Source organism: Psychrobacter sp. 16-MNA-CIBAN-0192, assembly GCF_040309565.1.
GTDB lineage: Bacteria > Pseudomonadota > Gammaproteobacteria > Pseudomonadales > Moraxellaceae > Psychrobacter.
In genome coordinates this window covers 1-57,671 of the sequence record NZ_JBEOOX010000010.1, presented here as the reverse complement: position 1 = coordinate 57,671, position 57,671 = coordinate 1, and the positions used below count along the sequence as shown (strand labels likewise).

Annotated in this window: 51 protein-coding genes and 1 tRNA gene (1 of these 52 running past the window's edge); 16 read left to right on the top strand and 36 right to left on the bottom strand. The window is 42.7% G+C overall.

Annotated features, from left to right (window positions below; genetic code table 11):
* The 11 genes from AAEY78_RS09125 to AAEY78_RS09075 all read right to left on the bottom strand — a co-directional run.
* Positions 1-1,328 carry the 5' portion of a GAF domain-containing hybrid sensor histidine kinase/response regulator gene (locus AAEY78_RS09125; protein WP_502943730.1) on the bottom strand. It extends 436 nt beyond the left edge of the window, so the window shows 1,328 of its 1,764 coding nt (coding positions 1-1,328); it begins with the start codon at positions 1,326-1,328; the stop codon falls past the left edge of the window.
* Between the two features lie 66 nt (positions 1,329-1,394).
* On the bottom strand, positions 1,395-2,189 hold the full coding sequence (locus tag AAEY78_RS09120) for a tRNA threonylcarbamoyladenosine dehydratase (protein WP_352339066.1): 795 nt from the start codon (positions 2,187-2,189) through the stop codon (positions 1,395-1,397).
* 129 nt (positions 2,190-2,318) lie between these two features.
* Positions 2,319-3,314 (bottom strand): TatD family hydrolase, encoded by a 996-nt coding sequence (locus AAEY78_RS09115; RefSeq protein ID WP_352339034.1) that lies wholly within the window; start codon positions 3,312-3,314, stop codon positions 2,319-2,321.
* A 154-nt stretch (positions 3,315-3,468) separates the two neighbouring features.
* Positions 3,469-4,464, bottom strand: coding sequence for a hypothetical protein (locus tag AAEY78_RS09110; protein ID WP_352339033.1), 996 nt, complete (start codon positions 4,462-4,464; stop codon positions 3,469-3,471).
* 181 nt (positions 4,465-4,645) lie between these two features.
* Positions 4,646-4,888, bottom strand: coding sequence for a hypothetical protein (locus AAEY78_RS09105; protein ID WP_352339032.1), 243 nt, complete (start codon positions 4,886-4,888; stop codon positions 4,646-4,648).
* Between the two features lie 34 nt (positions 4,889-4,922).
* Positions 4,923-7,184, bottom strand: coding sequence for a type II secretion system secretin GspD (gene gspD, locus AAEY78_RS09100; protein ID WP_352339031.1), 2,262 nt, complete (start codon positions 7,182-7,184; stop codon positions 4,923-4,925).
* 192 nt (positions 7,185-7,376) lie between these two features.
* Entirely contained in the window at positions 7,377-8,285 is a 909-nt protein-coding gene (locus AAEY78_RS09095; protein ID WP_352339030.1) for a PDZ domain-containing protein, read from the bottom strand.
* Positions 8,286-9,134, bottom strand: coding sequence for a type II secretion system protein N (gspN, locus tag AAEY78_RS09090; protein ID WP_352339029.1), 849 nt, complete (start codon positions 9,132-9,134; stop codon positions 8,286-8,288).
* Positions 9,135-9,296: 162 nt separating this feature from the next.
* A complete protein-coding gene (locus AAEY78_RS09085) occupies positions 9,297-9,620 on the bottom strand; it encodes an H-NS histone family protein (protein ID WP_352339028.1) in 324 nt (107 codons plus the stop codon).
* 393 nt (positions 9,621-10,013) lie between these two features.
* Complete coding sequence (ssb, locus tag AAEY78_RS09080) at positions 10,014-10,685, bottom strand: single-stranded DNA-binding protein (protein WP_352339027.1); 672 nt, start codon at positions 10,683-10,685, stop codon at positions 10,014-10,016.
* A gap of 137 nt (positions 10,686-10,822) precedes the next feature.
* On the bottom strand, positions 10,823-12,187 hold the full coding sequence (locus AAEY78_RS09075) for an MFS transporter (protein WP_352339026.1): 1,365 nt from the start codon (positions 12,185-12,187) through the stop codon (positions 10,823-10,825).
* An 812-nt stretch (positions 12,188-12,999) separates the two neighbouring features.
* Here AAEY78_RS09075 and uvrA point away from each other — a divergent pair.
* The 3 genes from uvrA to AAEY78_RS09060 all read left to right on the top strand — a co-directional run bounded on the left by uvrA (position 13,000) and on the right by AAEY78_RS09060 (position 18,195).
* Positions 13,000-15,891 carry an excinuclease ABC subunit UvrA gene (gene uvrA, locus AAEY78_RS09070; RefSeq protein ID WP_352339025.1) on the top strand — a complete coding sequence of 964 codons (2,892 nt, stop codon included), beginning with the start codon at positions 13,000-13,002 and terminating at the stop codon, positions 15,889-15,891.
* 141 nt (positions 15,892-16,032) lie between these two features.
* A complete protein-coding gene (locus AAEY78_RS09065; RefSeq protein WP_352339024.1) occupies positions 16,033-17,859 on the top strand; it encodes a prepilin peptidase in 1,827 nt (608 codons plus the stop codon).
* A 162-nt stretch (positions 17,860-18,021) separates the two neighbouring features.
* Complete coding sequence (locus AAEY78_RS09060; RefSeq protein WP_352339023.1) at positions 18,022-18,195, top strand: SEC-C metal-binding domain-containing protein; 174 nt, start codon at positions 18,022-18,024, stop codon at positions 18,193-18,195.
* 210 nt (positions 18,196-18,405) lie between these two features.
* Here the strand turns inward: AAEY78_RS09060 and AAEY78_RS09055 are convergent, their stop codons facing one another.
* The gene (locus tag AAEY78_RS09055) at positions 18,406-18,687 is read right to left on the bottom strand and encodes a DUF503 domain-containing protein (protein ID WP_352339022.1); all 282 of its coding nucleotides are present in this window, start codon (positions 18,685-18,687) and stop codon (positions 18,406-18,408) included.
* 113 nt (positions 18,688-18,800) lie between these two features.
* Here AAEY78_RS09055 and AAEY78_RS09050 point away from each other — a divergent pair, with 113 nt between their 5' ends.
* Positions 18,801-19,022 (top strand): hypothetical protein, encoded by a 222-nt coding sequence (locus tag AAEY78_RS09050; RefSeq protein WP_182405030.1) that lies wholly within the window; start codon positions 18,801-18,803, stop codon positions 19,020-19,022.
* Here the strand turns inward: AAEY78_RS09050 and AAEY78_RS09045 are convergent.
* Both AAEY78_RS09045 and AAEY78_RS09040 read right to left on the bottom strand, forming a co-directional pair.
* Positions 19,019-19,627, bottom strand: a complete 609-nt coding sequence (locus tag AAEY78_RS09045) for a GNAT family N-acetyltransferase (RefSeq protein ID WP_352339021.1) — start codon at positions 19,625-19,627, stop codon at positions 19,019-19,021. The genes AAEY78_RS09050 and AAEY78_RS09045 overlap by 4 nt on opposite strands.
* A 169-nt stretch (positions 19,628-19,796) precedes the next feature.
* A complete protein-coding gene (locus tag AAEY78_RS09040) occupies positions 19,797-21,443 on the bottom strand; it encodes an FAD-dependent oxidoreductase (protein WP_352339020.1) in 1,647 nt (548 codons plus the stop codon).
* A gap of 233 nt (positions 21,444-21,676) precedes the next feature.
* Between AAEY78_RS09040 and truD the strand changes: the two genes are divergently transcribed.
* On the top strand, positions 21,677-22,903 hold the full coding sequence (gene truD, locus AAEY78_RS09035) for a tRNA pseudouridine(13) synthase TruD (RefSeq protein ID WP_352339019.1): 1,227 nt from the start codon (positions 21,677-21,679) through the stop codon (positions 22,901-22,903).
* Between the two features lie 90 nt (positions 22,904-22,993).
* Here the strand turns inward: truD and AAEY78_RS09030 are convergent, their stop codons facing one another.
* Both AAEY78_RS09030 and AAEY78_RS09025 read right to left on the bottom strand, forming a co-directional pair.
* Complete coding sequence (locus tag AAEY78_RS09030) at positions 22,994-24,520, bottom strand: GGDEF domain-containing protein (RefSeq protein ID WP_352339018.1); 1,527 nt, start codon at positions 24,518-24,520, stop codon at positions 22,994-22,996.
* Between the two features lie 258 nt (positions 24,521-24,778).
* Entirely contained in the window at positions 24,779-25,648 is an 870-nt protein-coding gene (locus AAEY78_RS09025) for a PHP domain-containing protein (protein WP_352339017.1), read from the bottom strand.
* A 234-nt stretch (positions 25,649-25,882) separates the two neighbouring features.
* On the opposite strand from AAEY78_RS09025, the gene ispZ reads away from it, so the two are divergent.
* From ispZ to mnmC2, 4 genes are all read left to right on the top strand, one after another.
* Positions 25,883-26,434: a septation protein IspZ gene (gene ispZ / locus AAEY78_RS09020; protein ID WP_352339016.1), complete on the top strand. Its 552-nt coding sequence runs from the start codon at positions 25,883-25,885 to the stop codon at positions 26,432-26,434.
* 79 nt (positions 26,435-26,513) lie between these two features.
* Entirely contained in the window at positions 26,514-26,864 is a 351-nt protein-coding gene (locus AAEY78_RS09015) for a YciI family protein (RefSeq protein WP_352339015.1), read from the top strand.
* Positions 26,865-26,956: 92 nt separating this feature from the next.
* Positions 26,957-27,313, top strand: coding sequence for a hypothetical protein (locus AAEY78_RS09010; protein WP_352339014.1), 357 nt, complete (start codon positions 26,957-26,959; stop codon positions 27,311-27,313).
* 165 nt (positions 27,314-27,478) lie between these two features.
* A complete protein-coding gene (gene mnmC2 / locus AAEY78_RS09005; protein WP_352339013.1) occupies positions 27,479-29,641 on the top strand; it encodes a tRNA (5-methylaminomethyl-2-thiouridine)(34)-methyltransferase MnmC2 in 2,163 nt (720 codons plus the stop codon).
* Between the two features lie 58 nt (positions 29,642-29,699).
* Here mnmC2 and yiaA read toward each other — a convergent pair whose 3' ends face one another.
* A complete protein-coding gene (gene yiaA, locus AAEY78_RS09000; RefSeq protein ID WP_352339012.1) occupies positions 29,700-30,260 on the bottom strand; it encodes an inner membrane protein YiaA in 561 nt (186 codons plus the stop codon).
* A 227-nt stretch (positions 30,261-30,487) separates the two neighbouring features.
* Between yiaA and AAEY78_RS08995 the strand changes: the two genes are divergently transcribed.
* Both AAEY78_RS08995 and AAEY78_RS08990 read left to right on the top strand, forming a co-directional pair.
* Positions 30,488-31,144, top strand: a complete 657-nt coding sequence (locus tag AAEY78_RS08995) for a hypothetical protein (RefSeq protein WP_352339011.1) — start codon at positions 30,488-30,490, stop codon at positions 31,142-31,144.
* Positions 31,145-31,202: 58 nt separating this feature from the next.
* Positions 31,203-31,805, top strand: a complete 603-nt coding sequence (locus AAEY78_RS08990; RefSeq protein WP_352339010.1) for a hypothetical protein — start codon at positions 31,203-31,205, stop codon at positions 31,803-31,805.
* A 62-nt stretch (positions 31,806-31,867) separates the two neighbouring features.
* Here the strand turns inward: AAEY78_RS08990 and AAEY78_RS08985 are convergent, their stop codons facing one another.
* Positions 31,868-32,722: a DUF4230 domain-containing protein gene (locus tag AAEY78_RS08985; protein WP_352339009.1), complete on the bottom strand. Its 855-nt coding sequence runs from the start codon at positions 32,720-32,722 to the stop codon at positions 31,868-31,870.
* A gap of 402 nt (positions 32,723-33,124) precedes the next feature.
* On the opposite strand from AAEY78_RS08985, the gene AAEY78_RS08980 reads away from it, so the two are divergent.
* Entirely contained in the window at positions 33,125-34,843 is a 1,719-nt protein-coding gene (locus tag AAEY78_RS08980; RefSeq protein WP_352339008.1) for a proline--tRNA ligase, read from the top strand.
* An 85-nt stretch (positions 34,844-34,928) separates the two neighbouring features.
* Here the strand turns inward: AAEY78_RS08980 and AAEY78_RS08975 are convergent, their stop codons facing one another.
* The 5 genes from AAEY78_RS08975 to AAEY78_RS08955 form a co-directional block, all read right to left on the bottom strand.
* Entirely contained in the window at positions 34,929-35,321 is a 393-nt protein-coding gene (locus AAEY78_RS08975) for a lysozyme inhibitor LprI family protein (protein ID WP_352339007.1), read from the bottom strand.
* An 82-nt stretch (positions 35,322-35,403) separates the two neighbouring features.
* Positions 35,404-36,267, bottom strand: a complete 864-nt coding sequence (queF, locus tag AAEY78_RS08970) for an NADPH-dependent 7-cyano-7-deazaguanine reductase QueF (protein ID WP_352339006.1) — start codon at positions 36,265-36,267, stop codon at positions 35,404-35,406.
* 51 nt (positions 36,268-36,318) lie between these two features.
* Positions 36,319-37,092 carry an ABC transporter permease gene (locus AAEY78_RS08965; RefSeq protein ID WP_352339065.1) on the bottom strand — a complete coding sequence of 258 codons (774 nt, stop codon included), beginning with the start codon at positions 37,090-37,092 and terminating at the stop codon, positions 36,319-36,321.
* A 32-nt stretch (positions 37,093-37,124) separates the two neighbouring features.
* A complete protein-coding gene (locus AAEY78_RS08960; RefSeq protein WP_352339005.1) occupies positions 37,125-38,087 on the bottom strand; it encodes an ABC transporter ATP-binding protein in 963 nt (320 codons plus the stop codon).
* A gap of 318 nt (positions 38,088-38,405) precedes the next feature.
* A complete protein-coding gene (locus AAEY78_RS08955; RefSeq protein WP_352339004.1) occupies positions 38,406-39,035 on the bottom strand; it encodes a c-type cytochrome in 630 nt (209 codons plus the stop codon).
* A 371-nt stretch (positions 39,036-39,406) separates the two neighbouring features.
* On the opposite strand from AAEY78_RS08955, the gene AAEY78_RS08950 reads away from it, so the two are divergent.
* A tRNA-Arg gene (locus AAEY78_RS08950) sits at positions 39,407-39,483 on the top strand.
* Between the two features lie 526 nt (positions 39,484-40,009).
* On the opposite strand, the gene AAEY78_RS08945 is transcribed toward AAEY78_RS08950, so the two are convergent.
* Entirely contained in the window at positions 40,010-40,504 is a 495-nt protein-coding gene (locus tag AAEY78_RS08945; protein WP_352339003.1) for a hypothetical protein, read from the bottom strand.
* A 35-nt stretch (positions 40,505-40,539) separates the two neighbouring features.
* Here AAEY78_RS08945 and AAEY78_RS08940 point away from each other — a divergent pair, with 35 nt between their 5' ends.
* Positions 40,540-41,355, top strand: a complete 816-nt coding sequence (locus AAEY78_RS08940) for an NAD-dependent deacylase (RefSeq protein ID WP_352339002.1) — start codon at positions 40,540-40,542, stop codon at positions 41,353-41,355.
* A gap of 105 nt (positions 41,356-41,460) precedes the next feature.
* Here the strand turns inward: AAEY78_RS08940 and AAEY78_RS08935 are convergent, their stop codons facing one another.
* The 4 genes from AAEY78_RS08935 to AAEY78_RS08920 form a co-directional block, all read right to left on the bottom strand.
* Complete coding sequence (locus tag AAEY78_RS08935) at positions 41,461-42,465, bottom strand: adenosine deaminase (RefSeq protein ID WP_352339001.1); 1,005 nt, start codon at positions 42,463-42,465, stop codon at positions 41,461-41,463.
* Between the two features lie 91 nt (positions 42,466-42,556).
* Positions 42,557-43,087 (bottom strand): TPM domain-containing protein, encoded by a 531-nt coding sequence (locus AAEY78_RS08930; protein ID WP_352339000.1) that lies wholly within the window; start codon positions 43,085-43,087, stop codon positions 42,557-42,559.
* A gap of 154 nt (positions 43,088-43,241) precedes the next feature.
* The gene (locus tag AAEY78_RS08925) at positions 43,242-44,441 is read right to left on the bottom strand and encodes a TPM domain-containing protein (RefSeq protein ID WP_352338999.1); all 1,200 of its coding nucleotides are present in this window, start codon (positions 44,439-44,441) and stop codon (positions 43,242-43,244) included.
* Between the two features lie 180 nt (positions 44,442-44,621).
* The gene (locus tag AAEY78_RS08920) at positions 44,622-45,239 is read right to left on the bottom strand and encodes a LemA family protein (RefSeq protein ID WP_352338998.1); all 618 of its coding nucleotides are present in this window, start codon (positions 45,237-45,239) and stop codon (positions 44,622-44,624) included.
* Between the two features lie 952 nt (positions 45,240-46,191).
* Between AAEY78_RS08920 and AAEY78_RS08915 the strand changes: the two genes are divergently transcribed.
* Positions 46,192-47,742: an alanine/glycine:cation symporter family protein gene (locus AAEY78_RS08915; RefSeq protein ID WP_352338997.1), complete on the top strand. Its 1,551-nt coding sequence runs from the start codon at positions 46,192-46,194 to the stop codon at positions 47,740-47,742.
* Positions 47,743-48,037: 295 nt separating this feature from the next.
* Here AAEY78_RS08915 and AAEY78_RS08910 read toward each other — a convergent pair whose 3' ends face one another.
* Together AAEY78_RS08910 and AAEY78_RS08905 are read right to left on the bottom strand one after the other, a co-directional pair.
* A complete protein-coding gene (locus AAEY78_RS08910) occupies positions 48,038-48,658 on the bottom strand; it encodes a fasciclin domain-containing protein (RefSeq protein ID WP_352338996.1) in 621 nt (206 codons plus the stop codon).
* A gap of 415 nt (positions 48,659-49,073) precedes the next feature.
* Positions 49,074-49,628 carry a fasciclin domain-containing protein gene (locus AAEY78_RS08905; protein ID WP_352338995.1) on the bottom strand — a complete coding sequence of 185 codons (555 nt, stop codon included), beginning with the start codon at positions 49,626-49,628 and terminating at the stop codon, positions 49,074-49,076.
* 619 nt (positions 49,629-50,247) lie between these two features.
* Here AAEY78_RS08905 and metH point away from each other — a divergent pair.
* Positions 50,248-54,063, top strand: coding sequence for a methionine synthase (gene metH / locus AAEY78_RS08900; RefSeq protein WP_352338994.1), 3,816 nt, complete (start codon positions 50,248-50,250; stop codon positions 54,061-54,063).
* A 158-nt stretch (positions 54,064-54,221) separates the two neighbouring features.
* Here the strand turns inward: metH and AAEY78_RS08895 are convergent, their stop codons facing one another.
* The 6 genes from AAEY78_RS08895 to AAEY78_RS08870 all read right to left on the bottom strand — a co-directional run bounded on the left by AAEY78_RS08895 (position 54,222) and on the right by AAEY78_RS08870 (position 57,431).
* Entirely contained in the window at positions 54,222-55,181 is a 960-nt protein-coding gene (locus tag AAEY78_RS08895) for a reverse transcriptase family protein (protein WP_352338993.1), read from the bottom strand.
* Positions 55,150-55,464, bottom strand: a complete 315-nt coding sequence (locus tag AAEY78_RS08890) for a helix-turn-helix domain-containing protein (RefSeq protein WP_352338992.1) — start codon at positions 55,462-55,464, stop codon at positions 55,150-55,152. The genes AAEY78_RS08895 and AAEY78_RS08890 overlap by 32 nt, the downstream gene beginning before the upstream one ends.
* 34 nt (positions 55,465-55,498) lie before the next feature.
* A complete protein-coding gene (locus AAEY78_RS08885) occupies positions 55,499-55,651 on the bottom strand; it encodes a hypothetical protein (RefSeq protein WP_352338991.1) in 153 nt (50 codons plus the stop codon).
* A 404-nt stretch (positions 55,652-56,055) separates the two neighbouring features.
* Complete coding sequence (locus tag AAEY78_RS08880; RefSeq protein WP_352338990.1) at positions 56,056-56,196, bottom strand: DUF2256 domain-containing protein; 141 nt, start codon at positions 56,194-56,196, stop codon at positions 56,056-56,058.
* Positions 56,197-56,241: 45 nt separating this feature from the next.
* Positions 56,242-56,412: a DUF2256 domain-containing protein gene (locus AAEY78_RS08875; RefSeq protein ID WP_084785818.1), complete on the bottom strand. Its 171-nt coding sequence runs from the start codon at positions 56,410-56,412 to the stop codon at positions 56,242-56,244.
* A 47-nt stretch (positions 56,413-56,459) separates the two neighbouring features.
* Positions 56,460-57,431, bottom strand: a complete 972-nt coding sequence (locus AAEY78_RS08870; protein ID WP_352338989.1) for a beta-propeller domain-containing protein — start codon at positions 57,429-57,431, stop codon at positions 56,460-56,462.
* Between the last annotated feature and the right edge of the window lie 240 nt (positions 57,432-57,671).

Sequence of the window (57,671 nt, the reverse complement as noted above, 5' to 3'; positions counted from 1 at the left end):
CAAACGTCATATTCTGCCTCATCAAGGGTCGCTAAGGGTAAGAGCACATGAAAAGTTGTGCCAACATCTACCACACTGTCCGCCCAAATATAGCCGCCCATCAGCTCAACCAAAGACTTACAAACTGACAAGCCAAGCCCTGTACCACCATATAGTCGATGGGTGGATTTATTGGCTTGGTTGTAGGCATCAAATATCACTCCTAAAGACTCAGGCTTAATACCAACGCCAGTATCCGATACCCTGATACATAAGGTCATATCTTGGCAGTCCGTCAAAACCTCACTGTCGCTATGCTGCGTGTCGCTATGCTGCGTGTCGCTAATATCGGTACTATCGGTAATATCGCGATTTACATTATCTTTATCATCGTGCTCTCCACAAGGCACGCATTGACACTGTGGTATGTGCCGAACATCAATAATCACCTGTCCGCCTTCACGGGTGAACTTGATGGCATTATTGACCAAATTGGCTAACACTTGCTTTAGGCGCACCGGATCCCCTTGAACATAAGGCGATAAGGATTCGGTATAATGATAGTCTAATATCACCCCGCGCTGACGGGCTTTTGCAGCAAATAAGTCAATCACTTCATGACACAGTACCGACAAGTTCATGGGCACCGCATCGATAATCATTTGCCCAGACTCAACTCGAGACAAGTCCAAGATGCCATTAATCACCGCTAATAGGTGCTCACTTGATAGTTGAATATTATCTACATACTCTTGTTGCTCGCAACTGAGCGGTGTCTCAGTTAGCATATCGAGCATACCCACAATACCATTCATTGGTGTGCGAATCTCATGGCTCATATTGGCTAAGAATTCGGACTTCATCTGATTAGCATATTTAGCGATACGCTGGCTTTTTTGTAACTTCAAGGCATCGGCGGCTATCGCTGCAAATTTTTTTAATAATTCAGCTTGCTCGTCACTAAAATTATGATTGGGCTTGGTATCAACCAGGCACAATGACCCCAAACGATATGCTTTATCTTTTTCATGTAGGATAATTGGCACACCGGCATAAAAACGCAAATAAGGGTCTTCACTGACAGCAGGATGATTGATAAAGCGCTTATCAATCGCCAAATCTGGCACTAAAAACAAGTCATCGGACAAAATAGTATAATTACAAATGGACGCCTCACGTGTGGTAGTACAGGCATCACCAAGACCACGCGGCGATTTAAGGTACTGGGTGTCTTTATCTAAAAAGGTAATGGTCACTATCGGCGTACCAAAAAACAATTGTACCAATTCGGTCAAACGGGCAAAGGCGGGTTCCTCATTGGTATTGAGTACTTGATATTCTTTTAGCATAGCGATACGCGCAAATTCGTCGTCCGCTATTGGATAAGCATAAGTATCCAATATTATCTCCCTAAATCAAGGCGAAATAAGCGAGTTTTCAGCATGCTGCATCAGCATCTGTAACGCCTCACTTACCATAATCATTGCTACCACTGACGTCACCGTGACCGCCGATCCATAACCACCGCAGTGTAATCCGCCAACTTGACAACCCTTGTTTACTTTAGGCGGCTCTGTCGAATACACACATTTGATGCCAAATTTTTCTTTTAATTCGCTATTGATACCCTTATCGACCCGCAGCTTGGTTCGTAGCCTTGCCAATAATGGATCTTGATAGCTGTCTTTTAAGTCGCTAACGGTAATGTGACGCGGATCAATCTTGCCCCCTGCACCGCCTGCGCAAATTAACTTAAGTTTATTAAATCGGCAATGCAGCGCAATTGCAAGCTTTGCCTGCATATCATCGACACAGTCTAAAATAATAATAGGGCGATTTGCTGCCGCTGCCACTTTTGCTGTGGCGCGATTCGGTAGTAAGGTTGCGACATTGTCTGGGGTCAAAAAATCGTCTACCAAATGTAAGCTAAGACGTGGGTTAATCTGTGCCATACGCTGACCCATCGCGGCAATCTTACTTTGCCCAAAAGTACTATCAAGCGCAGGCAGCTGCCGATTGACATTGGAGGCGACCAACACGTCTAAATCAATCAAGGTTATCGTACCAACGGCGGTGCGTGCCAGTCCTTCAGCCACCCAAGATCCGACCCCACCAATGCCAATCACAATCACATGCGCTGCGGCAAAAACATCCACAGTCGCATGTCCATATAAGGTTTGCGTCCCCTGAAAGCGGCGCTGGTATTGCATGTCATCGGTAGCGCCTGCATCAGTAGTAGTGTCAGTATTAGCATCAACACTAGAATTGGTAGCGGATAAATCAGTCGTTGGTGAATGGCTCATAGGCAAGATAGCACTCTACTATAAAATATGGTTAGTTTATGAATCATAACGCTCAAGATAGTCCCAGTCTACTTGCAGCGCATCACAGCTATTTTGCCACAATTGCCGGGCAAGGTCAGCTGGCGCAATATCTAGTAACTCACTTAACGTGAGTAGCACCCAAGGTAAATTACTCGGGACATTACGATTGTGACCTTCTGCCCCATGCCATTCATTATCCGTGTCCTGCCCTAGAGCGGACGCATGATGGCTTGAAGTCTGACACATAACGGGCGTCATATCAGGACAATCTGTCTCAATAACCAAGCATTTTACACCATATTCTGCCACTGCAGCACAAATAGCACGGCGTAGTTTTTTGGCATTGGGATTGGTTATTTGACCAGTCACGCCAAGCTTAAAGCCCAATTTGACAAAAGCTTTCGCCTCTTGCTCACCGCCACTAAAGCTATGGGCAATACCGCCAAGTACTTGCGCATCATAATCATGCGCCTTTATAAGCGCTAACGCCTCAGCATGAGCTTTACGGATATGTAACATGACCGGCAACTGATGCTGCACCGCCATATCCAATTGTGCCTTAAAAAAATACTGCTGCTTTGCCAGCATATGAGGCTGTTTCATGGCGGCGGTAAACGTATCTAAGCCAATCTCACCAATGGCTAACGGACGGCGCTGTTGTATAAGCTGCGCCATTTGTGATAAATGCTCTTCGGTATGCTGGTCACTATAAAAAGGGTGCAATCCTACCGCAATATGCGTTTGCGGTACTGCTGGTTGGATTATCTTCTGTTGCGCTAATAGGCGCTGAGTCTCGTATAAGCGCTCAAAATGACGGGCAACATAGCCAACCAATATTAGATGCCGTACCCCCCGCCCATACGCTTGCTGTGCTTGTATCATTCTATCAGCATCAAATACCGGCGCATCAAAATGGGTGTGGGTATCAATCAAAGGCAATGTAGCAGACCATTTGGATGACAATAATAGCGATGTGTCATCCTTTATTTCTAGCGAAGTGTTTAGAATCATAACACGCCTATTTTGTTTCACTTATCAACAAACACTATGAACAAAGCGCCTAACTTTAGCACTACTACTTTAGCACTACCAAAAGGCGTTGGATAAACGATGATTTTTGCGCTCCGTCATGGACAGGCGCTCATTAATACTCAAGAATAAAAGGTCAATCAGCAACAATATAGTGCGGCTGTATAAGCCCGTACAAGGCAGAATATGGGACAACCATATCGACAACCTCTGTCTGCATCGCAAGCAACTCCCCCGATTGATAGACCATATGCAGTCCTTTATTATCAAGATACCACTGCCGTGCTAAGGGAATTTCCCAATCCGTCATATAGTTTTGCTCGGCACCTGCTAGATATTGATTGTTTGGCTGATTGCCTTTAGCTTTTACCCAGCTTTGTTTGGCAGGCTTAAATACCTGCATCAGCTGCGCCGTTGTTATATTTGGCAGAAGTATATCGCTAATAGTTAACCTTAGCTTTTTTTGCATATCAAGCATAACGTAGCTAAGCTGCTCTTGATTTTTGCTATTTTGACGCACGCTATCTGTCAGCTGACTATCTCGTTGTTGGGTTGCTCGTATTCGCAAATAGCCGGTAGCAACAGAGCTATTATGAGCAGAGTTTAGCACCAAAGTACTGTCAATACGTTGATATAAGGGTAAAGTATCGACCACTTGTTCAGCATATTCGACTTGTTTAAACAGTTTTAATACGGTTTTTTTAGCAGCTTCACCTTGGCTTGCCAGCGGTGTCTCTGGTGCAATGACGCGCGCGATAGTTTGCCACATAATCGTCGTCAGCCAAGGCTGCTCAGGCGTAAAAATTAGAACGTTTAACTCAAAATACTGGCAATGAGACTGCACGGCATCGCAATGTGGCTGCTGGGCAATGGTTTGCTGGTTGGCTATATTTATAGCGGCGATAGAAGCAGGCTCTATATAGTTAGGCGCAGACATTGACTCGATGATAACCGGCACCTCAGTATGTGGTGGGGTCTTCATATCTTGGATAGCAGGTGCTGATGGTTCAACAGGCGGTGGTTGACAGCCTATTAGGGTTGCCACAGCTATCATACTGATTATCACTATGGGTAGCGTGGGTAACAAAAAAGACGGTTTTGCTGCAACTGGGCGACGGATTTTGGTGGTCATAGTAATGACTATATCAATAAAATATCTATAATCATATAGTGAAGCTCGCCTGTCATTAGGGCAAATTTGTATGGTCATCGCGTCTGAACGGTTGTTTTAAAACCCTACTTTTTAGAAGAACCAATATAGCGCGTCATCATTTTGCTCACAATGAGTTACCCTTTAACGAGAATTGGCAGGATTAAAGGTTACAGCGGTTATTACTATTGGACTTTTCTGTATTTGTATTATTTGTATCCACATTATTTGTATCCATATTAATAGACGCACTATCTTGCCGACTACTGCGCCTTGGAATCAGTAATAACGCGGCGCCCACCAAGCTGAGCGTGAGCCACGTCCGCTTGTTAGACTTATTATTACTAGATTTAGTATTACTAGAGTTATTGTTGCTAACTGATTTTTTATCATTGTGCTTAGTCATAATCCCACACCTCAAACGTCTTTAGCCTATAAACTTAGCGGCTTAAAGGATAGGTAGTAATACCTGAATCACCAGTATCTACTCTAGTGATAGATTTTGCTCTAGTAGACGGTCTTGGCGTTTGGTCGCGTTTGGGCACCAGTGGATTCAGCGGCATTAATTCATAATCAGCGCTCACCTTACCGTCCCAACCTTCGGTGCCACTTAACGGCAACTGCTTAATCGTACCGTTTTTATCAATGACCAATTGCAACACGCGCATTTGATTGAATTTACGCTCGGTGACGCTAGCAACCGCACCGCCATCACGTAAAATGGTTGGCTGTAAAAAGATGATTAAGTTACTTTTTTGGGTGTTGTCTTTATCTGAGCGAAACAGACGCCCAATGAACGGGACATTGCCTAAACCCGGCACTTTTTGTTGACTGGTCGTGCTGTTATCACGCATGAGACCGCCCAGCGCGATAGTCTGCTGGTCATCGGCTAAAATGGTGGTGTTAATTAGGCTTTTATTGGTAATCAAACCGCTGGCATTGCCAATACTGCTCGGCACGACGGAAGAAACCTCTTGCGACACTTCTAAACGTACGGTGCCATTATCGCCAATATGCGGGATAACGTTGAGGTTAATACCAATGTCTTTACGGTCAATGGTTTGGAAAGGGTTGGTCGAAGAGTCGCTGCCCGTGGTGTAAGAACCAGTCACAAAGGGGACGTTTTGCCCCACTAAAATACTGGCTTTTTCATTATCTAAAGTCAAAATAGACGGCATGGATAATAAGTTGGCGCTGGTGGTTGAGTCTAGGGCTTGCAAAATAGCGCCATAAAACTGAGTATTGCCTTTACTGTCTTTACTACTGCTACCGATACCCAGTAGAGCGCCCGCAATAGAGCCTGCCGCTGAGCTAATCCCTGCGCCACCTGATAATGCGGCGGCAGCAAGGTTTACGGCACTGGCGCCAACGTTATTAAAGTTGACCACCCCATAGCCACTATTGGCATTGCCAAGCGCCCACTGCACACCAAGTTGGGTGGCATCATCGCCAGATACCTCAACGATTGCCGCTTGAATGAGTACTTGAGCGCGGCGGTTATCGAGCTGATTAACGGCTTCTTCAATCTCAAACATCAGCTCAGGTGAGGCATTAACGATAACGGAATTTTGAGTTTCATCAGCGATGATGCTAAAGGGGCGTGCACTACTGCCGCCTGCTGAGCCACTTGTGCCTGTTGCAGGCGCACTGACTGCTGACTGATTGCCCAGCTGATTGTCTAATAGCGCAGATGTAGCATCATTATTTAACGATGATCCTGTAGCGCTGGCATTGCTTAGCGAGGCTGATTTTAACGTTGAGGCTGCCCCTGCACTATTAATAGATTGATTGGCAAGCAAACCACGTAGCATTTGGGCGATGTGATTAGCACTGGCATATTTAAGACGGAATACGCGCAGACCGCTTAGTCGCCGCGTGGGTGTGGTATCCAGCTTATTAACCATATCTTGAACTTTGGCAATCATCTCAGGGCTACCTTTGACCAGCAGCCTATCGCTTGAGGCGTCAGCAATGACTTTTAGCTGGTCGCCGCCCTGACCTTGTGCGCCGCTACCGGCACTGGCAACAAGGGCACTGATTAAATCCATCATACGTTCCGCATCAACATGACGCAGTGGAATCACGCGCAAGCTGTCATTCACATTGCTGTCTAAATCGCGGATTAAGGCGGTCAATTGATTAAGGCTATCCGCCCGATCCGACAATACCAACGCATTGATACCCGGTACGGCAGCGGCATGTGCTGACTGCGGCATCAGCGGACGAATAACGCCTAAAACTTCTGCCGCTTGGGTATTGGTTAAATAAATCACTCGCGTGGTCAGCTCTTCACCAACCGTTTCCCCACGCAAATCTACCGCAATGCCTGATTGCTTAGCGACATTATCAGGCACCAACTTGGTCGTATTTCCTGACTTAATCGCGGCAATACCATTGACCTGCATCACGCTTAAAAACAGCTCATAAATCTGATCACGCGATAAAGCACGATTTGAGATAACCGTTACGTTGCCATTGATACGCGGATCAAGGACAAAATTTTGATCGGTAATGGTCGCCACTTCATTAATAAACGCTTTGATATCCGCATCTTGCAGATTGACTTTCCAACTCTCCGCACTGGCAAGCCCGCATGTTGCTGCCCAAAGTGGCAGCGCCAAACATAACGGACGGCAAATATAAAGCAAGCGCTGCACAATATGAGATAAAGGCGTCAATAAAAACTTATGCGAACGTACCATGGTGATGATTACCCACTGTGATGTCGCTAATAGTACGCGACATAGAATAAAATAGAATGAGATAAAATAATGATAAAAAGATGACTTGTTCGTTATGATGTAGCGTTTTATAGACATTAACGATTAAAAAGAAAAGTATTATTAAAAAAGATATAAAGCAAATAAATTTAAAACAGCGTGGCAGCTTTGGGGCTAAAATTGTTGATTTACAGTAATCACCTTATCGCCACGCTTCACCTCTATCTTGGCTTGACCTGATTGCTGCACTTGTTGTAATAATCCAGCATCTTGAGTAGGATTATTACCAACTGACTGACCATTAACGGACAGCACTTTATCACCCGGCTCTAATCCTAAGCGGCTGCGTACCCCTGCTGGCATTGCTGCGGTCACCTGATAGCCTTCACCTGATGCCATTACGCCCATTCGGCTTAGATAGCTTGCCGGATTTTCTTGTAAGGCAGTGACTGCTTCAGCAATAGGCGATTCAGGATTGCTATTGTCGGTCGTAGCGCCAGCATTATTATCGACTTTCCCCTCTTGCATAGGTATATTTTGCATGGGCGTAGCCATATTTTGACTGCCGTCTGGCAACCGCTGATTACCTATGGCACCTGCTGCCTGTCCGCGTTGGTCAAGCGCTATCGCATCCGCCATACGAATCACAGTTTGTTGCTCATTGGCATCAGCAATAACCACTGCATTCCAATCAACAGCAACCAACGTATAGCCACTGTTTTGTAAGCTATCACCAATACGGTAATTTTTCACCTCACCATTAACGTCTAACAAAGCAGACGATAAGCGGTCTGGGACTGCCAGTAGCACGCCTTTTAATAATACATTGGGCGGCGGTTGTACGGCAGCAGTTGCAGGCGCTGGGTCAGCAAATATCGCATACAGTCCGCTATAGTCCGTCGTTGCTTGATTATTTTGTAATGGCATAAGTGGCAATGTCGGCGCCATCGGTGCGGCAACTAACAGCCACAATAAGCGCGCTGCTGTCCAGCACAGCCAGCCAATCGCTAATAGCAGCAGCCAGCCTGAACAGCGATTAAGAATTTCAACGATAGGCTTTAAGCGCGGGGTCATCGTTAGCATCTACTGCGCCCCTGAACCTGATAGCCCTGATAATAGTGGCTGACGCACACTGACCACCGGCGTATCTTGCGGTGCTTGACCTTTATATTCCGGCATATTTTCTAATAAGCGCTGGGTTAAGCTGACATCTAGCATATTATCGCCATCAAGAAATAAATCACCCAAGCGCTTGTCCTGATTGTTTAATAAATTAACATGCAGCAAGTTTTTATTACTCTTCTTCTCTGCGCTTAATTGTGCTCGTAGTGGTGGCAGGGTCAGATAAAAGGTGTTGCCACCACTAGGATAACCCATCTCACCGCCCACCCATGTCAGCTGACCATCAGCTTGAGTGAATCCTGCATTGCTATTATTTTCGCTTGTACCTGCATCGGTATTGCCACCTGTACTCGACTGGCGCTGTAATGACACTTTATTCACCTGAATGGGGGCATTGGGTAGCTGCCACTTCACCACACCTGCAAGCGTTTCAGGCGCAATTTTACCGCTCATGTCATTCACTTGCCATGAATCACGCCCGACTTTTATTTGACCATCAAGATGCGTCTGTCCCGTACTTACCTCCACCTCTGCACCGATTTTCCCAAGCAATAAATGCCATGGCTGCCATGTCCAACTTGCTGACCCGATAAGCGGCGTATCCGTTAACGGTACTTGCCAAATCATAGAGCCATGCCCTAAATTGCCAGAGACATGCTGGATATAGGTTGAGTCTGGCGCATATTTTTTGACCACCCACGCCGCTGGCATCTGCAGCAATGCAAACACTAGAAACAATACACCTCCAACCAGCCACCACCACTTACGTGGGTACTTATTAGACGAAGTAGAGACTTGAGGCACAGGCACGTTACTCTTATAACAAATAAAAATCCCATTATCATAACAAACTATTGCCTAAAGATGACAGCAAAAAAGCCAGTATCTATAATTAAGATACTGGCTTCTATTTTGATATCCTATCAAGCATCTTTCATATTATGAAAAAAACTTAAAAACAACCTAGATCGTTTATATAGCAAAATCTTCGAGCTTGCTACCTGCTGCTAATGCTTCGACCAACCATGTCGGTTTACGACCGCGACCAGTCCACGTCTCATCGCTATTAGCTGTATTACGGTATTTAATACTGCGTTTTTTCTCTAAACTTTCACCGGCTTTTAAAATCTCTTCAATCGTACTGTTACTTTCTTTAGCAATTTGCTCAAATTGAATATAAGCTTCAAACAAGCTTTGATGCTGTTTTTGATGAATCAATTGCTGGGCAGTTTCAGTAATCGCACGCAGTTCATCTACGTTTAAACTTTCTAAATTAATAGCAGCGCTGTTAGTCATAATGGTCTCTTCTCTGATTTGGTTTCTATAAAAGAACGGTGCAAAGTTTCTCTTATAAATATTGACTTTATATTTAACCTTATTCTGGAATGCCCAAAATAGAGGTAAGGGTTATAACGATAGCAGACTAGCATATTTTATTATTATAAAAAACAAAGGAATCGTATCTTTAATTTTTAAAAGCGTCAGACGCTATTATTAGCCAAATAGATTAAACAACTTTTATTTGCTTTTTTACAGCTATTTATTGATTTTAATAATAAAAAATTGATAACGTCATCTTTATTGATAGCCTTATTTTTAACTTTATATATGCTAAAACTTTCAATAAAAAAGAGCTTATAAATATAAGCTCCTCTTTATTTTAATTAGTATTCTTTATTCATGTATAAATTAAAAAGGAATATCATCATCTACCGGACCATCTGGCATCGCCGTTGGTTTTGGCGTTGATGGCGCTTGAGCTGGCTTATTAAACTGGTTGGGTTGATTATAGGTATTAGCATTATTACTAAAGCCGTTGCCTTGATTTGGCGCACCGCCTTGATTGCCAAAACCTTGACTACCTTGATTGCCGTAATCTTGATTATTAGCACCTGAATTACTGTAATTCTGCTGGTTTGGGTTTTGATTATTCTGACTATACCCACCTGGGTTTTGCTGAGCATTTGGGTTGTTATTAAAGCCACCGCCACCCATACCTTGATTGCTGCCCATGCCTGAATTGCTACCGGCGCTGTCAAGCATCACCAGCTCATTGGCGCGTATTTCAGTAGAATAACGGTCTTGACCATTTTTATCTTGATATTTATTGGTACGCAAGCTGCCTTCAATATAGACCTTGCTGCCTTTACGCAGATATTGCGCGGCAATTTCGCCCAAACGATTGAATAAGGCGATTTTATGCCATTCAGTTGACTCTCGTTTTTCGCCGCTTTGTTTGTCTGTCCAACGCTCAGAAGTCGCGACGGCAATATTAGTGACACTACCACCATTACTAAATTGACGAGTCTCTGGGTCTGCGCCAAGATTACCAACGATAATCACTTTATTAACACTGCTCATAATATGGTCCTTTTTAATGAATAATTCTATAATTTATAAGTGTAATCATGATGAACTGTGACAAAAATTGGATAAATAATGGGCATAATATCAATTATCTTACTCATTATTCTACTTTTACTGTAACCAAATTTTCGTTAAATATCTAGTGGGCGTTGCGCCAAATGCGACAGCTCTTGTCGCGAGTTATCAGTCAATTGCGTCTTGTCTAATTTTAGATAAGCCACTTGTTCTTTTGCCATAACCACCAATTCATCAACGCCTTGAATCGCTAGCATTTGCCGTGACCATTCTTGAATATCGATATTTTTTGGGATGGTTACGGTGGTGCTTGATAAATACGGTGGATCGGCTATCGGGATAATTAACAGTAACGATGCTGCCATGATAATAGCAAGGATACCCCACGCTAACAGGTTGGGTTGATTCAGCAGCAAGCCACCCATCGCCCCGCCCACAAACGCCCCAAAAAACTGACTAGAGGAATTTAAGCCCATCGCAGTCGCTTTATTCGCCACCGGTGCGCGTTTGGATATCCAAGATGGGATGGTCGCCTCTAATAAGTTAAAGCCCATAAAGTACAGCAGTAAACCAAAGATAATACCCACGCCCCAATGACTGCCCAGCGCCAGTATCACCAGCGAGCCAGTCATTAAGCCAATAGCCGCTAAGAATACCTGACGCATTTTGCGTTTCTTTTCAGCAATGATAATAAAGGGTATGGCGATGGCAAAGCCAATAAACAATAATGGCAGATAAATCATGCCTTGCTGACGAACGCTTAAACCCATTACCTCTGACAACTGGTGGGGCAGAATAACAAAAATTGCGGTCATGGTTAAATGCAGGGCAAAAATACCAATATGTAAGCGGTTTAAATCACCAATTTTTAGCACATCAGAAAGCTGCTGACCAATCGATTTATTATCAAGATTATGTTTCAGTACACGCATGGGCGATGGAACAACCAGCAGTAATACCATTGCCAACACCGCAAAGCCTGCGGTCAGCCAAAATAAACCCGAAATACCCATCGAGCCGACCAATAACGGTCCAAAGGCGAACGCCAACATAATAGAGGTAGCAATCGTCAGCCCCATCGTTGCCATTGCCTTAGTGCGCATTTCTTCACGGGTAACGTCAGCAAGTAACGCCATCAATACTGCAGATACTGCACCACTACCTGCCAACGCCCGTCCAATAATCACCTCGTAAATGTCGGTCGCATTAGCAGCAATAATACCGCCTATCGCAAACAATATTAACCCGAGCATAATAATCGGCTTACGTGGGAATTTATCAGCGGCAAGGCTCATCGGAATCTGAAATATCGCTTGTCCGAGCCCATACACGCCGACCGCTAGACCAATCAGGAACGGGGTTGCATGCGTATAGTCATTTCCATAGACAGAAAATACCGGCACAATCATAAATAGACCAATCATTCGTAAGGCAAAAATACCACCGACCCCTAAGATTGCCCGTTTTTCTACGCTATTCATATTTGCCTCACTGATTTATCATTAAACGTCTGACATTCTATCTGCTATTGCGCCACACAGTTACCATGCCTAGCGCGCTTACTGATTGCTTGAAACTGTCGTTTTAGACGGTTGCTCTAGACTATGGATATATGGTTATGATGATTATATAGACATAATCATGGTAGGAGTTGCTACACTTTTTGGCTAAGCGGCTCAAACAAGCCCCACAGTATAAAACATTCGCCACTTGGTTGCCGATACTTTTATCTGCTTAAGCGCGCCGACTCGCCGCCCTATCTATACGCTAACCTAGACGTCAATAATTTTGTTACCAAGTGCATCCTATCTCTGTCTATACCTTGAATAATACTACTGCCATAACAATAAAGTAGAACAATACGAAACACTTATTAAAAAACGATTGAGATGTATAAAAGCCTTAACTTTGCTTTTTTTTAATCGACTTCCTAAACTTTAGGTTAAAACCCTTATTAAAACAATCAATAGCTCATTAAAATTAATAGCTCATCAAACTTAATAGTCATACCACTCTACTATTTATAACGGTAATAACAATGTCGTTTATTGCTTTCTATCTTAATTGTAATTGTAATTATACTTAAGATAAGATTCACGCCATTATTAACAATAAAAAATTACCATGGCTATATTTTTATGAAACATTCTTTGTTCTTATCTCATTTATTTAATTAACTTTTGTTTATATTATAAATTAGCATTTTGTAACTATTTTCAATCTTTATAAATAGTGTTAATAGTTACTATGCTGATTTTGATCATTCTTTTAGCAAATAGGATACCTATCATCGATGGCACATGACCACATTTCAGTACGCGGCGCACGCACGCATAATTTAAAAAACATTGATATAGACATTCCACGTGATAAATTCGTGGTGATTACAGGTTTATCAGGCTCTGGTAAATCGTCATTAGCATTTGATACCCTGTATGCCGAAGGACAGCGCCGTTATGTCGAAAGTCTGTCTGCTTATGCGCGTCAATTTTTATCACAGATGGAAAAGCCAGAAGTCGATAGTATCGAGGGTTTATCTCCGGCAATCGCTATTGAGCAAAAATCAACCAACCACAATCCGCGCTCAACAGTTGGGACGATTACTGAGATTTACGATTATTTACGCCTATTATATGCGCGTATTGGTACGCCATTTTGCCCCGAACATAACGAACCGATGGTCGCACAAACCGTAACCGAAATGGTCGATCACGTTATGGCGCTGCCCGAAGACAGTAAGCTGATGATTCTAGCGCCCGTGATTCGTGAGCGTAAAGGCGAACATACTGTATTGCTAGAGCAGCTGGTCGGGCAAGGTTTTGTACGCGTGCGCGTTGACGGTCAAGTCTACGATATGGACGAGCTGCCAGAACTTGAGAAAAATAAAAAACATACGATTGAAGTCGTCGTTGATCGCTTTAAAGTACGAGATGATTTGGGCAACCGCGTTGCCGAAAGTTTAGAAACCGCCCTGCGCTTAGGGCAAGGTTTGGTGATTTTACATCATATGGATGGCAACCCAAAAGAAGGCGGTAGCGACGACCAATTGCTATCCGCTAAGCACAGCTGTCCAGTTTGTGATCGTGCCGTATCTGAGCTTGAGCCACGTATGTTTAGTTTTAACAATCCTTATGGTGCGTGTCCCGCTTGTGATGGCTTGGGTAAACGTCAGTATTTTTCGGCAGAAAAGCTGATTACTCATCATGAAAAATCGCTTAATCAAGGCGCGATTAATGGTTGGGATAAGCGTCATGCGTATTATTTTGGTCTACTAGCAACCGTTTGCAATCATTTCAACATTGATATGGATGCACCGTGGCAAGCACTGCCAAAAGAACAGCAAAATTTAATCATGCAAGGCTCTGGTAAAGAAAAACTCACCTTTAACTTTACCGATGAACGAGGACGTAAAAGCAATAAAACCATTCCGTTTGAAGGGGTGCTGCCTTATTTAGAACGTCGTTACGCCAAAACGCAAAGTAACCTTGTACGTGATGAGTTGGCGAAATATTTGGCGGATACCACCTGTAATGTCTGCGATGGCGCACGTCTAAATGAAATCTCACGTAATGTGCGCGTTGATGACCAAACCATCGCTCAGATTGTTAAACTCTCTATCGGTGATGCTGCTAATTATTATAAAACTATAAAAATTGGCGGTCATAAAGGCGAAGTTGCCGAAAAAATCTTTAAAGAAATTAACGAGCGTTTAAACTTCCTTGTCAGCGTGGGATTGGATTATCTATCACTCGCCCGCTCTGCCGAAACCTTATCCGGTGGTGAAGCGCAACGTATTCGTTTGGCAAGCCAAATCGGTGCGGGACTTATGGGCGTGATGTATGTGCTTGATGAACCATCTATTGGTTTGCATCAGCGCGATAATGACCGTCTGTTAAATACCCTAACCCGACTGCGTGACTTGGGCAACACGGTATTAGTAGTTGAGCATGATGAAGATGCCATCCGTCAAGCCGATTACGTCATTGATATTGGCGTGGGTGCAGGCGTACATGGCGGGCATATTATCGCTCAGGGCACAGTCGATGACATCATGGCATCAAAAGAATCATTAACCGGACAATATCTATCGGGCAAATTAAAAATAGAAGTGCCGAAGATTCGCCATCAACCCAAAATGATTGATGTTGAAGTGGAAGGCAAAGCAAAACCGAAAAAAGCACCGATGACCATCCAATTAAAAGGCGCAATCGGCAATAATTTGCAAGATGTGAATTTGACCATACCGGTTGGCATTATGACTTGTGTCACGGGCGTTTCTGGTTCGGGTAAATCGACCTTGATTAACCGCACCTTAATGCCGCTTGCCGCTACGCAGCTGAATAATGCCTCAACGCTAATCGCTGATAAACATGACAGCATTACTGGACTTGAGCATTTGGATAAAATGGTCGATATTGACCAAAGCCCAATCGGTCGTACACCGCGCTCTAATCCGGCAACCTATACTGGCGTCTTTACGCCAGTACGGGAGATGTTCGCACAAACCGTAGAAGCGCGCGCGCGTGGTTATAAACCGGGTCGCTTTAGCTTTAACGTCAAAGGCGGTCGCTGCGAGACTTGTCAAGGCGATGGACTTATCAAAGTTGAGATGCATTTCTTACCAGATATGTACGTGCCGTGTGACAGCTGTGAAGGCAAACGCTATAACCGCGAGACTTTAGAGATTCTCTATAAAGGCAAAAGTATCGCCGATGTGCTCGATATGACCGTGGAAGATGCGACAGAATTCTTCTCTGCGATTCCTGCGATTCATCGTCGTCTTGAAGCACTCATGGAAGTTGGGCTGAGCTATATTCGCTTGGGTCAATCCGCGCCCACGCTATCGGGCGGTGAAGCGCAGCGGGTCAAACTGGCGCGTGAACTGGCAAAACGGGATACCGGACAGACGCTGTATATCTTGGATGAGCCGACCACTGGTTTGCATTTCCACGATATCGCTAAGCTGCTTAATATCCTGCATGCGCTGCGTGATAAAGGCAATACCATCATCGTGATTGAGCACAATTTGGATGTTATTAAAACCGCCGATTGGGTAATTGACTTAGGTCCTGAAGGCGGTAAAGGTGGTGGACTGATTATCGCGGAAGGTACACCGGAAGAAGTCGCTGAGGCTAAAGGCTCATATACGGGTGAGTTTTTGAAGCCGATGTTACAAGTGAGTTAGTAGAGTTTCGATAGTTAATGGTGAAAGGCTATTCTTTATAGAGTAGCCTTTTTCGTTGTGTGTGGTTCGAAAAAATCGTGCCTTTAGTTCATTTATATATGTTAAGTTTAATCAATATTTAAGAAAATTAAAGGAATAATAATGTTTGATAGAAAAAATCACAGAAGCGAAGCAGAGGTTTTTAACGATTTAGAATTATTGTGCCAGTCTGGTGGATATTTACATACTATTGCATACTTTTGTTTTAGAGATAACACTGTACGATATGGCGAAGAAATACAGAAGGAAGACTTTTTAGAACAGTATGGTACGGATAGACTATTACGCATTGAGATATCTACATTAATCGGTTTAGCATGTACAGCTGAATTAAATGTAAATTTACCAACTCCTGCTAAAATGCAGGAGTATATAGAGAAAACAGAAGCTTTGCTTTTAGAACTTCATCATTCAATGATGCCTGATGTTTCAGATATGTTTAAACTAGACGCTAATAATCAACCAGATAAAAGCTACAACCCCCTTAATAAAGGTGCTTTCTTGAGAGAACCTATATTTTATGGAGGCGAATCAGCCTATCACTTCCAATACAGAGATTTATCAAAGTCAAAGTACAAAAATAATGAAGATTGGATAATAAAAAACAAGGGCTATTCACTAGATGAGTTATTCATTATTATTGAATCTATTGGTTCTTTACAACTTAAAAAGGTTAACAATGTACTATCTAAGGTTTTGCAAAAACATCCTGATGAATGGACAGCTTTAGATGCATATACTTTCACAATAGATGAAATAGAAACCGAGTTACCCATACCTTTGTCTAAACCTTTAATAAGAAAGATAATTGAGTCTTTTGTATCAATTGATGACTACGAATTCAAAAGGCCTGATGATTTTAACCAAAAAAATGCTTTTCCAATAATAAAGCTAGATGAGAGTAGATATCTTCTTTTTCAAAACTATAGTTTGTTGGAAGCATTATATGAGTCTCCTTTCTTTTGGTTCTGGGATGATGAATCTTACCGTAGTACCGCAATGACGAATCGAGGCAACTTTACGGAAGATTTTTCCGTAAGTAGGCTAAAAAGTGTTTTTGGGAATAGTAGAGTTTTTCAAGGTGTCAACATTCTTGAAAAGAAAGGGGTAATTGCTGGAGAAATAGATGTTTTAGTATTATTTGCAAACAGAGCTATTGTTTTGCAAGCTAAATCTAAGAAGCTTACTCTAGAATCTAGAAAAGGTAATGATTTAGCTATAAAAAACGACTTTAAGAAAGCTGTTCAAGATGCGTATGATCAAGCTTATTTATGCTCTGAACTTCTAGTAAGTAAAAGTTATAAACTTGAAGATAAAGATGGAAACAGTATAGATATTTCAAATATTGAATTCCAAGAAGTATATCCAGTATGTATTGTATCAGACCACTACCCTGCTCTATTCTTTCAAACTAAACAATTCTTAAAATTTAAAAAAACTGACATCATTAAAGCTCCTTTTATTATGGATGTTTTCTTTCTAGATGTTTTTGCCGAAATGCTTAATACACCATTATATTTTTTGAGTTATCTGAATAGAAGAACAAACTATTCAGACAGCGTTATGGCTACGCATGAAATGACCATTCTTGCATACCATCTAATACATAATTTATGGGTTGATGGTATAGATTACATGCATATAGGAGACGATTTTAATGCTGAATTAGATATGTCAATGTTAACTAGAAGAGATGGTCTGAACTCTATACAGACTCCAAAAGGAATACTTACAAAATATCAGGGTACTATAGTTGGAAAATATCTTTCTGATGTTGAAAGAATGAATAATCCAAGTACAGTAGACTTTGGATTCTTACTACTAACAATCAATGAGCAATCAATTCAACAGATCAATGAAGTTGTTGAATTAATTTGCAGTAAAAGCTTAATAGATGGTAAAAATCATGATTTTACAATTGGATTTTAACATGGCAATGGTGAAGGTTTAACAATTCATTGCAACTACAATGACTATAATATTACTAAAGAAAAATTAGAAGATCATGCTAGAAAAAGAAAATATTATACAAAGTCTAAAAAATGGCATGCTATCTGTATTGACCCTGATACAAAAAATATTAGATTTGGTATGAAGCTCGACTTCCCTTGGGAGTATTCGCAAGAGATGGAACAAGCCACTTCCCACATGGCAAAACCTCTATCAACTTTCAATCCTAAAACGAGAATTATGCCTAAAAAAACAGGGAGAAACGAAAAGTGCTCTTGCGGTAGTGGGAAAAAATATAAGAAGTGTTGTTTGTAACTTTCCAGCTTTTGATTAAAATCATAATAGACTCTCTTTATATAACAGTTACCCCAAAACAAAGTTTAGCCCCGAGTGCAGCGGTTGTTATCCTTGATTGAGGTGACTTAGCTAAGGGCGGTATCAAGACGATATGAACGCTACTGGCTATTAGTCACCGCTCTAGTGGCTAACCAAAATATGAGTGGAAAGCGCCATTAGCGCCCTTAACTAAACAAACTCCCTCACCACATTTATCACTCGACCATCTACCGTACGCTCTATTTTCGCCTCTAACTGACTACACTGCGATTCAACTTCACGTCTCGACAGCCCGACTATTACGAAAGTCCATTCACTGGCATCATGCCTATCACGCTCACCGCTTTCACATACCGCAACGCTTGGACTATTGCCAAAGCGCGCATGCAAGCCGCCCATACGTTGGCGCTTTTCCTTCAACGAGCCACATCCGGGTAAAGAAAACGTCAAAGTGAGAACTCCAATGTGCATGTTATTTTCCTTACTACAGAAAGGGAAAGCAACTCAGCTTTCAAGCGCCTTACAGACAGTGCAATCCGCATACTGTTATGATGCGATTAATAATGAATAACGACCGCTGAGAGATGACTATGTGGCAAATATATCTGTTTATTCTACCGATTGGCTTGGGCATTATGACCTTGGTTGCTAGCCTGATGTGTCTGTTTGCCTATTTGACTTCTAATGAAAATGCCACGCGCCTGCCTGCATTTAAATGGTTTAAACGCTTACTCATTGTGGCATTCATTTTGCTGAGTATCGGTATTTTTTTGACATTTAATAACTTCTGGGTGAGCCATCGCTAAGGGAGTGATTTTGCCAATTCTAAAAAGAATAAACCTTCTTTTTTGGGTTCGCCATTATTACCATCTTCTGGAAATGGCTCGGTATTACCGGTGCTGAGATAGCCACGGCGCTGGTAATAGTCGAGCAGATTTAGGCGACCGTTTAATACCAACATTTTGATGACAGTAGGGTTTTCCGCACCAGTAGATGAGTTGTCAATTGATGAATTCTTAGTTGATAAATGACGCTGTGCAAAGGTTTCTGCTGCCTGTAGCAAAGTGCTACCGACGCCATTGCCTTGCAGTTCAGGATGTACCGCAAACATGCCGATATGGGCGCAACCATCTTCTATGCCGACATTAATACAACCTAATATATCGCCACTTTCTATGCCGTCACGTTGAGCATTGTCTGTTTTTGGATAAACAAACAGATATTGTTTTGGGTCAGCGATGACACCTCTTAGCTCGTCTTGATTGGTACGAATGCCATCGACCAGCTCAAACTCATTTGTCCAGCCTTCATCAATGCGATAGCAACGATTAAGAAAGCTCTCAAGCGCAGGAATATCACTGGGAACTGCTAAGCGCAAAAATACAGCGCTATCTATATGGTTATCGGTCATATACCTCTCACTATTTAATTTTAAAAATCTAACTTTGAAAAATTAACTTTAAAAAAGGCTACCAAGATAAAATGAATGGTAGCCTTTTTCATGCTTATTTCTGCAAATGTTATTTCCGATTATTATTTATGACTATGAATATATCTCTAACTATTTTAGCTGATTTTTATTAACGCGATAAAGCATGAGCTTGGGCAATAATATCAAATCCAGCGTTAATCTGTGCGCGCGTTGGTGCATGACCAAGACGTAGTAATTCACCAAAGGCTATCAACTCTTTATCGTGTCCAAGCGTACTGGCGGCAGTGGCGCGGCTATTATCGTCTTCATCGTCAAAATAATATTCAATATAATTGAGCGTATCCGGTGCTCCGATTAAAATATTATAATCGGGCGTTTTAGCATGACCGCTATAGCGCAAGCTTTTGCCATATTGCATCGTCCAAAAGAACGGTACACGTTCATCAAGTGAATGGACGCTATTATCTTTTAAAATTGCCGCTGCCGTGACCAAACCATGTTGCAACGCCACACGCCAATGCTCAATGCGCAGCCGACCCATTTGCCCATCTGCATTGGCAATATCGCCCAGCGCATAGACGCCATCGCGCAGTTGCAGATGACTGTCAACCTTAACGCCCTCACGAGGATTAATTGCCTCGCCCAGTAATTTGGTACGTGGTAATACGCCTGTGCCCAAAATCACAATATCGGCAGCTATTTGCTCTCCATCGGCAAGGGTGATACTACCTACCTTTGTCGCACTGTCGCTATGTTCATTGCCATTAATAGCGTTGACAGTGGCATCGAGTACAAATTTAATGCCATTATCTTTATGCAGTTTAATTAACGCATTGCTGACGGTTTCTGAGATGATATTGCCCATCACGCGCTGGTTTTGTCCAATAATAGTAATGGATTTGCTCGTACCTGCCTGCGCTAATGCTGACGCGACTTCCATACCGATAAAGCCCATACCAACGATGACGACATTTTTATTTTCAGTGGCAGCTTTAATAACTTTGGCATCATCCATACTGCGCAAGGTATAGACACCATCAAGGTCAGCCCCTTTTATGGGCGGTACGATGGGTGATGCACCCGTTGCGACGACTAGATAATCGGCACTGAGCTTTTCATTAGTAGCTTTTTCACTGTTACCTTTATCATTGCCATTATTAAGAATTAACGTACGTTCATTCGGCAATACTTCGCTAACGGTTTCGTTTAATCGTAGCTCAATATTTTGTTTTTCCGCCCAATCTGCACCACCCAGTAACAATTTATCTTCAGCCATATTACCTGCTAAAAATGCTTTGGATAATAGGGTGCGATTATAAGGCGCTTTATCATCAGCACTGATGATTGTAATTTTACCGCCATAGCCCGTGTTACGCAGATGATGCGCGGTCATAAAGCCAGCCGCTCCGCCACCAACGATAACCGTATGGGTGTCTGTTATTTTATTATTAGCAATGGACGCCTCTATCTTTTTGGTGGTATCAACCGTTAGACTGTCGCCATTATCAGTAAGCTCATATTGCGTAAGACCTTCCGTTGCTACGGGTTCTAACAATGTGCCATCACGACTGTCAAAGGTCGCATGATGCCAAGGACAAATCACGCGATTGCCACAACGTAATCCTGTACCCAAGTCTGCACCAGCGTGCGGACACTTACCATTAAAGGCATGAAACTCATCATCGTCACGAGTGATTAAAATGATACTATTATCGTCTTGCTTATACGACTTCATACCACCATTTGGAATGTCAGCTTTATTGATGGTTACGGTATTAATCTTTGATTCAGTCATAAGTCATCCTTAACGGTAGCGATTGCTGCCTTGTTAGTTATTATAATTAAGCAATTTTTTGCCCTGAATAAAATAGCTTCATAAATACATAGACAGCCTTGATAGTAGCAAGCCAAATTCTGTTCAGCTGTATACTTGTATGGCTGGCGCGTAGCAAAACGTAAACTGATAACATTCTGACCTTTTTATAACTATTTTTAACGATTCCTATAACCCTCATTGAAGCCTATTTTATGACTGATCATGCCTGTCCTGTATCCATATCACCGACTGCTACCCTACCGAAAGATAATGCACTATCTGTAGCAACGCTTGATATAACCACGCTCGACATAACAGCAATAGCGGATACTGCCAAACTACCACAACCGCTGACACCGCCAATTTTGCAAGCACGTTATAAAGCAGTTGCAACTGACTTTGTGGTTAATGAAATCCTGCCCAATACCTTCACTGGTGAAGGTGAACATTTATGGCTACATATCCAAAAAATAGGTATGAATACTGCTTATCTCGCGAAGCTATTGGCTGAATGGGCAGATATTCCACTGCGCGATGTGGGATATTCGGGGTTAAAAGACAGGCACGCCTTAACAACGCAGTGGTTTAGTTTACGTATTCCCAAAAAGCAATTACCGCCAACCACTTTTGCGCCTGTTGACCTTGGTAACGATGAAACCGTACAAATACTGGCACAGTACTGGCATCATAAAAAATTGGGTCGCGGTGCGCATCAAGCCAATCAATTTATCATTACCTTACGTGATGTTCAGTTAGCAACGGATATTTTAGATGCGGAACAGCAGCTCATTGCAGAACAAAAAATTGCTCAGCATTTAGAACATATCAATCAAATGGGCGTACCCAATTATTTTGGTCCGCAGCGCTTTGGTCATGGCGGTAATAATATTAAAGAGGCGCTAAGATTATTTGCTGAACCTGCACGAAAAAATAATGTTAAAAATAAGCGCAAACGTGCGCCACAAGAGCACCATACGATGGCATTGTCTGCTGCACGCAGCTTGATATTTAATGAGATTTTAGCGGTGCGAGTACGTGATGGCAGCTGGAATAAAGGCATAGCAGGAGAAGTATTTAATCTCAACGGTTCAGGTTCGATATTTGCCAGTGAAGAAATAGACGACGCCTTACGCGGACGACTTATTGAAGGCGATATTCATCCCACTGCCCCATTATGGGGCGTAGATAATGATAAGGTAAGCGGTGCAGCGGCAGTGTTAGAAAATAGTGTGGTACAGCAAAATACAGTATTAACGCAGCTGGCAACAGGGCTTACGCAACGCGATATTAAGGCGCAACGGCGGGCTTTACGCTTACCGATTAAGGATTTAAAGTGGGAATGGCAGGACGCGCAAACGTTGATATTACGCTTTAGTTTGCCAACGGGTACCTTTGCTACCAGCGTGCTTGCCGCTTTGGTACAACAGTTACATCTATAATTGAATTGATGGTTCACAAAGGCTAAACCCTTGCTTGAGCTATCTTACGAACTATTTTCATTAAGAACTATTTTCCATTTATCAGCCAAATTAAGTGCCGTAATGTGGTTCCAGAATAATGCCTTTTGCAAGTAGCTCATTGGCACTAAGGACCCGATTGCGCCCCCTTTCTTTGGCTTTATACAGTGCTTTATCCGCTGTACTGATCATACAGTTGCAAATTTCACTGGCGAACAGCTCTTGCTGTTGTTGATTGAGGTTCAGTACCGCCCGCTTATCTAAGCGCGGTTTTGACCGATAGTGTCCATTTAATTCAAGGCTCCTAGCACTGGCATGGGCTTTTAGATTGATAAATGAACCGCCATTACTGATAGTCCAGTTTCCTGTAGACAGACTGGTATCGGCAGGTTTCCATTCTTGCTTAATACGCTGTAATTTATCATAGACTAAGGTATAGAGACCCATACTTGCGGTTACCTGAAGTACCGCGTCACCCTCAAGCTGTACGATATGTTCAGCGATATTTTCGCGTAATTGCTCAGCAAGTGCCATCGCCTGATCATGCCCTGTATCTGGCAGCATCACTAAAAACTCCTCACCGCCATAACGACTGACCACGCCTTGATCAGCAAAGGTGTGCGTGAGTATTTTCGCCATGTCGCACAGCACCTGATCACCCACCTCATGACCATATTTATCGTTGATGCTTTTAAACCAATCCAAATCCATTAAGATAACGCTGGTATCGTGTCCAGCACTGGTGGTCACTATAGTTTGCTGCATTCTGCTCAACCCAAAGCGTCGATTGTTTAGGTTGGTCAGCCCGTCTTGGTTAGCATGCTGTAGGATTTCTTTTTTACTGTTATCTACTATTAATAATAATAAACGAAAGACATAAACCATAAAAATGGCTTTTGGTAAGGCAAGATACAAATGGGTTGAGCGCCAAAAAAACGATGAGGATAAACGCAGCTTGTGTACCATCTCCCAACTGATGGTGCCATTTTTAAAGATAGATGCGGTAATCGCGTTTTCTAACGTGGTGGTTTCGCTATAGGTTAGATAGCTGTAAGTATCGAGGGGAATTGAAGTGATGGTAAGCTGGCGTAAATTGGGCATGTTAATACCCAAATAAGGGATAAGGGTGACGATAATAATAAATACAATTTGCCATAAAAAGGCATACCAAATATAGCGCCTTCGCAGTAGCATCATCCCAAGCATTGCCCCACCCATCAGCGATACACCCGAGACCAAGCTGCTATGCCCCATAACCAGTACCATGACTGTAATATATAGGCTATAAATAATAATTAACGCCACTTGCCAATAATGCAGACGCTGAGAATCATTTTTTATGCGAGCAAAGTGCCCAACCATAAACCAAAAGTACAGCCCCAATACGGTAACGCCTGCCCATAATGAATATAGCAAGGTCATGTCTACATATTTGCCATACATGTCTCGACGCAGCCATACAAATAAGCACCACAACCAATGTAATGAGACTTCCATAACGATGAACAGCGCCAACAGTGATGCTTTATCAGCCGCTTGCCACTCGAAAATAACTCGAGTAAGATTTTTATAGCTCAGTTGGTAAATCGATACCGCCATGAATGGACCACCACATGCGTTTTTGTGTTGCTATATTACAGCTTTGTTACTCACGAGTGTCGCAACTTTTAGGAAAATTAGCAATCGCTTTTTACGTATATTCGCTTATATATTAAGCATATATGTAACCATAGAATAAGATAAACTTTATTAAAAACCCCTTTATTATCAACTTAATTTGAGACGATTAAATGACAAATTAATAACAAATAATGCGCTTATTAGTATCATCTATAAGCTTACTTGAAACCGCTCGCGCTAGAACTGTTGCCAGATACCTTGCTGCTCAGGATTGACCGTGGGTACATCGCCAATACGTCGCCACGGCATGTTACTCCCATGATAGTCACTGCCAATAGAAACGGCTAACTCATGTTCGGCAATCGTCCGATCTACCATGCGCCGTGTACTCAGCGGTTCACTATTTGCGGGCAACTCACAACCATCACCGCCAAGCTCGGCAAATTCAGCAATCAGTTTACGCACTCTGGTCGCTGATAGCTGATAGCGAGTCGGATGCGCCAATACCGCTTTGCCACCGCACGCATGAATCAGCTCAATGCCACGCGCCATGCTAAGCGCCTCAATCGGCACATAAGCGGCTTTATTATCGGCAAGGTATTTATCAAAGGCTTTTTGTACTGTCTTGACTAAACCACGCTCAAACAAGACCTGCCCAATGTGCGCGCGCCCCACCGCTTGCGGGTTATTACCGGCTTTGGCACAAATCTCTTGCCATAGCTCATCATAATCAACGCTTAACAATGTACTCAACTTTTCAGTGATACGTTGACCACGCGTGGCGCGACTGTCTTGCAGCTGCTGCAAAGTGGCGTGCATCTGCTCACGGTCTGTAAAATTTAGCCCAAGCACGTGCACGATTTTATTGGTGGATTTATTTTTGCCATAACCGCCGTCTAAGGTATGCTCGCAGCTAATCTCAACACCATTAATCAGTTGCATGCCGCAGTCAGTAGCAGCCAACCTCGCCTCATCAATACCTTTTAAGGTGTCGTGATCGGTCAATGCCAACACAGTAACCCCAGCACTGTGCGCGCGCTGTATCACCTCGGCTGGCGCAAACGTACCATCTGAGTAGGTACTGTGACAATGTAAGTCAATTTTCATGGGGAAACCTTAGCTATGTTATGAATGGGGGTAAATCGTGTGCATGAGATAGGCGCATTTTAATCATTGAAACTTGAATGAGTGTGGCTTAAATATTCGTGACTTATATAGTGGTAACTTGAATAAGTATTGCCTAAATGAGTATGGCTTGAATGATTGTGACTTGTCGGCTTTTTTTTAGCACAGGACACGTGTAAACTAGCCTCTACGTTTTTGATGGACATCCTACCTGATATGAAAGCTTTATTAGACTTCATTCCCCTGATTGCCTTTTTTATTGCCGCCCGTACCCATGGTATTTTGGCAGCGGCAGGGGCATTATTAGTGACCACCCTCATTGTCTACGCGATTCATTTTGTCCGGCAAAAGGGTAAGTTTGATAAACAGCAATGGGTCGTCTTGCTATTAACCGTCGTCTTCTGTGGCGGCACCTTATTGCTACGCGATGATATCTATCTGCGCTGGAAATCGCCCATTATCAACGGTATTTTTGCCTTAACGCTATTGGTTAGTGCCGCAATTAATAAGCCACTGATGCAACTGGCGATGAAAGATGTCTTTAACTTATCTATGAGCGGCTGGAAAAAGCTGACCGTGGCGTGGGCGTTTTTCTTTATGCTCATGGGTGTCCTTCATTATATCACGGCATTTACTATGAGTGATGAGGCGTGGATTAACTTTAAAACCTATGGCTGGATTCCGATTATGTTGGTATTCGTAGTTGCTCAATTTGCAGTATTAAAAAAGCATTTAAACCCAGCATTAACGGATAAATCTGCCAAATAAATGATTAATAAATAAATACTGCTTATCCATAATAAGGCTTAAGCAGTGGCTAAAAACTACTACGTACTAAGGATATGACATGCCTTTATTTGCCATTATCGGTCATGATGTTGCCAATAGCGACGCTCAGCGCAAATTGACTCGTCCAGAGCACCTTGCTCGACTACAAGCAATGGATGCTGAGCAGCGCTTAGTGATTGCTGGACCGACGCCGATTGAACATGGTCAAAGCGCCATGTCTGGCAGTATTGTAATTGCTGACTTTGATTCGCTAGAGGCGGCGCAAGATTGGGCAGGCACTGAGCCATATCTACGTGATGGCGTGTACAGTCATGTCGATATTAAGCCCTTTATTCAGGTGTTGCCAAAACCTGAAGCAAACCAGTTAATAAATAAAGATGAAAACAAAATAGAGGCAAAAACATCGTGAGAGCATCGACGATACCGTTCATACTCGCAAAGCAGTCATTATCATTATATCGCTGCTATAGCCTAGCCATGGTTTTGCCTATAGCAATTCTCATGACAATAATGAGCGCACAGGCAGCACCAGCCGATACAGCAGTAACCACTCCACTGGATACTAACGTTACTGCAGAGGGTCAAATAGATGCGAGCTTAACCTCGGCTGCACTTGCACATACGCTTGCCATGCAGCGCCAGCCCGCGCCTACCACCCTTAGCACTGCCAATCAGAAATTAACCAGCGAAAATGTCAGCCTGCAACGGCAAGTAGATGACTTACAAACGCAAGTGAATGTGCTGATATACGAGAGCAAAGGTCAGCTGTTTGTGTATGGCGCGATGACCGCATTGCTTAGTTTAGCGCTTGGTGCATTCATTTCATGGCTGGTATTTAGAAATCGTGCACGCTGGTAGTGTGGCAATTAAATTAGTCGCAACTGATTTAGCTGCCGTTAAATTAACCACAATCAACATTACCTTCAGCCTTATCACGCGCCCAACAATGCGTATTATTCTAATGCCTACACAGTTTCTAATACCTGCACACTTTGCTTGTTCCCTTATCTGATGTGAGCCTGTATGTCTCAACCTATCGACTCTACCTTTAGCAATATTCCGCGTCGGTTCAGAAAACAAGCGGAGCAAGTCGCGCTCAAGCCATCTGAGCACCCTAATGTCATCACCCCAGCTAATATCGAATGGCAGACCGATGATATGGGCAATCAAGTGCCTATCTCTGGTAAATTTGGCGATGCCTATTTCTCCCATGCAGATGGCTTGGCAGAATCGCGCCATGTGTTTCTTAATGGCAATCAGTTGCCGGAGCGTTTAGCAACGTTAGCACCATATCAGTGCTTTACCATTGCTGAGCTGGGTTTCGGTACTGGGTTAAACTTCATTGCTGTGTGGTATCTATGGCAGAAGCTACGCGCAGCTCAGCGGCATTTGCATACAGCACGCCTGCATGTTATCAGTACCGAATTGCACCCGATACCTCTGCCTGACTTAACGCAGATACTGAGATTGTGGGCACAACGCGCGCCTGAATTAGCCAAGCTGATTGAGCCGTTATTAGCCAATTATCCACCCTTGATTGCTGGCTGCCATCGGCTAAACTTTATCAGTGATAATCTGACCCTTGATATTTGGCTGGGAGATGCCACTCATAGCTTATCAAAACTAAATAAGAATCCTACTGACCAGCCCACGCCCCATATTGATGCTTGGTTTTTAGATGGTTTTGCCCCTGCTTGTAATGAGTCTTTGTGGGCGGATAGCGTTTTTGCTCAAGTGCAACGCTTATCGCAAATAGACACCACCGTCGCTACTTATAGCTGTGCCGGCATCGTAAAACGCAGTTTGCAAGACATTGGTTTTGAAGTTAAAAAAATTACAGGATTTGGGCGCAAGCGTGAGATGCTAACGGCGACTATGACGAATGCGGCAATAGCCAGTGATAAGTTGCCAACAAGACCGCAAACAGAACCACAAAAAGCCGTTACCCGCCCAACCCATAGCGCGGTTATTGGTGCAGGTGTAGCAGGATTAATGACCGCATGGGCATTGGCAAATCGCGGTATCAAGGTGACGTTATTAGACAAGGACGCGCCGCTTTCAGGCGCATCCGGTAATCCGCGCGCCCTACTCGCGCCTAAGATGACCCCGATTCATCATGTTGATGAGCACTTGCATACTATCAGCTATCTGTATACCAGCCGATTCTATCGTTACTTAAACGAGCAAGCCGCTATCCGCCATGCACCGCTGATACTTGAACCGACTGGCGCGCTTGAAATGTTGGTCAAATCTAACGTCAGTATTGATGAGATTGCCGATTATCCAAATGCTATGGCAACAACCTTATCTGCTAACCAAGCTAAAACGACAACTGGGCTTAATACGATTGATTTAGCGGAAAACTTGTATTTACCCAAGTCTGGTCTGGTCAATCCGCAAGCTTTAAAAAACGAAATACTCCGTCACCCGTTAATTACTTTTAAAGCGTTAGTCGTCACGCAGATAGATGAAACTGCCGATAATGTTCGTATTAATGGTTACATTGATACGGCTAATAACGGTCAAGATAATGATGTTAAAAATAATAGAGATAATAAGAAAACTGACATTATTATTGAAACTACTGAAGCAGATAATGTCATCATTTGCGCCGCTTACGAAGGTCGTAAATTAGACAGTCGCATTGCTCATTGTCGTACTATTCGCGGGCAGCTGTCTTGGTTCAGTCCCACTATTAAGCAGCTGGCTGAATTGCCGAAAATACCGCTGAAATATAGCGGTTATTGCTCACCATTTATTGCGCAACTAGGCGATGCTAGGCTAAACAATATGATAGAGGGGCAAGCGCAGTTTTTACTGGGTGCCAGCTTTATAGATGCCGATACAGATACGCGCATTCGCCTAGAGGAAAACCAGCAAAACCGTAATAAATTGATTGCTGATATTCCGGAGCTGGAGGGTATTTTGCCAAGTGATACCGATAATTGGCAGGCGCGCGCAGGCATTCGTACCCAGACGATAGATTATCATCCTTTAGTTGGCTTACTGACAGGCAGTCAGCGTATTTGGACGTTATCGGCAATGGGTGCAAAAGGATATGCTATTGCGCCATTATGTGCAGAGACGTTAGTGGATATAATGCTCGGGACATTTCCGCCTTTATCAGCGAATATGGTGGCAAAAATATCGCCAAATCGCGCCCGTGTTCATACTTTGAGACAGTAAGTTCATGCTGAGTGTTTTGAACACAATGGCCGATGCTTAATAATTATTTAAGAGACTTTTACTCTTTATTATCAATGCGGGATTTGACCGCGCCAAATAGTGACTTCCCTGATTCAGCGGTATTTTGATGAGGCAACTTGGTCGCACTATTATTAGAAGGGTCACGTGAGCTGAGCGTTGGCGAAATTAATGCTAGAATCTGCGCCTCGTCACGGGTGTTTTTCTGAATTGTCACTGCAGCAAACAAACTCATAGTAAATGCCATCATATAAAAGCCCTTTTCACTTAGGCTCAAGCCAGCTGCATTTAACAGTCCGATAGCAATCAATACCACTGACAATGCCAATGCTGCCCAACTGATCATATAATATAACTGTGTGGTCGGAATGCCTTCAGCACGGTCACGTAGGGTCTTTTGCAGACTGATTGCTGCATATAATCCGAGCGCTAATACGGCCAGATAATAGCCCTTTTCATTAAGCAGCATACTTTCGGCATTCCATAAGCCAAACAAATACGCCAAGATACCAACCAACATCACCGCCCAAGAAGTGCCTACATAAGCGGTGGTCGGTTTATAAGCCGCTAACTGACTTTTACTAATGGTATCATTGTCCATATCATCATCCTTAATGAGTATAAATAGGTACAGGTGGGCTTTAACTAGAAATAACAGATTGGTAAACTATCGATGGCTAATGGCTCTTAAAATAGCATAGCCGTGCTATATTGTAAGCTAAAAAATTAGTTAGTATAACTTAATTATATTTTCTATTTTTTAACGTTGATTCATCACTATTACTACTCTTGTTAGCAATTCCAAGTTTTTAATGGCAGCGCCTCACTATGTCTTTTTTTGCGTTACTCATCTTGCTTAGTTTGATTGTGATTGTCCCTCTTATTTTTGTAATGAAAGAAAAAAGTAAACATTTACAAGCAGACTCCACACACCGTCATCAAGAATATTTGGCAACGGTGAAGTCAACAGCGCCAGAAAAGATATTAAATAGTGATATTAATAAAAGCACAGCTGACCGTGATAATTCCGCGACGCCTCATCCAAGTACTGCTCAACGCTTAATTATTGACTTTAACGCGCAGCATCCGTTTATTCAGCTGCTTTATGATGAGCAATTGCCACTCGCTTTTCGGGAAACGATGGATGCTATCGGACAACAATACGAGCGCACTCATCATCAGCATTTGACCAAATCGCAGCTTTTTACCCTGAATAAACTTATCGAGAGCCGTATTCCAGAGTTATTACGTGACTATTTGAGCTTAGACCCTAATTATGCAACGACGGTGATTATTGATAAGCACAAGACGAGCACCAGCTATACTATGGTGCTTGAGCAATTACAATCTATCTTGGATTTCACTCAAAAAATTAACAATCAGAGTCAAAGTGGCGTAGTGGATAAACTGCTTGCCAGCCGGCGCTATCTCGATGAAGTGGCGCAAGACAGTGGTATGGCTGATGATATTTTCACAATAAAATAAGCAGAAAACTACAAGCCTTATCGTTTGTATATCACCCCTTTAAAAAAAGAGCGCGTTTATGAAAAGCCCATTAAAAACCCTTGTTTGGCTACCAGCATCATTGATAGTCGCGGCTTTTAGCTTGAATACATTGAGTGGATGTCAAGAATCTCCCACGCCTAAAATTACTGAAATTACTGGAACGCATGAAGAAATAGCGTCAAATGACCAAAATGTAGCAGTAAACAGTCATAACAATCAGGATTCATCCGCAACAACAGTCAATACGCAAAATACAGATACTATTGCCCAATCAGCAGCCCCAATTGCAGAGTCAGCAGAAATACCCAATTCTGAGACCATGCCGCTTAGCACTCAGCAACCCAGAGGGACGCAAGTCACCGATGTCCATTATCGTAGCGCAGCAGGCGAGACCTTATCTGTAGTCTTTCAGACCTCAGCAACTGGCGTCTTAAATGCGGTTATTACCTTATCTAATGACGCCAAAATGGCCCTAAGTGCGCCTGAAGGACAAGGCAATAACCCGACTTATCGTTCAGCCGATGGCAAGATAGAGCTGGTCAGTCATCAAGGCGGCACAGTTATAGATTTGATTCGCAATGACACCGTAACCAGTTTTACTGCGACTAGTGCGAAAGCGGAAGTGATTACTCAAACTTAAAATGATCTAACTTTAAAATCATCCAAACTTAAAACAGAAGTAAAATTAAAAATAAATTTTACTTAAGATGTCTTGGCACTAGATTGTTTTGCTAATGGCATCTGACATGCGCCAGCGCCTTGAGTCGTCACCGTTACTACGGCACCTGTTAAAGAAAACAACTGCTGTAACTGAGTTTGAGCATTTTTTAGTGCCATATCCATTATGTCGCCACGACAAGCGCGCTCAAGCACTTCTTTTTTTGCCATACTTTGCGCTTGTTGCAAGATTTTAGGATCAACTTTCATCAGTCCAAAAGCACCTGTTTGCCAATCATAGATTTCAATATTATCGAGATAAACAGAAAATATCTCTGACGGTGGCAAAGTTATATTAATTTGCGGCATGGTAGCAATAGAGCTTGCGCTTTCAGCAACGGGCATATCATTATCTACATTTTTAGAATTCTTAGCCTTTTCAATACCTGCTGGTTGCACCACTTGCACCATCTCAGGCGTGAGTGCACTTAAATCAATCCCCGCCTCTACTCGACCATGAGCAATAAATAAGCCTTTCTGCTCATCTTGCCACAGCTTCATCCAGCTGCCTTGTTTTTGGCTAGTTATCACGGTATCTACGCTAAAGGCAATGGTTTGCAGCTGATTAAGCTGCTGTATTTGGGTCACCACGCCTTCACGAGTAATGGTTTCAATCGGCGCTTCTTCTATCGCTTTGTTCTGCATATTATAAAAGGTATAAGCAAGCGCTAAAAAGCTGAGTAATAATACTGCCCATGTCGATTTTGAAACCGATTGCGGGTTTTTTGGCTGCTTGGTTAAGATTTTGTTTACCTCTACTGGTTCATGTTTATCGTTACTATTGGCGTTATTGCTATCATTATTTTTCTTGGCGACATTTTTCTTATCATTAGTTTTCATGGCTATGATTTCACTGTGTTATTGGTTTTTATAATAAGCGATTAATGCGTCTGTCAGATAGTCACTTCAAGGTGTCGCTACCGATTGTCTACATTTAATATGGGTTTAGGTCGTGGGTTTAGGCGCTGTATCGGTCTAAATCGCAAAAAGGGATTGCGTCTTAGACGAAGTTTACCTACCATAGTCTGATTGTATCGAGAAACTATCGACATAGATTTATTGATCAGGCTTGCAGACCGATTAATGGGCGCATTTAGCACCTTTACGGTTTAGCGCATTGTTGTTCAGTTATAAACAGTAGCTATACAGGTAAGATTATGGCGAGCAAATATCCTCAGCCAAATGCTTCGCCTGCTACTGTTTATTTTTTTATTTTATCAAAGATAAGGTTCCGCTTTATTTATGAAAGCCAGTCAATTTTTGTTCGCCACGCTTAAAGAAACCCCTAGTGATGCCGATATCGCCTCAAGTCAATTGATGGTACGTGCCGGTTTGATTCGTAAAATCGCATCTGGATTATATATCTGGCTGCCAATGGGGCTGCGCGTGTTGCAAAAAGTCGAGCGTATCGTTCGCGAAGAGATGCAAAATATTGGTGCACAAGAAGTGCTGATGCCGATGACCCAGCCGGCTGAGCTTTGGCAGATGACTGGACGTTTTAACGATTATGGTCCAGAACTGTTGCGCTTTAAAGACCGCCATGACCGCGACTTTGTGCTCGGTCCAACCCATGAAGAAGTGATTACCAATCTGGCACAAGGTGAGTTGCGCAGTTATAAGCAGTTACCGATTACCTTTTTTCAGATTCAAAACAAATTCCGTGATGAGATTCGCCCACGTTTTGGGGTGATGCGCGCACGTGAATTCACTATGAAAGATGCCTACTCCTTTCACGTTGATCAAGCGTCATTAGCCAAAACTTATGACGAAATGTATGACGCTTATACGCGTATCTTTACTCGCTTGGGCTTAGATTTCCGTGCGGTACAAGCGGATACTGGCTCGATTGGTGGTTTTGCCTCGCATGAGTTTCATGTCCTAGCGGATAGCGGTGAAGATGATATCGCTTTCTCAGATTCGTCCGATTATGCCGCGAACGTTGAACTTGCAGAGTCTATCAGCACCGCTGAGCGTCAGCCAGCGACCAAGCCACGTGAAGATGTGCTTACTGAAAACATGCCAACCTGTGAAGCGGTGGCAGAATATCTAAATATTCCGCTTGCGAACACGGCTAAGACTTTGATTGTGCAAGGTCATACGCCTGAAGGTGAGCCACAGCTTATCGCCGTTGTCTTGCGCGGTGACCATACGCTGAATACCATTAAAGCTGAAAAAATCGAAGAAGCCAATGTGCCATTAACCATGGCAACTGAGGAAGAGCTGAAAGCGGCTGGTCTGCATAAAGGCTATATTGGCGTTGAGCTGGACATGCCCGTATTTGTCGATCGCGCTGCTGCGGCATTGTCTGATTTCGTATCTGGTGCTAACGTAGTCAATAAGCATACTACTGGTATGAATTGGGAGCGTGATGCCCATATCACCCGTGTGGTTGATATTCGCAATGTTCATGAAGGCGATCCTTCTCCTGACGGTAAAGGTACGCTACAAATCAAACGCGGTATCGAAGTCGGTCATATTTTCCAACTGGGTGATAAATACTCGCAAGCCATGAACTGTAACGTGTCTGGTGAAAATGGCAAACCGGTAACGCTGATGATGGGCTGTTATGGTATCGGTGTGAGCCGTATTATTGCGGCGGCTATCGAGCAGAACAATGATGAAAATGGCATTATGTGGCCACCAACGCCAGACGTTAGCGATTCACTGGCGCCATTTGAAGTCGCTATCGTGCCGATGAAGTCGAAAGAAGATACCGTTATGGAGACGGCAACGGCACTATATGAAGAGCTTAAAGCACAAGGCATTAATGTGTTGCTTGATGACCGTAACGAGCGCCCAGGCGTGAAGTTTGCTGACCTTGAATTGATTGGTATTCCGCATCGTATCGTGGTCTCTGACCGTAACTTAGCAGAAGATAAGTACGAATACGTCAATCGCCGTGATAGCGAAAAACAATTACTTAGCCGTGACGAGTTATTGGCAAAATTGACCGCTAAATAGTTTTATTAAAAAGTAAGTAATAAAAAAGCGTCCTATTTAAGGACGCTTTTTTATTGTTAAACAATAGCTAAAGAAATGAAAATCATTATTTAATATTGTACTTTTTAGCCAGTGCTTTACTACGTTTTTGGGTTTCGTTGGCGGTACAAACATCAGCACCAATCATTTGCCAAACAACCATATTATTCATCTCACCTTCATGCTCAAAGTTACACTTCTTATTGCGACTCTTCAGCCAAGCTGCCTGTTCTTTATCCAACTGGGTCTTTTGCGTTGCAGATAGTGTACGATACGCACTCATATAAATTTTATTAAGACGCTTCTTTTCAACTAAAACGGCATTTGTGCCACAATCGGAAGCCACTTCCATATAGGAATCTTCACAAACATATTCTTTTTCTACAAATGCAGCTTGTGCTCCAGTCATTGATAATACCGTCATCATTGTCGCAGCAAAAAAACCTGTTATTACTTTCATAATTACATCCTAATTTTAGTAAAATAATGTTTACTAATTATATAGGATAAATTCAGATTATCACAGTTGCTAATACTGATATTTACTGACGAATTAAGCGGCTTGGCGCTGGCAATAAACTCATATCACTCACACGGCAAGGATTGATATCAATACCGCCGCGGCGCGTATACCAAGCTCGAACCATCAGCGCACTTGGCTCATAATGTTGGCTCAAATCAGCAAATATCTGCTCCACACATTGCTCATGAAAGCCATTGTGCTGACGAAAGCTCAAAATATAACGGAGCATATTGGCATAATTGACTGTTTTATTCGAGGTCATCGACACCGCCAAAGTGCCCCAGTCTGGTTGATTGGTCACCGGACAGTTACTGCGCAGCAAGTTAGAATAAAAGGTGAATGTTTGACTGGCGTTTTGTTGTGCGTCAGCGTCAACACTATCGACCTTTAACAGCGACGAATCAGGATGCAGACTTAACGGCACTTTATGGGCGCTATCGAACAAGGCATTATCAATACAACTACCCTCAGGTTGCATGATTAATAATCCTGAGTCATTATCAGTTAACTCAAACAATTCAACTTGCACATCCGCTTGCACGCATTTGGATAAATCTTTAGCAATCAGCGTTTCTACCGCTTGCCAGTTATTAAATTCAGTGAAATTCAGACTATTAAGATATAACTTCAATGATTTAGATTCAACGATAAATGGTGAGCTTGCTGGAATACTAAAACGCGCCATTGCCACTTGCGAGATGCCTTGAGGATTGAGCCATGACATCTCAAACGCGTGCCACCAATCAACGCCAATATTCAGCTTATCGTCCTGCCAGCCAATAGCATCACGCCCAAGGCTACGTGCTATCGGATACAGAGTCTCTGGACTATATTGGGTCGGATAATCTGTGGTCTGCTCGCCTAAAATGCCATGAATACTCATCTATTTTCCTTATTAGATTCTTTATAACTTTGGTTTTGCTTACTCATAGATCTACAAGCGAATACGCGAGCCATTACTTAATAAGCGATAAGAAATCACATAAAAAATCACGCAAAAGGCAAAAATCGCTGCCATTGAATACCATACATTGACATCAGAATGACCGAGAATGCCATAACGGAACGAGTTCACCATATAGACAATCGGATTGAGCAGTGAGACGTTATGCCAAAATGGCGATAAATTCTCCATTGAATAAAACACCCCACCCAAAAAGGTTAATGGCGTCAGCACAAAGCTTGGGATAATAGAAATATCATCGAATGAGCGCGCATAAACGGCATTAATAAAGCCGCCTAAGGAAAACAAAACAGACGTACCAAGCACCGTAAACATGGTCACAAATAAATGCTCAATACCAAGTTTAGTAAAGAATAGCGCCACGATAGAAACAATAACCGCGATAATCAAGCCGCGGAAAATACCGCCACTGATATAGCCCAATAATATCGCGTGCTTTGATACTGGCGAGACGAGTAGCTCTTCGATACTGGCGGTAAATTTGGCACTAAAAAAGCTAGAAACCACGTTAGAATAACTGTTGGTAATCACTGCCATCATGATTAAACCAGGCACGATAAACTGCATATAAGGCACACCGCCCATATCTCCAACACGCCCGCCAATCATCTTACCAAAGATAACAAAGTACAACGCCATAGTAATCACTGGTGGTAATAATGTTTGCGGCCAGATGCGCAAGATTCGGCGGATTTCTTTGAGTAAAATCGTACGAAATGCAATCCACTTTTTAGCAAATGACATGGTCTCGTTTGGATTGACCTTAATGACTTGTCTCATAATCCCGCCTCCTTCATGCTGTCTTCGCTTTGAATATTTTTATCCACCAGTCGCATAAACAGCTCTTCTAGGCGATTGGATTTATTACGCATACTACCAACTTCAATACCAAGCGTAGTCAGCTGCTCAAACACGCAGTTTAGCGACTCGCCTTCAGTTAATGTCACCTCCAGCGTCAGCGTATCAGGCTGCGCGATTTCAGTAACTTTATCAATCACTAAAGGCTGGGTGAGCGGCTTGGTTAAATCTAATACAAAGGTTTCAACTGACAATTGCGCCAGCAAATCCTTCATTTCTGTATCAATGCGAATTTCTCCATGATCTAAAATCGCAATACGCTTACACAGCTGCTCTGCTTCTTCTAGATAATGAGTAGTAAGGATAATAGTGGTGTTTTCTTCAATATTAATTTGCTGCATAAACTCCCACATCGAGCGGCGCAATTCAATATCCACCCCAGCAGTCGGCTCATCGAGGATAAGCAGTTTGGGCTTATGAATCAATGCCCGCGCAATCATCAAGCGGCGTTTCATTCCACCGGACAGCTCGCGCGACATGTTATTGCGCTTATCCCATAATCCCAACGCTTTAAGCAAACGCTCTGCCCGCGGTTTTGACTCTTTAGCAGAAATACCAAAATAACCTGCTTGAGTAATCAGAATATCTTGTACTTTTTCAAACTGATTAAAGTTAAATTCTTGCGGCACCACGCCCAGATATTGCTTGGCAACAGACGGATTTGCCAATAAATCAGTACCAAAAATATGCACGCTGCCATTAGTCGGTTTAAATAAAGAGCTGATAATGCCAATCATCGTCGACTTGCCCGCACCATTTGGTCCCAATAACGCAAAAAATCCGCCTTGCGGTACGGTTAAGCTGACATTTTTCAATGCCGAAAAGCCATTATCGTAAGTTTTGGATAGATTTTGAATCAAAAGTGCGGGAACCTCAGACATGCAGACCTCTGTGTTTTTTATAAACGATGTATAAAATAGATGATGTAGTGCATTAATGTGAGGCTCACGCCGCCCAATTTCAACGGTAAGGCGAGGTTAATCGGCAGATAAACTTATAGCCATAAAAAAGCGCCCATCTCAAATTACGAAATAGGCGCTCTATTTTCTTCATGCAACTGTTGCATAAGTTTTTATATTTACCACTACCATCCATTAGCGCTTGTTACCACTTACTTTAACAGATGTACCGTAATACAAATTCGCTAAACACTATTGCTTTTGACACTGATTCAATATGATTAGCAATTATTACAAATGCTAGCTAGAGCCTGCAATCATATAGTCAACCGCATTGGTGACTTCTTCATCGACAATATCAGCGCCGCCTTTTGCGGGCATCGCATTAAAGCCATTAATAGCATGATCATATAAAGTGGCTTTACCCTTAGCAATATGCGAACTCCAAGAGCCAGCATCGCCGTACTTAGGTGCGCCTAGCAAACCTGTCGCGTGACAAGTATGACAAACCGCATTATATACCGCTTCACCATCACGAGGACCATCGCCTGCGGCAGGACCCGATGAGCGTGCCGTTACGTCACAGGGCTCGCCGCCCTCAAAGCATACGGTTGCAACCGGCTGAATACGCGCGATCAACTTAGGATATAAGGCAATCAGTTTTTGGACTTGGGGCGTATCTTCAGGAATAGGCTCTTCGGCAGCAGGTGCCGCTGGTGCCATTTCTTCAGCAGGAGCGGCGCCGTCTGTGGTATCAGCTGCAGCCTGTGTGTCATCACCCAACTTTTCAGGGGCGTCAGCGACGACATCCTTTGCTTCTGCCACATCAGAAATCGTCACAGGGGTATCTGCGATATCTTCAGCTTGGCTCACCGCGATACTAGCGATTCCTAGAATGGCAGCTGCCGATAACATCACTACTTTTCTCATTCGTCACGTTCTCTTATTACGTATACAAGGGGCTGGCTTGGTTTGAGGCGACAATTTATCGTTATTAAAATACCGCTAATAATGGTATTTATAATGACAAATAGACCTCAAATTGGCGGGCACCCTTGGCATCGGTGATTATCATTGGTCATTTTCCCTAACATTATAAGGGAAAAGGCGGTCAAATTGCCATGCTTGTTTGCCTACTGGCTTGTTTTTTCTTAAACAAACTTAATAGCGAGCTTCATACATTGGCTTTTGTACTTTTTTTTGTTAGACTAGGCGGTCTTTATTTATCGACAGCTTTTATCAGTAATAAAGGTTGAACACCGATAGGTTTAGACTATTGTCATTTATAATAGATATTATATGCGCTCGTAGCTCAGTTGGATAGAGTATCGGTCTCCGAAGCCGAGGGTCGTGGGTTCGATTCCCGCCGAGCGCACCAATCCCCGTATTTCCTCATTCCCCAGCATTACCTCATATCTCTAAAACCCTTTCATAGCCTCATTCTACGTCTTTAACTATTACTTGTCATTACCTAGTAGCACCTATAGAATGTTATTAAATTTGTTGTACATATCCAACATGACTATTCTTCAACAACATGACTATTTTTCTGGCCAATAGTAACTGTCAGGTAGCGCCCTTGCACCGAATAAGGCTTGTCCAATACGAGCGATAGTTGCTCCCTCTTCAATGGCAATCTCAAAGTCTCCCGACATCCCCATAGACAACTCATATGAGACGGTAGATTCTCTTTTAATTTATCTCGTAACTGTCTTAATAAGATAAAGCAATCTCTAACTTTTTCGTTATTGTTTGACAGTAAGGCTAGTGTCATCAGCCCTTTCATTTACAATCTATCAAGACCCTTAATCTGCTTGACAAATTCAGCTACTCATTTCATTTAATAAGGGATAGTTATAGGGCTAAACCGACTGTTTTATCCGTTTTGTTTGGAGTTATTACGCCTATTTGAGGTTATCAATTAGCTGGGCGCGACTGGGCACTCGATGATAATTAATTACTGGTATACCTCCTAGCAGGCGCTGACCGACAGCGATTTTCTTATCGACTGTGATCATGGCAACTTTTATTCCTTGCTGACTTATCAGCAAATGCTGACCTTTACGTGCCACTTGATATTCAGGAAAGGACTCTTTAAGCAGGGCAGCGGTTTTTTGTAAGGCGTCATTAGGAAATAACTTTGTCCAAAGCGATGTAGGAGTTTTGGCAGTATTTTTGTTAGAGGACGTTTGCTTAGATACTGTCTGTTTAGACATCGACTTTTTAGAAAGAGGGTTTTTAGAAAGTGATGTTTTATTTATTGATGATTTAGTATCCGATTTATTAGCCCTAAAACCTTGATTTGCGTCTTCATCTTTACTACCGCGCGCCTTTGCCAATATCCAGAGCGCAACCACCACTGTCAACAGTATGACAAGCCACCAAATTCCGTCTATCATGAAGGGATACGTCCATTATCAATAAAGGTTAAGCCATGTTAGCAGAATTATCGGCAAAGTTATGCGCTCAAATTCAAGGTGCCGCTACTATATTACGTACCGCTCAGCGTGTATGTATTTTAACAGGCGCTGGCGTGTCGGCAGAAAGTGGTATTCCGACTTTTCGAGACAAACAAACCGGCTTATGGGCGCACTATAATGCCGAAGACCTTGCCAGTATTGACGGCTTTGCTCGCGAGCCTGAGCTGGTATGGGCATGGTATCAATGGCGCAGGGAGCTGGTGCACGACAAAACGCCCAATCCAGCCCATTATGCGCTAGCACGATGGCAAGAGCATATTACTTTATCGCATTCTGCACAACAGCTGACATTAATCACTCAAAATGTCGATGACTTGCATGAGCAAGCAGGCAGTACAGTGACCCATTTGCACGGACATTTAAACCGTAATCGTTGTAGTCAATGTGACACGCCTTATAATGCGCCTATCGTGTCCACTGCTCATCAAGTAGATTTTGGGGTGGCTTTGTTAAATTGTGACCATTGCGGCAGTTATATTCGTCCAGACATTGTCTGGTTTGGCGAAGCATTACCAGTTGACGCTTGGCAAACGGCAGAAGATGCGGCAGCAAACTGTGATGTATTTATCAGCATTGGCACCTCAAGCATGGTCTATCCAGCAGCAGGCTTGGCACATTTGGCGCAACAAAACGGTGCAACACTTATTGAAATCAATCCTAATCCTACCTCAAATACAGTCGTCGACATCACTTTAGCGGCGGCGGCGGGCGTGGTCATGCCAGCTCTTCTGCAAGGTATTATTACTTCATCCCCACCTTCCAAAGATTAGTCTTCAAAGTAGACGATTAAGTATGATATAAAGGCTACTATGTCACATTTGGTTCATTAATTACCTGATTATTTATCTTATTACTTAGCTCGTCATTTGTTCTTATTAAATGGCTTGACGTGCTTGCTCAACTCTTGCCAAATAGTCTTGTTTTAATCTCTCATCTATAAATGCTGAGCGAAACGAGTTTTTCACCAAGGTAACAATATCGTCTTCAGACAACGATAGATTTTCGTATAAATTTATAAAATTCTGATTGATGTAACCTTTAAAATAAGCAGGATCATCAGAGTTGACGCTGACATTTAAGCCATAATCTAATAAGTCTTTGATATTATGCGCTTGATAACTGTCGAATACTTTGAGCTCAATGTTTGAATTAGGGCAAACCGTGAGCGGCATTTGCTCGTCTTTTAACCGCTGCATCAGTGCTGGACTTTGAATCGACTGTACTCCATGGTCAATTCTACTGATACTTAACATATCGAGCGCTTCATAAATGTAGGTAAAATCTGCTTCTTCGCCTGCATGAGCCACCAATTTAAATCCAGCTTCTTTGGCTTTTTGAAAGACCTCTTTAAACTTCGACGGTGGGTTGCCGATTTCTGCAGAATCAAGTCCGACACCAATGATATCGTCTTGAAAGGGCATCGCTTGCTCTAACGTTGCAAAGGCATCGTCTTGGGATAAATGCCGTAAAAAACACATAATAATGCAAGAAGTAATGCCATATTTTGTGTTGGCATCAGCTAATGCTTCTTTAATGCCAGTTATTACTGTTTCAAAAGCAATGCCTCGTGCTGTATGCGTTTGCGGGTCAAAAAATATCTCAGTATGAATAACATTATCTTCTACACATTTGAGAATATATGCCCACGTTAAATCATAAAAATCGTCTTTGGTAATCAGGACATTGGCACCAGCATAATAAATATCTAAAAAGGTTTGCAGATTGGTAAAATTGTAAGCTTTGCGTACATCGTCAATATCTTGATAAGGAATGGCGATGCTATTTTTTTGCGCCAATCGGAACATCAGCTCAGGCTCAAGCGAGCCTTCAATATGTAGATGCAGCTCAGCTTTGGGCAATCGTTTTATTAAATCAATCATGGTATTCTCGTTAGACGGCTATTGAGATAAACAACGCTATATCAATATCAATATCAATATCAATATCAATAACTATGGAAATTGCTTAACGTTACTTTAAAAATACAACCGTATCCGACAGCTCGTTACCGGCAGGATCATGCTCTAAGTGATAATATTGACTTAACAGTTGCCCTATCTCATCTAACAAATCCGTGAGGCTTTCCTCAACTTTACGATTGGCGATACCTGCCACCGCCTTATCGCACATCGCGCGCCACACTGTTGGGCTCACATGCGCACTGATACCGCGATCCGCGACAATCTCTAAGCTGTGCTCGCAGATATTTACGTAGACCAATACGCCCGTATTTTCCTCAGTATCCCAAACCCGATAGCTGCTGAATAATTCGACCGCGCGCTCACGGCAACTGGTGCTGTATGCCGATTGAATGGGCAAATGATTTTCAATAACTAAAAACACCTCACCACGATGACCGCGCTCGGCTGATGTCACTTTAGTGGTTAAGCGTGCTTTGACCTCAGCGGTAAGCCAATTGCTATGGAGCATGGGGACGAACAAAACTTGACGCCACCAGCGTGCAAAGCTTGGCTGAGATGAAGGTAAGCTGTCTTGTGCCATTATCTTATTTCCTCAAGTACGCGATTGCTATCTGACTACTTGCAAGCGTTAAATTATTGGTGCTAAAGCCAGTTCGGTGCTTTTTGATATCAATAGCTTATGTTTTAGTGAGCAGATATTTTATTCATTAACGCTCTACTGATAAATATATCATCTACCATGAGCCGCCTGCACCGCCGCCGCCAAAGCCACCGCCGAATCCGCCGCCACCAAAACCACCTCCGCCGAATCCACCACCGCTACTGCCGCCACCAAAGCCCGGTAAAAAGACCATGCCGCCGCCGCCACCGCCGCGTCCCCCTCGACCACCACCACCACCACGAGCAATCAAAAACAGCCAAATAAATATCGCCATAATGATGGTCATAAAGAAGCCGCCACCCAATGCCAGTGAGCCTGCAACAAAGCCACCGGCAGTCAATACAGAACCAAAAACACGCCCAAAGATACTGGTGATAAATTGCCCAAAAACCATCGCGATAATAAACAATACAATCGATGACGGGCTATCATCAGAACCCTGTTGAGCAGTGCGTTCAGCCGCTTGAGCATCGGCGCGCGCCAGCACTTCAGGATCTGCCTTTAGGCGTCCCTCAAGGCTACTGATACCTGCTGATAGACCGGCAGCATAGTCGTTTTGTTTGAAGTAAGGGGTGATATCATCTCGGATAATACGATTCAAAGCGGCATCTGGCATGACGCCTTCAAGACCGTAGCCAGTCAAGATATAAATCGTACGGTCATTCACTGCCATAACAATGAGCAAACCATCATCGGTATCGGCTTCGCCCAATTTCCATTTATCCGCAACTTGTAGCGCATAGTCAAAGATAGGTATGCCATTCGTCGTTGGCACAATCACTAATGCCGCTTGCGCTAAGCCTTGACGATATATACTGTGCAACTGTTCGGTCAACGCTTGTTTTTGCTGAGGATTTAATAAATTTGCCTGATCTACCACAGGCGAATTCAGGATAAGCTTATCCGCATCGACACTGGCTGCACTAGAGGTAATTGGCGGTAATTTTTTGGTTGTCGTAGCGCCGTTATTAGCACTGTTATCGCTATTAGCATTGGGATTTAGGGCATCATTACCAAAGATAGCCCCGTTAATAGCGTCATTGCCCAGCACCGCATCATTAATCGCCTCATTGCCTTCACCTGCCTTGGCAATCGCGACCAAATCATCTACGCTACGGTTTTGCGCATTCATCGCACTATTCGATGCTGTGTCATTAGCCGCAGCACTATCAGCAGCAACAGCGCCTTCATTCGGCGCCGCATTCAGTCCTGTGACTGCCAATGAGCTAAGCGTCAACAATAAGGCTGATACGATTGCTTTGGAATTTTTCATCTGACTATTACCACCTCAAGTGCTGTCCATGCTGATAAGCAAAAATACCTTCTTAATAGTCTCAATAAAAAGATATGTTTGCCTGTTCTATCTTTAAATACCAATTATTAACTATAAGTAGATAAAGCTTTGTTTCTACTTCTTTGTTTCTACTTAAAAAATAATTAAGCAATCGCTACCTTATTTATTGTCACCAAAATCAACCGTTGGTGCGGTAGAAATCTCTTTTTCGTTTGCCACGTTAAAGTTAGGCTTGGCTTGCAAACCAAAGACTTTAGCAGTGATATTGGTTGGGAACTGACGTACCGTGGTGTTATAGCTCTGCACTTCTTGAATATAACGATTACGGGCGACCGTGATGCGGTTTTCTGTGCCTTCTAGTTGCGCTTGTAAATCTTGGAATAGTGCGTCAGATTTTAGCTCAGGATAACGCTCAGATACTGCCATTAATCGTGATAAGGCACTGCCCATTTGCGCTTGTGCTTCGGCATAACGCTCCATGGCTTGTGGGTCATTGAGCACTTCTGGCGTTATGGTAATGCCGCCCGCTCGTGAGCGCGCTTCTGCAACTTGGGTAAAGACGTCTTTTTCTTGGTCGGCATATTGCTGCACGACTTTTACCAAGTTTGGCACCAAATCGCTACGGCGCTGGTATTGGTTGACCACCTCTGACCACGACGCGGTGACTTGCTCATCTTGCGCCTGTAAATTGTTATAACCGCAGCCTGATAAGCCAACGGTTGACGTTGCCAATACGGCAGCGAGGATAAGAGGTTTTACAATAGAGTAACGCGCCATGAGACAATCTCCTAAAAATAAATGGGGTGAATAAAGGCACTATTAACGCTAATTGCGCCATGCTTTAGTACACGCATTTTCACCACTAAAATTACAGCTAATGTTTATGCTGCCAATGATGGCGTTATATTACTAATATTACAATTGACCGTTACCAAAACACAACCGCAAAGCCGTGCTTAACCAACGCTTACAGCAAATTTTCAGCCTTTTCGCTCGCTATTTTTGAGCAAGCAGTTTGCCTTATCTTAAGGCTCTAATATCTGACGTCATTCTTTTATGATTGACCTCCCCTTTCAGGGTTACTCTATTCATACTGTTCTGCCTGTTATATATAAGTTACCTATTAAACCCAATCATAATGCGTTTTATGCCTATCAATAAGGCAGAAACAATGAGCAATTTGAGAAATTCCTAGTAATTAGCCCAAAACTGTGGCAAATTGCAGTTACGTAGCCGTATGGTTTATATACATTTGACAATATTTTTAATAAGCCTTTGCTGCAAGTTGTTGTATTTAAAGCTAAATTTATTGGCAATATAGTATTAAATCGAAACAAAAAATATGGCTTATTTGATATTATCAATCTTTTAGTTATATAAGCAAAATAATTTGGTTATATAATGATAGTTTTTATCCGCTGGGTTCTTTATTTCGCTCTGCCTGCGTGACATCAGCATACCGCAGCCACCAACAAGGCAAAAGGAATTGCAACCACAGCTGCTCAGGCTCAACATCGCTCCTATTGTATATAGATGTTGTGCCTGTACTCATCAATTGAGTCGCTAAGTGGATAAGTACAGACAACGACAATCCATAGTCAGTGGTTAATGGGATGTTTATAAAGACCGCTTGTATAGAGACAGCTTTATAGACATCAACTGAAGATTAACGGCAGCACATTATTAGCTGCACGCATCACCACTTCGAGACAGTTTGAGGAATATAGATATGGAAGGTTTAGTTAATCTTGTAAATGGAATTATTTGGAGCCCAGCGCTGATTTATTTATGCTTGGGCGCAGGTCTTTTTTACTCCATCATGACCCGATTCGTACAAGTACGTCTCTTTGGGGAAATGATAAAGCTATTATTTTCAGGAAAATCAAGTGATCAAGGGATCTCATCCTTTCAGGCACTTGCAGTCTCTCTAGCCGGTCGTGTCGGCATGGGGAATATTGCTGGGGTAGCTGCAGCTATCGGTTTCGGTGGACCTGGTGCGGTATTTTGGATGTGGGTCGTGGCGTTCTTAGGGGCGTCTACCGCTTATGTTGAGTCCACTCTAGCGCAGATTTATAAAGAAAAAGACGTGATTACTGGTCAGTACCGCGGTGGTCCTGCGTATTACTTTGAGCGCGCTCTTGGTCAACGCTGGTACGGCATTTTATTTGCCGTTGCCTCTATCTTCGCTTGTGGTATGTTCTTGCCGGGCGTTCAGGCAAACGGCGTTATCAATGCCTTTACCCAAGTGATGGGCGAAGGCTCAGCAATGACGGTTGCAGGCTTAGAGTTCGGCTCTATGCGCCTATTAGCATTGGCAATTATCCTTGTGGTTTTAGCGATAATTATCTTTGGTGGTATTAAGCGTATTGCTTCTTTTACCGAGTATGCCGTTCCCTTTATGGCAATAGGCTATATTGTGCTGTCACTCATCATTATGTTTACCAACTATGAGATGATTCCACAAGTCTTTGGTATGATCGTGGGCGACGCTTTCACGGCACAAGCAGGCTTTGGTGCTGCTATTGGTTGGGGTGTAAAACGTGGTATTTACTCCAATGAAGCGGGACAAGGAACGGGTCCACACGCAGCTGGTGCAGCTGAAGTTGAGCATCCAGCCCAGCAAGGATTGGTACAGGCATTTTCAGTATACGTTGATACGTTATTGGTGTGTTCTGCTACTGCGTTTATGATTCTTACTATGGGTACATATAACATTCAAGGCACGCTACCTGACGGTCAGTTTATCGTCCAAAATGTGGCGGCAACGACAGAAATTAATGCGCCAGCCTTTACCCAAATGGCAATGGAATCTGTTTACGGTGTGTATGGCAATACCTTTATCGCAGTTGCTGTATTCTTCTTCGCCTTTACCACCATTTTGGCTTATTACTATATTGCTGAAGTGAACGTTGCCTATCTGACCCGCTTTATTAGCCCACGTGCAAACAGAACCGGCACATTCTTGGTTAAAATCTTGATCATGATCATGGTTGCCTACGGTGGACTGAACTCAGCTGGTTATGTTTGGGCAATTGGTGATATTGGTGTTGGTCTCATGGCTTGGCTCAATATCGTTGGTATTTTAGTCATCTTCTTTGTTGCTAAGCCGACGCTTACCATGCTAAAAGACTATGAAGCCCAGCGTAAAGCAGGTGTGAAGCACTATGAATTTGATCCTGCCAAATTTGGTATCAAAAATGCCCCTTATTGGGAAGAGCGTCATGCTAAAGCTCAGCAGAAACTAGCAGAAAGCTCATTGCATAAAGAGCCTAAACCATAAGGTTGTACAAGCTAATAAGTGCATCGCGATTGTTTATTTTAAAAAGCCCGAGGCATCTGTCTCGGGCTTTTTATTACCTTACCTATTATTCCTATTCATCTTTACATACTACCGCAGCATTTCTCTTCGCATGACTATGGATGTTAAGTCTGGCTGCGACATTCAGTTATCATAACTATCTTATTAGCACCCACAAAAAAGCCCAGCACGATAGGCTAGGCTCTTTTAGACAGGTTAATGATTAACTTTAGTAATCATTAACCTTAATAACAGTTTAACCTTAATACTGGTTCAATTACTCTTTTGGCAATAGTACAGTATCAATAACATGAACCACGCCGTTGGTTGCTACCATGTCCGTACCAACGATGTTCGCTGTGTTGCCACTGGCATCAGTAATCACATTGGCATCACTAATAGAGATGGTTTGACCGTTTACTGTTTTGATATCTGTACCAAAAGGAATGTCAGCGGCTTTTACGACCATAGGAACCACGTGATACGGAAGAACTGTTTTTAGCAAATCAGTATTGGCTAACAGCTCTTCTTTAGTCACATTCAACTTGGTTAATACAGCAGCAAACGCATCATCGGTTGGTGCAAATACTGTATACGTACCTGCGTCCATCATCATGGTATCAAGACCAGCTGCTTTTAATGCAGCCGTTAAGATGGTTAGTTTTTCATTGCCAGCAGCCATCTCAGCGATACTTTGCGTCGCTTCAGTTGCCATTGGATCCGTTTCAGCAACCACTTCTGTTTCAGGCATGGCTTCTGGCTCTACAACAACTTCTGTCGTGGCTTCTGGCTCAACCGTTTCAGTGACCACTTCTTTGTCATTACACGCAGCCAATGATATGGCAGCACTGATAATAGCTACTGATAATAATGATTTCTTTAATGAAGTTTTTAACATAACGCTTTTCCTGTGGGTTATAAAGTATAAGGTGCTGATGTAAATTGCTAAAAATAGCTGATAATTAAACAACCAAACACTAGCCGGCTATATACAAACCTACTAGCGGCTTATTGGAGTAACACATTACTACTTATTAAACAAAAGTTTTAATACAAGTTGTCAAACTGTGTATCGTTTATATAGATAAATACTGTAATTGAGTTAATTTCAAACCATTATGTAATTAAATGGTGAATGATTAAAATGATAGTAGTGGCTTGAATTCGTTACTATTTAATACCTCTTCGTAGAGCAGGCATTAAATAGCTAAAGATAAACTTAGACGAGCTGAGCTCTCCTAAGCTACGGTGTGATATCAATAAAAACATACTTTTGATGAGCGAGCCATCTCATTTAATGGCTTTGACGATGCCTACCTTGGTAATAATACTCTGTCAATAACATGAACAACGCCATTGGTTGCCGCAAGATCCGTTTTTAATAAGGTAATCTCGCGTCCACTTTCATCCATAAGTTTGCCTTGAGAGGTGACCATTAAGGTATCGTTACTCAACATAATGATATTGCCAGACGTCACATCCTTAGCGTAAATAGGCATTGTGCCATTAATGACATGGTAACCTAAAATTTTGGTGAGCAGCGCCTTGTTAGCAAACAGCTGCGCCTTGGTCATTTTCTTCTCTGCTAGCACCTGCATAAAGGCATCATTGGTTGGGGCAAATATAGTGAAATGGGCGTTTGGATTGGATAAGGTATTGACCAGTCCCGCCGCTTGTACCGCCTCTACCAATATTGAAAATTCTGGATTGCCTTGGGCAATTTGTACCACATTCATGGTCGCCATAGGCTGAGTATGAGTAGGGGTCGGCATCGGCACATGCGATTGTGGCGTCATATGGTTACACGCACTGAGCCCTACCAGTGACACAGCAAGTGCGCTAATTGTTGCAATTTTGGTGAGTTTCATAGCGATATCCTTAATAAAGTCATGCTAGATTAAAAAGCCTTAATTAGGACACGATAGCCCTATTCATCACTCATTTTTACTGCTCATCTTTTTTAAAACCTCTGCTCCAAGTGCTACGTTTTAAATAATACGTTCTTTAAAGTGGTTCATCGAAAAGAACGTTACCAACCATAGAGATAGGGGAAAACAATGACTACTGGATATTAATTAGCTCAGCTTATCAAGCATCGCAATTCATAAATTCAAATTAACATATATAATGCCGATAACCATTTGTTATCACGCTACATTTTGTAAACTTGTTGTAGATGATGACTATAGTTTTTTACTGGATACCTAGAAAACATACGTCAGCATAGACCTTATAAACTGCCGTTGGCATCTACTCTGTACTTAAGCGCACAGGGATGAATAATGGGTTTTTCGTGCTAGAATATTAATAACTATTTGCTAACTTCTTTATGTCAATGCTAAGTAAAGGATTGCTAGTGTATATTTTATAATTTGATTATATGACATATTTAAAACTCTATATTTTGAAAGCCTATACCTTAAAAGCTCTTTTATACCTTTCTTGACTATTTTGACTCTATAAATTCACAATATAAGTGACCTACCCATGACGCCGACACCCTCTGCTAAAATTGATACAACGCAAACGCCTACTTCTAACGCCAGCAACCCAAATGCCAACCCTAATGATTTTATCCTGACGCCGCCTGCTATATTTCCTTATAAAGAGCAGCAACTAACAGCACGCGCGCGTATTACTGAGCAGATGGCTGCACGCATTTTGATGCTAGATGGTGCGATGGGTACCCATATTCAGAATTATAAGTTAGAGGAAGCGGACTATCGCGGTGAGCGCTTTGCTAATATCAGTCAAGATGTGCGCGGTAATAATGACTTGTTGGTGCTGACGCAGCCGCATATGATCAAAGAGATTCATCTGGCGCATCTAGAAGCTGGCGCTGATATTATCGAGACCAATACCTTTAATGGTACACGGCTGTCGATGGCAGACTACGATATGCAGTATCTCGTGCCAGAGCTGAATAAAACGGCTGCTAAGATTGCTCGCGAAGCCGCTAATGAATTTACGGCTAAAAATCCTGAAAAGCCGCGCTTTGTGGCTGGGGTTATTGGACCGACATCACGTACTTGCTCACTATCGCCTGATGTCAATGATCCCGCCTTTCGTAACATCACCTTTGATGAGTTAGTGCTTAATTATCGTGAGTCAACACTTGCGCTGATAGAAGCTGGCGTTGATATTATTCTGATCGAAACCATTTTTGATACGCTAAACGCCAAAGCAGCGATATTTGCGGTAACCGGTGTGTTTGATGATATTGGTTTTGAATTGCCGATTATGATTTCGGGTACGATTACCGATGCGTCAGGTCGGACATTGTCAGGTCAAACCGCTGAAGCCTTTTATAACTCCATTCGTCATGCCAAACCTTTAACGGTTGGTTTTAACTGTGCACTCGGTGCTGATGCGTTACGTCCACATATTCAGACGCTATCGAACATCGCTAATACTTATGTCTCCGCGCATCCAAACGCTGGTTTGCCTAATGAGTTCGGTGAATACGATGAAACCGCTGCGGAAACCACTGCCCTATTAGAAGGCTTTGCTAAAGCGGGTATTTTAAATATCGTTGGCGGCTGTTGTGGTACGACACCTGAGCATATCCGCCAAATCGCTAATATGGTCGCTAATTATCCACCACGCGTGATTCCTGAGATTGCCCCTGCCTGCCGCTTATCTGGACTTGAGCCTTTTAACATTACCCCTGATAATCTATTCGTCAACGTTGGTGAGCGTACCAATGTAACTGGCTCGAAGAAGTTCTTGCGCTTGATTAAAACAGAAGCCTATCTTGAGGCGCTTGATGTTGCCCGTGACCAAGTCGAGGGCGGCGCACAAATCGTCGATATCAATATGGACGAAGGCATGCTTGATTCTAAGCAAGCGATGATTCACTTCGTTAATTTGGTCTCAGGCGAGCCGGATATTAGCCGTGTGCCATTGATGCTAGATTCATCAAAGTGGGACATTATCGAAGAAGGTCTTAAACGCACCCAGGGCAAATGTGTCGTCAACTCTATCTCATTAAAAGAAGGTCATGCCGAGTTCGTTGAACGCGCTAAGCTCTGTATGCGTTACGGTGCTGCCATTATCGTCATGGCATTTGATGAAGATGGACAGGCGGATACCTTTGAGCGTAAAACTCAGATTTGTAAACGCAGCTATGATGTGTTGGTCGATGAAGTGGGTTTCCCTTCTGAAGATATTATTTTTGACCCTAATATCTTTGCGGTCGCAACTGGTATTACTGAGCATAACAACTACGGCGCCGACTTTATCAATGCTACCAAATGGATTACTGAAAACCTGCCAAATGCTATGGTATCAGGTGGCGTATCGAACGTATCCTTTAGCTTCCGTGGTAACCCGATTCGTGAAGCCATTAACTCGGTATTCCTTTATCATGCGATTCAAAACGGCCTAACCATGGGTATTGTCAACCCTGCCATGCTTGAGCTGTATGACGACATACCTAAAGATGCCCGTGACGCCATCGAAGATGTCATGCTCAACCGTAACCAAGGCGAGAGTGGACAAGATGCTACCGAGCGACTGATGAGTGCTGCTGAAAGCTATCAAGATGGCGGTAAGAAAAAAGATAGCACTGTCGATATGACATGGCGTGAAGGCACGGTTGAAGAACGTATTGCCCATGCACTAGTAAAAGGCATCACCACCTTTATTGAGGCCGATACCAAAGAAGCGTGGGAGAAATATCCGCGTCCGCTAGAGGTTATCGAAGGGCCACTGATGGACGGTATGAATATCGTCGGTGATTTATTTGGTGCCGGTAAAATGTTCTTACCGCAAGTAGTGAAATCTGCGCGCGTCATGAAACAGTCAGTTGCTTGGCTAAACCCATATATCGAAGCGGAAAAAGTCGAAGGGGAAACCAAAGGTAAAATCCTAATGGCTACCGTCAAAGGCGACGTCCATGATATCGGTAAAAACATCGTCGGCGTGGTACTTGGCTGTAATGGCTATGACATTGTCGATCTAGGCGTGATGGTGCCGTGTGAAAAAATCCTTGATACCGCCATTGCTGAAAAAGTCGATATCATTGGCTTATCAGGTTTGATTACTCCAAGCCTTGATGAAATGGTTTATGTTGCCAAGCAAATGCAAGAGCGCGGCATGACACTACCATTAATGATTGGCGGTGCAACGACTTCTAAAGCGCATACCGCTGTGAAAGTCGAACCACAATACCAAAACGATGGCGTCATTTACGTAGCGGATGCCTCACGCGCAGTCGGCGTGGTGACCAAATTACTCTCCAAAGAGCATCGTCAGGGCTTAATTGATGACACCCGCGCGGAATATATCAAGGTGCGCGAACGCTTAGCGAAACGTCAACCTAAAGCTGCCAAGCTATCTTATGCCGAATCTATCGAGATTGGCTTTCAGTACGATTGGGACAACTATGTACCGCCTATACCTAATAAATTAGGGCAAGTGATATTTGATGATTATTCTATTCATGATCTCATTCCGTATATCGACTGGACACCGTTCTTTATCTCGTGGGGTCTGTCTGGTAAATACCCACAAATTCTAACTGATGATGTCGTTGGTGAAGCGGCGCAAGACTTATTTGGCAATGCCAAAGACTTACTCAATAAGATGATTGATGAAAAATCAATCGTTGCCAAAGGCGTATTTAAAATCGCACCCGCCAAACGTACTGGCGCGGATACCGTCACCGTCTATGACAAAGCGCCAACTGAAGGCGGCAGCGCAGAATATCAGTTTGAGCATTTACGTCAGCAAAGTGACAAAGCCAGCGGCACGCCGAACTTTAGCTTAGCGGACTTCATCTCACCGCTCGATACGCATACCGATTATCTGGGCGGCTTCACGGTCTCAATCGTGGGCACAGAAAAACTCGCTGAAGCATACAAAGCCAATGGCGATGACTATAACGCTATTATGGTACAAGCCTTGTCTGATCGCTTAGCCGAGGCCTTTGCTGAGCATCTACATAAGCGTATTCGCAAAGAGTATTGGGGCTATCTACCAGAAGAAGGTTTGAGTAATGACGAGCTCATCAAAGAGAAATACGTCGGTATCCGCCCTGCTCCCGGCTATCCTGCCTGCCCTGAGCATACGGAAAAAGGCAAACTGTTTGACTGGCTTGGTACGGGCGATGCCATCGGTACGACTTTGACTGAAAGCTATGCCATGTGGCCTGCGTCTTCGGTCAGCGGATTTTATTACTCGCATCCTGAGAGTGTTTACTTTAACGTCGGTAAAATTAGCACCGATCAGTTAGAGAGTTATGCTGAACGTAAAGGCTGGGATATGAAGACTGCTGAGAAGTGGTTGAATCCGAATTTGTAGGGTTAGTCTGAAGCGGTGGGGTTAGTTATTGTAGCTGATCCTGCTATTTTTCCATATCTTTGCTAACCAAAAGCTAGTGGTGAAATCACTGTCTTACTACTATTCTGCGTATTCAAAATTCACCTTGAAAATACTCAGTACAAAGACTTTTAAGTTAACTAAAGCTGTCCTTCTAGCTTTTTCTCTAACAATGATTGTGTTTGTAGAATAAAACAGGGCACTTCTCTATTTAATTGCCTTATATACTGAACTTTACCTTTCAAAGATAAACACTCATCTTTGAGTTGAGCATAGGACTCATTATCAACATTGATATTTATACTTTCACATAACTTTCTTAGCCCTTTATAATAAACATTCTTGACATCCACTGTATCTTTAAGAGCAACACCTGTCACTATCGGGGTCTGATTTGAAGTATATCTTTTGGTTTTTTCCTCTTTAATGATATAACCGTATCGTTCTATGATTTTTTTCATAACGTTATAATGGCTATCATTAACAATATCACCAGATATAGTTATATCATCTGCATAGACTGTAAATTCTTGCTGAAATCTATTAGATTGTAGATACATTTCGTGAAACATATCTGTATTTGCTAAATTACAAAGATATACACTAATTTGGCTACCTGTAGGTAGTGAGCCTTCAAAAGAACATATTATTGATAATACATAAGCTACATCTTGTTCGCATTTCAACTTGTCTCGAAAAAATCTACGTAGAGCTTCATTACATATGCTCTGATAGTAAGATTTAATATCAAAAGTGATTAACTGCTTAGAATATAAGTGAGCTTTTGCATTACTAATATGAGAGCAGCCTTTTTTTGAATAATTTATGTATGAAGGTGTTTCAACTCTAGCTAATAGGTTAGCAATTCGATTATGAACACGATACATTAGATTAATAGGCTCTTGAATTAATCGTCCTTTTTGGTTTGTATAGCAATTATAGAACTTACTATTTTTAGATTTATTAATTAGTAGCTTAAGCTCTTCATTATTTATACTAAGAATCTCACAAAGTTTTTTTAAGCTAGTAATTTTGTATAATCTACACTGATCTATAGAATACCTCTTATCAGCTTTTACCTTTAGTTTTTTTCTGCTCATATTCAGTACTCCAATCTAGGATTTTAAGAATAAAGCTCGCAGATTTTATCCGAAAAGTCTTAGATATCTTTCCTTCATTTTCGAGTTGTTCTGAAAAGTACAGTAGAGAAGAGACAGGTAGATCGAAATAGTCTGAATAGCTCTGTAAAAGCTCGATACTTGGGGACTTCTTACCATTCTCAATTTCAGACAGATAAGAATTAGATATATTTAGCTCTCGTGAGAGCTCATTTTGCTTCAATTTATGAAACAAACGAATTTTTTTTAAAGCATTGTTAATCATATAAGACTCCATAAGAATCTGTTGAGGACAACGCTTAAGGGTTACCATCAAAGTAGTGCTTAATTAAATCAAAAACCCTAAGCAAACTATAAATAATTTTAAAAGCTTTCAATAGCAAGAAGATTGACTTCTTTAGCAATTTTCTACTTCCCTTAAGCGGTTGCTGATTATTAGTTGATTTTTTCATAAAAACTTCTCCTAGTTAATACTAGTACAATTACCAGTATCCTCATCACAACTAGAAAAATAGACTTAATCAGCGGTCAATCCTAACAGGTGCTTGTTTGCTCTCGTCGCAAACAAGCACCATACCGAACTATTACAACACGTCGATTAAAGGACGCATGAGCCCAGCAAAAGGTAGAGGGTTCTAATCCTCCGCAGGTAAAAAACTTACCTAATATTCATGATGAGTTATTCGTCTATACATCAACTAACATCCAAGATTATACAATAAGAAAAAAATTAATCAATATTTATTTCGCTATAAGCGAAATAAATATTTGCAAATAGCGAATCTTAATACTCAAGGCTTTATAGTATTTAGTTAGAAACTATCGTAGCATCCTCTTATTCTAACTATAGCTCAATCTAATTTACCTTACCCCGCCGACACTTCTCCGAACAATAAATCACCTGCTCCCAATCCTTCTCCCACTTCTTACGCCAGCTAAACGGACGCTGGCAGACGGGGCAGATTTTTTGCGGTAGGTTTACTTTTTTATGTGCCATTGTCTGCTCCCTTGTTGCCAAATATCGTTAGTTAGCTAGTAATGCCTATTTATCTTCTTTCTGATGATCCAACCCTTCATACTTTTTCACGCGGCGGCACTGGTCGGAGCAATAGACCATACTTTCCCAGTTTTTATCCAACTTCTTACTCCAACTAAACTCGCGTTGACAGATAGGACATTCTTTTTTGCGGACGTTCTTTTTTTTGTGCGCCATATTATTGAGCCTATTTATTGATGATTTGAAGGTTTACTACTAACTGTTTAACGTCCCCACACAGGCGAGCGCGCTAGTCCGCCTGACTTACTGCTGATGGTGTAGCTTGCGCCGTTTGAAAGCGCGCGAATAACAAGGCTACTGCCCTTTTGCCCGCTATGTGGTGCATTTTGCATTGGATATACTGCATAGCTGCCACTTGGCGATAGACGCGCAGGCTCGTCCAGTCCAGTCTCGCCAAGGTTGAGCACCTGTCCAGTTGCCAAGGTCATGACGGCAGCTTGCCGACCGTTCAGATAAGCCATGCGCTGACCGTCTAAACTCAGCTGTGGGCTTGCCGCGTAGCCACTGGTTGCGATTAGATGCGACTTTTTGGTAGCAAAGTTATAACGATAAATGCGCGGACGACCAGCGCGGCTTTTATCACTGACATAGACGAAGCTCTTGCCGTCGGGCGCGTAGCTTGGCTGCACTTCGGTACTGGGAATCGTCGTCAATTGCGTGCTGCTACCATCACTTAAACGCAGCTCATAAATATCAGCATTGCCACTCGCTGTCGAGCTATACAGCAGCTTTTGTCCATCTGGTGAAAATGCCGCTGACAAGTGACTACCCTTACCACCAACCACCAACGTTTGGGCATGAGTACGCGTATCATAGACATATATTTTGGGTGGTTGGCGCTGCGCCTGTTTGCTATATGCCAATTGCTTGCCATCGGCTGACCACGCGGGCGCATAGATATAGCCATTGAGCTGATCTATCAACTGGCGGTCACTACCGTCAGGACGAATAGTATATAGCGAGGATATTTTTGCCGCGCCCAATCCTTGCTCCTCGACATAGGCGATGCGCCCTTGACGGTCAATTGCTGGCATAGCGGCAGTTAGCGGATTGGTCGCTACCGCACTGGTATTATCGGCATTCTGAATTGGCAAGGTGCTACAAGCCGTTAAAACGCTAAACGTACTCAGCAGCGCGGTAATAATAATGCCTTTATAGACAGTGGTAATCATCATAAAATAAAACTCAATTAAGAAGAACAATGCGCCAGTTCACGGCTAATACGTCCATGAATCGCTGATAAATCAGATTTTTAAGAACCATAGTTTTGATGCTGATAGTGTATCGTAATTAGCCATACGCTTTTTAATAAAGTAGCATTGGTGCTGACTAACACTGTGAACCGCCCCGGTATTGTCGGAGGCTCAACTTTCTGAGAGAATACGACAATGAAAACACGAAACTATACCCCCGAG

What these genes read in the sequence shown, in the direction of transcription:
- AAEY78_RS09120 (WP_352339066.1), bottom strand. Translation starts at nt 2,189, where the DNA reads ATGCAATACCAGCGCCGCTTTCAGGGGACGCAAACCTTATATGGACAT.
- AAEY78_RS09115 (WP_352339034.1), bottom strand. Translation starts at nt 3,314, where the DNA reads ATGATTCTAAACACTTCGCTAGAAATAAAGGATGACACATCGCTATTA.
- AAEY78_RS09110 (WP_352339033.1), bottom strand. Translation starts at nt 4,464, where the DNA reads ATGACCACCAAAATCCGTCGCCCAGTTGCAGCAAAACCGTCTTTTTTG.
- AAEY78_RS09105 (WP_352339032.1), bottom strand. Translation starts at nt 4,888, where the DNA reads ATGACTAAGCACAATGATAAAAAATCAGTTAGCAACAATAACTCTAGT.
- gspD (WP_352339031.1), bottom strand. Translation starts at nt 7,184, where the DNA reads ATGGTACGTTCGCATAAGTTTTTATTGACGCCTTTATCTCATATTGTG.
- AAEY78_RS09095 (WP_352339030.1), bottom strand. Translation starts at nt 8,285, where the DNA reads ATGCTAACGATGACCCCGCGCTTAAAGCCTATCGTTGAAATTCTTAAT.
- AAEY78_RS09085 (WP_352339028.1), bottom strand. Translation starts at nt 9,620, where the DNA reads ATGACTAACAGCGCTGCTATTAATTTAGAAAGTTTAAACGTAGATGAA.
- ssb (WP_352339027.1), bottom strand. Translation starts at nt 10,685, where the DNA reads ATGAGCAGTGTTAATAAAGTGATTATCGTTGGTAATCTTGGCGCAGAC.
- AAEY78_RS09075 (WP_352339026.1), bottom strand. Translation starts at nt 12,187, where the DNA reads ATGAATAGCGTAGAAAAACGGGCAATCTTAGGGGTCGGTGGTATTTTT.
- uvrA (WP_352339025.1), top strand. Translation starts at nt 13,000, where the DNA reads ATGGCACATGACCACATTTCAGTACGCGGCGCACGCACGCATAATTTA.
- AAEY78_RS09065 (WP_352339024.1), top strand. Translation starts at nt 16,033, where the DNA reads ATGTTTGATAGAAAAAATCACAGAAGCGAAGCAGAGGTTTTTAACGAT.
- AAEY78_RS09060 (WP_352339023.1), top strand. Translation starts at nt 18,022, where the DNA reads ATGAAGCTCGACTTCCCTTGGGAGTATTCGCAAGAGATGGAACAAGCC.
- AAEY78_RS09055 (WP_352339022.1), bottom strand. Translation starts at nt 18,687, where the DNA reads ATGCACATTGGAGTTCTCACTTTGACGTTTTCTTTACCCGGATGTGGC.
- AAEY78_RS09050 (WP_182405030.1), top strand. Translation starts at nt 18,801, where the DNA reads ATGACTATGTGGCAAATATATCTGTTTATTCTACCGATTGGCTTGGGC.
- AAEY78_RS09045 (WP_352339021.1), bottom strand. Translation starts at nt 19,627, where the DNA reads ATGACCGATAACCATATAGATAGCGCTGTATTTTTGCGCTTAGCAGTT.
- AAEY78_RS09040 (WP_352339020.1), bottom strand. Translation starts at nt 21,443, where the DNA reads ATGACTGAATCAAAGATTAATACCGTAACCATCAATAAAGCTGACATT.
- truD (WP_352339019.1), top strand. Translation starts at nt 21,677, where the DNA reads ATGACTGATCATGCCTGTCCTGTATCCATATCACCGACTGCTACCCTA.
- AAEY78_RS09030 (WP_352339018.1), bottom strand. Translation starts at nt 24,520, where the DNA reads ATGGCGGTATCGATTTACCAACTGAGCTATAAAAATCTTACTCGAGTT.
- AAEY78_RS09025 (WP_352339017.1), bottom strand. Translation starts at nt 25,648, where the DNA reads ATGAAAATTGACTTACATTGTCACAGTACCTACTCAGATGGTACGTTT.
- ispZ (WP_352339016.1), top strand. Translation starts at nt 25,883, where the DNA reads ATGAAAGCTTTATTAGACTTCATTCCCCTGATTGCCTTTTTTATTGCC.
- AAEY78_RS09015 (WP_352339015.1), top strand. Translation starts at nt 26,514, where the DNA reads ATGCCTTTATTTGCCATTATCGGTCATGATGTTGCCAATAGCGACGCT.
- AAEY78_RS09010 (WP_352339014.1), top strand. Translation starts at nt 26,957, where the DNA reads ATGACAATAATGAGCGCACAGGCAGCACCAGCCGATACAGCAGTAACC.
- mnmC2 (WP_352339013.1), top strand. Translation starts at nt 27,479, where the DNA reads ATGTCTCAACCTATCGACTCTACCTTTAGCAATATTCCGCGTCGGTTC.
- yiaA (WP_352339012.1), bottom strand. Translation starts at nt 30,260, where the DNA reads ATGGACAATGATACCATTAGTAAAAGTCAGTTAGCGGCTTATAAACCG.
- AAEY78_RS08995 (WP_352339011.1), top strand. Translation starts at nt 30,488, where the DNA reads ATGTCTTTTTTTGCGTTACTCATCTTGCTTAGTTTGATTGTGATTGTC.
- AAEY78_RS08990 (WP_352339010.1), top strand. Translation starts at nt 31,203, where the DNA reads ATGAAAAGCCCATTAAAAACCCTTGTTTGGCTACCAGCATCATTGATA.
- AAEY78_RS08985 (WP_352339009.1), bottom strand. Translation starts at nt 32,722, where the DNA reads ATGAAAACTAATGATAAGAAAAATGTCGCCAAGAAAAATAATGATAGC.
- AAEY78_RS08980 (WP_352339008.1), top strand. Translation starts at nt 33,125, where the DNA reads ATGAAAGCCAGTCAATTTTTGTTCGCCACGCTTAAAGAAACCCCTAGT.
- AAEY78_RS08975 (WP_352339007.1), bottom strand. Translation starts at nt 35,321, where the DNA reads ATGAAAGTAATAACAGGTTTTTTTGCTGCGACAATGATGACGGTATTA.
- queF (WP_352339006.1), bottom strand. Translation starts at nt 36,267, where the DNA reads ATGAGTATTCATGGCATTTTAGGCGAGCAGACCACAGATTATCCGACC.
- AAEY78_RS08965 (WP_352339065.1), bottom strand. Translation starts at nt 37,092, where the DNA reads ATGTCATTTGCTAAAAAGTGGATTGCATTTCGTACGATTTTACTCAAA.
- AAEY78_RS08960 (WP_352339005.1), bottom strand. Translation starts at nt 38,087, where the DNA reads ATGTCTGAGGTTCCCGCACTTTTGATTCAAAATCTATCCAAAACTTAC.
- AAEY78_RS08955 (WP_352339004.1), bottom strand. Translation starts at nt 39,035, where the DNA reads ATGAGAAAAGTAGTGATGTTATCGGCAGCTGCCATTCTAGGAATCGCT.
- AAEY78_RS08945 (WP_352339003.1), bottom strand. Translation starts at nt 40,504, where the DNA reads ATGATAGACGGAATTTGGTGGCTTGTCATACTGTTGACAGTGGTGGTT.
- AAEY78_RS08940 (WP_352339002.1), top strand. Translation starts at nt 40,540, where the DNA reads ATGTTAGCAGAATTATCGGCAAAGTTATGCGCTCAAATTCAAGGTGCC.
- AAEY78_RS08935 (WP_352339001.1), bottom strand. Translation starts at nt 42,465, where the DNA reads ATGATTGATTTAATAAAACGATTGCCCAAAGCTGAGCTGCATCTACAT.
- AAEY78_RS08930 (WP_352339000.1), bottom strand. Translation starts at nt 43,087, where the DNA reads ATGGCACAAGACAGCTTACCTTCATCTCAGCCAAGCTTTGCACGCTGG.
- AAEY78_RS08925 (WP_352338999.1), bottom strand. Translation starts at nt 44,441, where the DNA reads ATGAAAAATTCCAAAGCAATCGTATCAGCCTTATTGTTGACGCTTAGC.
- AAEY78_RS08920 (WP_352338998.1), bottom strand. Translation starts at nt 45,239, where the DNA reads ATGGCGCGTTACTCTATTGTAAAACCTCTTATCCTCGCTGCCGTATTG.
- AAEY78_RS08915 (WP_352338997.1), top strand. Translation starts at nt 46,192, where the DNA reads ATGGAAGGTTTAGTTAATCTTGTAAATGGAATTATTTGGAGCCCAGCG.
- AAEY78_RS08910 (WP_352338996.1), bottom strand. Translation starts at nt 48,658, where the DNA reads ATGTTAAAAACTTCATTAAAGAAATCATTATTATCAGTAGCTATTATC.
- AAEY78_RS08905 (WP_352338995.1), bottom strand. Translation starts at nt 49,628, where the DNA reads ATGAAACTCACCAAAATTGCAACAATTAGCGCACTTGCTGTGTCACTG.
- metH (WP_352338994.1), top strand. Translation starts at nt 50,248, where the DNA reads ATGACGCCGACACCCTCTGCTAAAATTGATACAACGCAAACGCCTACT.
- AAEY78_RS08895 (WP_352338993.1), bottom strand. Translation starts at nt 55,181, where the DNA reads ATGAGCAGAAAAAAACTAAAGGTAAAAGCTGATAAGAGGTATTCTATA.
- AAEY78_RS08890 (WP_352338992.1), bottom strand. Translation starts at nt 55,464, where the DNA reads ATGATTAACAATGCTTTAAAAAAAATTCGTTTGTTTCATAAATTGAAG.
- AAEY78_RS08885 (WP_352338991.1), bottom strand. Translation starts at nt 55,651, where the DNA reads ATGAAAAAATCAACTAATAATCAGCAACCGCTTAAGGGAAGTAGAAAA.
- AAEY78_RS08880 (WP_352338990.1), bottom strand. Translation starts at nt 56,196, where the DNA reads ATGGCACATAAAAAAGTAAACCTACCGCAAAAAATCTGCCCCGTCTGC.
- AAEY78_RS08875 (WP_084785818.1), bottom strand. Translation starts at nt 56,412, where the DNA reads ATGGCGCACAAAAAAAAGAACGTCCGCAAAAAAGAATGTCCTATCTGT.
- AAEY78_RS08870 (WP_352338989.1), bottom strand. Translation starts at nt 57,431, where the DNA reads ATGATGATTACCACTGTCTATAAAGGCATTATTATTACCGCGCTGCTG.